This window comes from Psychrobacter sp. PL19, from assembly GCF_017875835.1.
GTDB lineage: Bacteria > Pseudomonadota > Gammaproteobacteria > Pseudomonadales > Moraxellaceae > Psychrobacter.
In genome coordinates this window covers 1,095,755-1,153,425 of the sequence record NZ_JAGING010000001.1, presented here as the reverse complement: position 1 = coordinate 1,153,425, position 57,671 = coordinate 1,095,755, and the positions used below count along the sequence as shown (strand labels likewise).

Annotated in this window: 49 protein-coding genes, 1 tRNA gene and 1 pseudogene (2 of these 51 running past the window's edge); 22 read left to right on the top strand and 29 right to left on the bottom strand. The window is 42.7% G+C overall.

Annotated features, from left to right (window positions below; all coding sequences use genetic code 11):
* A protein-coding gene (gene miaB, locus H4W00_RS04675) for a tRNA (N6-isopentenyl adenosine(37)-C2)-methylthiotransferase MiaB (RefSeq protein WP_209956457.1) crosses the window boundary here: on the top strand, window positions 1-997 show its 3' portion. The gene continues 491 nt to the left of window position 1, outside the view; only the last 997 of its 1,488 coding nucleotides appear in the window; the start codon falls outside the window, past its left edge; the stop codon is at window positions 995-997.
* 263 nt (window positions 998-1,260) lie between these two features.
* Here the strand turns inward: miaB and H4W00_RS04670 are convergent, their stop codons facing one another.
* The 6 genes and pseudogenes from H4W00_RS04670 to H4W00_RS04645 all read right to left on the bottom strand — a co-directional run bounded on the left by H4W00_RS04670 (window position 1,261) and on the right by H4W00_RS04645 (window position 6,959).
* Window positions 1,261-2,001 (bottom strand): LysE family translocator, encoded by a 741-nt coding sequence (locus tag H4W00_RS04670; protein WP_209956456.1) that lies wholly within the window; start codon window positions 1,999-2,001, stop codon window positions 1,261-1,263.
* 225 nt (window positions 2,002-2,226) lie between these two features.
* Complete coding sequence (argE, locus tag H4W00_RS04665; protein ID WP_209956455.1) at window positions 2,227-3,447, bottom strand: acetylornithine deacetylase; 1,221 nt, start codon at window positions 3,445-3,447, stop codon at window positions 2,227-2,229.
* 43 nt (window positions 3,448-3,490) lie between these two features.
* Entirely contained in the window at window positions 3,491-3,973 is a 483-nt protein-coding gene (locus H4W00_RS04660; RefSeq protein ID WP_209956454.1) for a nucleoside deaminase, read from the bottom strand.
* A 209-nt stretch (window positions 3,974-4,182) separates the two neighbouring features.
* Window positions 4,183-4,433, bottom strand: a pseudogene (locus H4W00_RS12565) (transposase); the annotation flags it as partial.
* A 277-nt stretch (window positions 4,434-4,710) separates the two neighbouring features.
* Complete coding sequence (locus H4W00_RS04650) at window positions 4,711-5,694, bottom strand: formamidase (RefSeq protein WP_334684873.1); 984 nt, start codon at window positions 5,692-5,694, stop codon at window positions 4,711-4,713.
* 611 nt (window positions 5,695-6,305) lie between these two features.
* Window positions 6,306-6,959: a UPF0149 family protein gene (locus H4W00_RS04645; RefSeq protein WP_209956453.1), complete on the bottom strand. Its 654-nt coding sequence runs from the start codon at window positions 6,957-6,959 to the stop codon at window positions 6,306-6,308.
* Window positions 6,960-7,185: 226 nt separating this feature from the next.
* Here H4W00_RS04645 and H4W00_RS04640 point away from each other — a divergent pair, with 226 nt between their 5' ends.
* Window positions 7,186-7,668, top strand: a complete 483-nt coding sequence (locus H4W00_RS04640) for a hypothetical protein (protein WP_209956452.1) — start codon at window positions 7,186-7,188, stop codon at window positions 7,666-7,668.
* A 135-nt stretch (window positions 7,669-7,803) separates the two neighbouring features.
* Entirely contained in the window at window positions 7,804-8,268 is a 465-nt protein-coding gene (zapA, locus tag H4W00_RS04635) for a cell division protein ZapA (RefSeq protein WP_209956451.1), read from the top strand.
* A gap of 19 nt (window positions 8,269-8,287) precedes the next feature.
* On the opposite strand, the gene H4W00_RS04630 is transcribed toward zapA, so the two are convergent.
* The 4 genes from H4W00_RS04630 to H4W00_RS04615 all read right to left on the bottom strand — a co-directional run bounded on the left by H4W00_RS04630 (window position 8,288) and on the right by H4W00_RS04615 (window position 12,775).
* Window positions 8,288-8,632 (bottom strand): hypothetical protein, encoded by a 345-nt coding sequence (locus tag H4W00_RS04630; RefSeq protein ID WP_209956450.1) that lies wholly within the window; start codon window positions 8,630-8,632, stop codon window positions 8,288-8,290.
* Window positions 8,633-8,913: 281 nt separating this feature from the next.
* Window positions 8,914-11,007 carry a glycine--tRNA ligase subunit beta gene (gene glyS / locus H4W00_RS04625; RefSeq protein WP_209956449.1) on the bottom strand — a complete coding sequence of 698 codons (2,094 nt, stop codon included), beginning with the start codon at window positions 11,005-11,007 and terminating at the stop codon, window positions 8,914-8,916.
* Window positions 11,008-11,016: 9 nt separating this feature from the next.
* Window positions 11,017-12,012 (bottom strand): glycine--tRNA ligase subunit alpha, encoded by a 996-nt coding sequence (gene glyQ / locus H4W00_RS04620; protein ID WP_209958906.1) that lies wholly within the window; start codon window positions 12,010-12,012, stop codon window positions 11,017-11,019.
* 550 nt (window positions 12,013-12,562) lie between these two features.
* Complete coding sequence (locus H4W00_RS04615; protein WP_209956448.1) at window positions 12,563-12,775, bottom strand: PspC domain-containing protein; 213 nt, start codon at window positions 12,773-12,775, stop codon at window positions 12,563-12,565.
* Window positions 12,776-13,412: 637 nt separating this feature from the next.
* On the opposite strand from H4W00_RS04615, the gene nadR reads away from it, so the two are divergent.
* The 3 genes from nadR to H4W00_RS04600 all read left to right on the top strand — a co-directional run bounded on the left by nadR (window position 13,413) and on the right by H4W00_RS04600 (window position 16,145).
* Entirely contained in the window at window positions 13,413-14,480 is a 1,068-nt protein-coding gene (gene nadR, locus H4W00_RS04610) for a multifunctional transcriptional regulator/nicotinamide-nucleotide adenylyltransferase/ribosylnicotinamide kinase NadR (protein WP_209956447.1), read from the top strand.
* 290 nt (window positions 14,481-14,770) lie between these two features.
* Entirely contained in the window at window positions 14,771-15,520 is a 750-nt protein-coding gene (gene pnuC / locus H4W00_RS04605) for a nicotinamide riboside transporter PnuC (protein WP_209956446.1), read from the top strand.
* A gap of 163 nt (window positions 15,521-15,683) precedes the next feature.
* Entirely contained in the window at window positions 15,684-16,145 is a 462-nt protein-coding gene (locus H4W00_RS04600; protein ID WP_209956445.1) for an Mpo1 family 2-hydroxy fatty acid dioxygenase, read from the top strand.
* 118 nt (window positions 16,146-16,263) lie between these two features.
* Here H4W00_RS04600 and H4W00_RS04595 read toward each other — a convergent pair whose 3' ends face one another.
* Together H4W00_RS04595 and H4W00_RS04590 are read right to left on the bottom strand one after the other, a co-directional pair.
* A complete protein-coding gene (locus tag H4W00_RS04595) occupies window positions 16,264-17,058 on the bottom strand; it encodes a glucose 1-dehydrogenase (protein WP_209956444.1) in 795 nt (264 codons plus the stop codon).
* A gap of 267 nt (window positions 17,059-17,325) precedes the next feature.
* Window positions 17,326-17,400: transfer RNA gene (locus tag H4W00_RS04590), tRNA-Gly, on the bottom strand.
* 923 nt (window positions 17,401-18,323) lie between these two features.
* On the opposite strand from H4W00_RS04590, the gene H4W00_RS04585 reads away from it, so the two are divergent.
* The 4 genes from H4W00_RS04585 to H4W00_RS04570 all read left to right on the top strand — a co-directional run bounded on the left by H4W00_RS04585 (window position 18,324) and on the right by H4W00_RS04570 (window position 20,878).
* The gene (locus tag H4W00_RS04585) at window positions 18,324-19,136 is read left to right on the top strand and encodes a M48 family metallopeptidase (RefSeq protein WP_209956443.1); all 813 of its coding nucleotides are present in this window, start codon (window positions 18,324-18,326) and stop codon (window positions 19,134-19,136) included.
* Window positions 19,137-19,397: 261 nt separating this feature from the next.
* Window positions 19,398-19,757: a BolA family protein gene (locus tag H4W00_RS04580; RefSeq protein ID WP_209956442.1), complete on the top strand. Its 360-nt coding sequence runs from the start codon at window positions 19,398-19,400 to the stop codon at window positions 19,755-19,757.
* Window positions 19,758-19,919: 162 nt separating this feature from the next.
* A complete protein-coding gene (locus tag H4W00_RS04575) occupies window positions 19,920-20,279 on the top strand; it encodes a SirB2 family protein (RefSeq protein WP_209956441.1) in 360 nt (119 codons plus the stop codon).
* A 197-nt stretch (window positions 20,280-20,476) separates the two neighbouring features.
* On the top strand, window positions 20,477-20,878 hold the full coding sequence (locus H4W00_RS04570; protein WP_209956440.1) for a hypothetical protein: 402 nt from the start codon (window positions 20,477-20,479) through the stop codon (window positions 20,876-20,878).
* Window positions 20,879-20,998: 120 nt separating this feature from the next.
* Here H4W00_RS04570 and trxC read toward each other — a convergent pair whose 3' ends face one another.
* The 4 genes from trxC to H4W00_RS04550 all read right to left on the bottom strand — a co-directional run bounded on the left by trxC (window position 20,999) and on the right by H4W00_RS04550 (window position 23,632).
* Window positions 20,999-21,445 carry a thioredoxin TrxC gene (gene trxC / locus H4W00_RS04565; RefSeq protein WP_209956439.1) on the bottom strand — a complete coding sequence of 149 codons (447 nt, stop codon included), beginning with the start codon at window positions 21,443-21,445 and terminating at the stop codon, window positions 20,999-21,001.
* Window positions 21,446-21,614: 169 nt separating this feature from the next.
* Window positions 21,615-22,235, bottom strand: a complete 621-nt coding sequence (locus H4W00_RS04560) for a class I SAM-dependent methyltransferase (RefSeq protein WP_209956438.1) — start codon at window positions 22,233-22,235, stop codon at window positions 21,615-21,617.
* A 206-nt stretch (window positions 22,236-22,441) separates the two neighbouring features.
* Window positions 22,442-22,624 carry a YgaP family membrane protein gene (locus H4W00_RS04555; RefSeq protein ID WP_209956437.1) on the bottom strand — a complete coding sequence of 61 codons (183 nt, stop codon included), beginning with the start codon at window positions 22,622-22,624 and terminating at the stop codon, window positions 22,442-22,444.
* A 138-nt stretch (window positions 22,625-22,762) separates the two neighbouring features.
* Window positions 22,763-23,632, bottom strand: coding sequence for an MBL fold metallo-hydrolase (locus H4W00_RS04550; RefSeq protein ID WP_209956436.1), 870 nt, complete (start codon window positions 23,630-23,632; stop codon window positions 22,763-22,765).
* A 354-nt stretch (window positions 23,633-23,986) separates the two neighbouring features.
* On the opposite strand from H4W00_RS04550, the gene H4W00_RS12705 reads away from it, so the two are divergent.
* The 5 genes from H4W00_RS12705 to H4W00_RS04525 all read left to right on the top strand — a co-directional run bounded on the left by H4W00_RS12705 (window position 23,987) and on the right by H4W00_RS04525 (window position 28,344).
* Entirely contained in the window at window positions 23,987-24,439 is a 453-nt protein-coding gene (locus H4W00_RS12705; RefSeq protein WP_442966431.1) for an ArsR/SmtB family transcription factor, read from the top strand.
* A 106-nt stretch (window positions 24,440-24,545) separates the two neighbouring features.
* Window positions 24,546-26,255, top strand: coding sequence for a SulP family inorganic anion transporter (locus H4W00_RS04540; RefSeq protein ID WP_209956435.1), 1,710 nt, complete (start codon window positions 24,546-24,548; stop codon window positions 26,253-26,255).
* Window positions 26,256-26,477: 222 nt separating this feature from the next.
* Window positions 26,478-26,804 carry a beta-lactamase hydrolase domain-containing protein gene (locus H4W00_RS04535; protein WP_209956434.1) on the top strand — a complete coding sequence of 109 codons (327 nt, stop codon included), beginning with the start codon at window positions 26,478-26,480 and terminating at the stop codon, window positions 26,802-26,804.
* 172 nt (window positions 26,805-26,976) lie between these two features.
* Window positions 26,977-27,309: a TIGR01244 family sulfur transferase gene (locus H4W00_RS04530; protein WP_209956433.1), complete on the top strand. Its 333-nt coding sequence runs from the start codon at window positions 26,977-26,979 to the stop codon at window positions 27,307-27,309.
* 177 nt (window positions 27,310-27,486) lie between these two features.
* On the top strand, window positions 27,487-28,344 hold the full coding sequence (locus H4W00_RS04525; RefSeq protein WP_209956432.1) for a bile acid:sodium symporter family protein: 858 nt from the start codon (window positions 27,487-27,489) through the stop codon (window positions 28,342-28,344).
* A gap of 83 nt (window positions 28,345-28,427) precedes the next feature.
* Here H4W00_RS04525 and ahpF read toward each other — a convergent pair whose 3' ends face one another.
* Entirely contained in the window at window positions 28,428-30,008 is a 1,581-nt protein-coding gene (gene ahpF, locus H4W00_RS04520; RefSeq protein WP_209956431.1) for an alkyl hydroperoxide reductase subunit F, read from the bottom strand.
* A gap of 505 nt (window positions 30,009-30,513) precedes the next feature.
* Between ahpF and H4W00_RS04515 the strand changes: the two genes are divergently transcribed.
* Entirely contained in the window at window positions 30,514-30,762 is a 249-nt protein-coding gene (locus H4W00_RS04515; protein ID WP_209956430.1) for a YdcH family protein, read from the top strand.
* A 164-nt stretch (window positions 30,763-30,926) separates the two neighbouring features.
* On the opposite strand, the gene ahpC is transcribed toward H4W00_RS04515, so the two are convergent.
* Complete coding sequence (ahpC, locus tag H4W00_RS04510) at window positions 30,927-31,493, bottom strand: alkyl hydroperoxide reductase subunit C (protein ID WP_209956429.1); 567 nt, start codon at window positions 31,491-31,493, stop codon at window positions 30,927-30,929.
* Window positions 31,494-31,759: 266 nt separating this feature from the next.
* On the opposite strand from ahpC, the gene H4W00_RS04505 reads away from it, so the two are divergent.
* The gene (locus tag H4W00_RS04505) at window positions 31,760-32,668 is read left to right on the top strand and encodes a hydrogen peroxide-inducible genes activator (RefSeq protein ID WP_209956428.1); all 909 of its coding nucleotides are present in this window, start codon (window positions 31,760-31,762) and stop codon (window positions 32,666-32,668) included.
* Window positions 32,669-32,970: 302 nt separating this feature from the next.
* Here H4W00_RS04505 and H4W00_RS04500 read toward each other — a convergent pair whose 3' ends face one another.
* From H4W00_RS04500 to H4W00_RS04470, 7 genes are all read right to left on the bottom strand, one after another.
* On the bottom strand, window positions 32,971-33,573 hold the full coding sequence (locus H4W00_RS04500; RefSeq protein ID WP_209956427.1) for a methyltransferase domain-containing protein: 603 nt from the start codon (window positions 33,571-33,573) through the stop codon (window positions 32,971-32,973).
* Between the two features lie 178 nt (window positions 33,574-33,751).
* Entirely contained in the window at window positions 33,752-34,450 is a 699-nt protein-coding gene (locus tag H4W00_RS04495; RefSeq protein ID WP_334684872.1) for a M48 family metallopeptidase, read from the bottom strand.
* A gap of 33 nt (window positions 34,451-34,483) precedes the next feature.
* Entirely contained in the window at window positions 34,484-36,208 is a 1,725-nt protein-coding gene (locus tag H4W00_RS04490; RefSeq protein ID WP_209956426.1) for a DUF1513 domain-containing protein, read from the bottom strand.
* 77 nt (window positions 36,209-36,285) lie between these two features.
* A complete protein-coding gene (locus H4W00_RS04485; protein ID WP_209956425.1) occupies window positions 36,286-37,458 on the bottom strand; it encodes an imelysin family protein in 1,173 nt (390 codons plus the stop codon).
* 132 nt (window positions 37,459-37,590) lie between these two features.
* Window positions 37,591-39,234, bottom strand: coding sequence for a di-heme oxidoreductase family protein (locus H4W00_RS04480; protein ID WP_209956424.1), 1,644 nt, complete (start codon window positions 39,232-39,234; stop codon window positions 37,591-37,593).
* A 398-nt stretch (window positions 39,235-39,632) separates the two neighbouring features.
* Window positions 39,633-41,072, bottom strand: a complete 1,440-nt coding sequence (locus H4W00_RS04475; RefSeq protein ID WP_209956423.1) for an imelysin family protein — start codon at window positions 41,070-41,072, stop codon at window positions 39,633-39,635.
* A 303-nt stretch (window positions 41,073-41,375) separates the two neighbouring features.
* Window positions 41,376-42,029: an OmpA family protein gene (locus H4W00_RS04470; protein WP_209956422.1), complete on the bottom strand. Its 654-nt coding sequence runs from the start codon at window positions 42,027-42,029 to the stop codon at window positions 41,376-41,378.
* Window positions 42,030-42,662: 633 nt separating this feature from the next.
* Here H4W00_RS04470 and H4W00_RS04465 point away from each other — a divergent pair.
* The 5 genes from H4W00_RS04465 (at window position 42,663) to minE (ending at window position 47,618) form a co-directional block, all read left to right on the top strand.
* The gene (locus H4W00_RS04465) at window positions 42,663-43,613 is read left to right on the top strand and encodes an acyltransferase (protein WP_209956421.1); all 951 of its coding nucleotides are present in this window, start codon (window positions 42,663-42,665) and stop codon (window positions 43,611-43,613) included.
* 286 nt (window positions 43,614-43,899) lie between these two features.
* Complete coding sequence (locus tag H4W00_RS04460; protein ID WP_334684871.1) at window positions 43,900-44,994, top strand: hypothetical protein; 1,095 nt, start codon at window positions 43,900-43,902, stop codon at window positions 44,992-44,994.
* 246 nt (window positions 44,995-45,240) lie between these two features.
* Window positions 45,241-46,086 (top strand): septum site-determining protein MinC, encoded by an 846-nt coding sequence (gene minC / locus H4W00_RS04455; RefSeq protein WP_209956419.1) that lies wholly within the window; start codon window positions 45,241-45,243, stop codon window positions 46,084-46,086.
* 426 nt (window positions 46,087-46,512) lie between these two features.
* Window positions 46,513-47,328, top strand: a complete 816-nt coding sequence (minD, locus tag H4W00_RS04450; protein ID WP_209956418.1) for a septum site-determining protein MinD — start codon at window positions 46,513-46,515, stop codon at window positions 47,326-47,328.
* Entirely contained in the window at window positions 47,328-47,618 is a 291-nt protein-coding gene (minE, locus tag H4W00_RS04445; protein ID WP_201556463.1) for a cell division topological specificity factor MinE, read from the top strand. The genes minD and minE overlap by 1 nt, the downstream gene beginning before the upstream one ends.
* Window positions 47,619-47,878: 260 nt before the next feature.
* Here the strand turns inward: minE and H4W00_RS04440 are convergent, their stop codons facing one another.
* The 4 genes from H4W00_RS04440 to H4W00_RS04425 all read right to left on the bottom strand — a co-directional run.
* Window positions 47,879-48,406, bottom strand: a complete 528-nt coding sequence (locus tag H4W00_RS04440) for a cytochrome b (protein WP_209956417.1) — start codon at window positions 48,404-48,406, stop codon at window positions 47,879-47,881.
* A gap of 110 nt (window positions 48,407-48,516) precedes the next feature.
* Window positions 48,517-49,098, bottom strand: coding sequence for a hypothetical protein (locus tag H4W00_RS04435; RefSeq protein WP_209956416.1), 582 nt, complete (start codon window positions 49,096-49,098; stop codon window positions 48,517-48,519).
* 54 nt (window positions 49,099-49,152) lie between these two features.
* The gene (locus H4W00_RS04430) at window positions 49,153-55,662 is read right to left on the bottom strand and encodes an Hpt domain-containing protein (protein WP_209956415.1); all 6,510 of its coding nucleotides are present in this window, start codon (window positions 55,660-55,662) and stop codon (window positions 49,153-49,155) included.
* A gap of 70 nt (window positions 55,663-55,732) precedes the next feature.
* Window positions 55,733-57,671, bottom strand: partial view of a methyl-accepting chemotaxis protein gene (locus tag H4W00_RS04425; protein ID WP_209956414.1) — the 3' portion only. 143 nt of this gene lie beyond the right edge of the window; the window shows 1,939 of its 2,082 coding nt (coding positions 144-2,082); its start codon lies off the right edge, out of view; its stop codon occupies window positions 55,733-55,735.

Below are 57,671 nucleotides of genomic sequence, written 5' to 3'. Positions count from 1 at the left end.
ACCAAAGAACCGAATTGGTACGATTGATATCTCCTTCCCTAGTATTGAAAAGTTCGATTTTTTGCCCGAGCCAAAAGTCGATGGTTTTAAAGCCTTTGTCTCTATCATGGAAGGTTGCTCAAAGTATTGTTCGTTCTGCGTGGTTCCTTATACACGCGGCGAAGAACTCTCGCGCCCGCTTGATGACGTGTTGGCCGAGATTGACAGCTTAGCGGCTCAAGGTGTACGTGAAATCAACCTATTGGGTCAAAACGTCAATGGTTATCGCGGCGAAAAAGATGACAACAGTATTTGCCGCTTTGCCGAGCTACTACATTATGTATCGCACGTGGATGGTATCGAGCGTATTCGTTATACCACCAGCCATCCGCTAGAATTCACTGATGATATCATCGATGCTTATGCACAGTTACCACAGCTGGTATCGCACCTACATCTACCCGTACAAAGTGGCTCAAATGCCATATTGGCCGCGATGAAACGCAACCATACTATTGACGTTTATATCACTCAAATTGATAAACTAAAAGCCATTCGTCCAGATATTCATTTATCAAGCGATTTCATTATTGGCTTCCCAGGTGAGACCGATGAAGACTTTCAGCAAACCTTGCAATTGGCAAAAGACTTAAACTTCGACCATTCTTATAGCTTTATTTATTCCAAGCGTCCAGGCACACCAGCAGCAGAGCTACCGGATGATGTCAGCTTTAAGACCAAAAAAGCCCGTTTGGCTGAGTTCCAAAAGGTAATTATAGATTCTACTCTGCAAAAATCGCATGACATGGTTGGTACGACCGCCCGCGTATTGGTCGAGCAAGTGGCCAATCGTCATCCAGACTGCCTAATAGGCACCGCAGATAATACCCGTACGGTGATGTTCCCTTATAATCCTGAACAGATGGATGAGCTACTGGGTAAAATTGTCAGCGTCCGTATCACTGATTTCGTCAGTCCGCATATGGTCAAAGGTGAGCTTGAATCTATATTGGCTTAAGTAAGCCCAAACTCAATTGAGCGTACATTGTCATTAAAATCATAAAACATAAAAAAGCTGCTAATACTTTGCTATTAGCAGCTTTTATTTTAGCTATAGTCAATGAAAAGTAATATCGATACATAATTTACTGCTGGCGTAAGTCTTTATTGCTTGCTGTGCCTACGCAGACAGAGGCTGCAAAAAGCTCATACCAGCAGTACCGTCGCGTTTTTAAGGTATTTTAACTATATTAAGCAATGTTTAAATGCTCAAATAACCAATCAAGCCATAAAGCTGCTCACAACATCAGCCAACAAGGCAGCGGCAATTAAGATGAATATTACCCCGCAACCCCGGTTGAGCCAAGCTAAGCGGTCACTAACATCCAGCCAGCCCGCAAGCTTTTTACCACCAAGAGTATAAATAAGCTGCCAGATGGTTTCACTCAAAAATAGACCTAGGGTCAACATAATGTATTGTGGCCATAATGGCGCACTGAAATTGATAAATTTAGGGAAAAAAGCCGCAAAAAATAAAATCGCTTTGGGATTGGACAACGATACCCAAATACCCGTTCTAAATAGCAGCCAATCACTAGGAATCGCTTTGGCTGCCGCTCTAGGCGGTGAATGTGGTAAAGATGCGGGTTTATTATCCGGCATTATAGAGCTCGATATCAGCTCGGCGTCAACCTCTGCGCTCATGGCGCTGGCAGTATTCATCAAGCTATTATCAGTAGTATTATCACGCCATGATGAAACGCCTAAATATATCAAATATAACGCGCCAATAGACTTGATAACAGTCAGTAACCATGGCGACTGCCGACTAATAACATCTAGTCCTAGAAGAGTAGAAAGTAGCAGAATAAATAGTCCAAGACTCAACCCTGCTAAGGTCCATAGCGTCCGCTTGACACCATAATTCAGTCCATATTGAAATGCCAATAGCATATTTGGGCCAGGGGTAGCTGAGATAAAAAACGTACTAGCAAAAAATACCGCCAACAGATGCCACGACATCAACCAACCCTACCTTATTATTTAAAAAATTCAGTTTAGAATCCTGCGACTCTAGACAATTTGACGGTAAAAAGTAAACACCGCCATTAAGACGGTGTACTTTATAATTAATAGCTCTGTAACCATATAATCTGGCCAACTCAACATTAAGTTTATTTCAGTTGTCATTTAGCAGAGAGGAACCAGCGTATATAATCGACTATGAACAACAGTAGCAAAAGTTAACTAGCAGCAGCTTTGTAGTAAGCGCTGTAAGAAGCTGTCACAGCGCTCAATCTCATCAAGCTCAACGTACTCATCTGCTTTGTGCGCTTGTTCGATACTGCCGGGTCCGCAGATAATCGTTGGAATACCCGCATTGGTGAATTGCCCGCCTTCGGTGGCATAAGCAACTTTATGACGTTTGTCATCTTCAACCAAAGCAGCTATCAAGCTTTGGAGCTCGTCATTGTCATTATCCGTCATCGCGGGTACCCCTACTTCTTGTAGGATCTCAATGCGGGTCTCTGGCGAACGCACTTGCATCTGCGCGGTTAGCTCAGCGGCTTTAGCTTGGATCGGCGCCAAGATATCTGCTTGAGTCATGTGCGGCAGATTACGATAGTCAAAGGTGAACTCGCATAGATTAGGTACGATATTGGTCGCCGTGCCACCCTGTATGGTACCCACTGACAAGGTTGAATAAGGCACATCGAACAAGGGGTCGTTATCATCACGGCCGCTTAATTGCTCAGCTAAGGTATCGACGTAACCGACCAAACGGCTGGCATAACTAATCGCATTGACGCCTTGTGCCGTCAAGGATGAATGAGCTGATTTACCATGTACGCGGCAGCGATATATAGCGATGCCTTTATGCGCTACCACCACGGTCATATTGGTGGGTTCACCAACGATACAATATTCAGGAGTAATACCACGGGCAGCTAAATCGGCCAGTAATAAAGGCGCCCCTAAACAGCCCACTTCTTCATCAAATGACAATGCCAAGTGTAGCGGACGACGCAGCTGACTATTTTTAGACCGCTGTGCCGCATCAGGCAATAGAGTTAACGCGCAAGCAATGAAGCCTTTCATATCGCAAGCCCCGCGCCCATATAAGCGCGAACCACGAATAGTGGCGGTAAACGGCTCAGACGTCCAATCTTGACCATCAACCGGCACGACATCGCTATGGCCTGAAAGTACTAAGCCGCCATCAACTATTTCAGCATTTTTACCTGCTGGTACAGTGGCAAATAAATTGGCTTTGTTTTGCAACTCGTTAAAAGTCAGCGTTACTATCAATCCCAACTGTTCACAATAAGCCTTAACCTCGTTGATTAAAGCTAAGTTTGAATGTCGACTGACAGTGTCAAAGCCGATTAAGCGTGTGAGCCAATCAATACTCTGCTGCGGATAAGACGGAATAGGTTGAGACTGATGGTCACTATTATTAAAAGCCATTGAACATCCTTATCAAATAAAATTGATATTGAGATTTGTGTTATTAGTCTTTTTGCTGTGCCCGTCGCTGCAACTCTTTTACCTCTTCGTCTAAGCCTGTGATCGGGCCTTCGACTGGCACATTCGGCGCCACGTCTTGAATGGCTAACGATGTAATTGGCGATGTTGATTCTACACCCATCTCATCCATCCATTCGCCCAACTGTTTGGAGGAGCTGATATAAACAATACGGCCAAGTCCTGCCCAAGCATGAGCCGCTGAGCACATCGCACAATGCTCACCTGAGGTATAAACGACCGCTCGCGCTCGCGCTTCTGGAGTCATATTTTTTGCCGCCCAACGTGCGACTGCAATCTCAGGATGATAGGTTGCATCGACCGTGTTAATGCGGTTACGATCTTCATTAAGTACGGTGCCATCGCTATCGACCAACACACTACCAAACGGCTCATCACCGGCATCTAATGCTTCAGTAGCCAGCTCAATACAGCGGCGCAAATGTTGTTTATCAGTATCCGTTAACATTATTTTATTCTCCTTTTTATTTGGTATTGATATTTTATATTCGTCTAACGCTATGAGTCATATCATACTTTCGAATCATCAGGCTAACCACTAACCCCGCTACTCACAAGATAATATAAATAAGTATAAACACTCATGAGCCATATGATTCACATTCAACTTTTCTAGTTCTTCGTCAAATGTTGGGGTGAGGTGAAATATTTTTCACCTTAACCCACATGAACGCCAATACTCTTGTATTTGTGTGTCAATAGTATTTTGGCGCGTGCACGTGTGAGGTTTGAAAGCCGAACGAATTCCGTTTGACTGCTTTTGTCAGGTTATTTATGCCTACTAGAAAACCGTTGAAATAAGAGAATGCAAAACTGTTTAAGATTTCAGTTTGCTAGCTTCGGGACGTGCACATCACTTTTTGGAACTCCGCAATGCCGGCCAATTCGACCAGCTGATATAATTCACGGCAAAACTCAAGTGCACGCATCTCCTTGTCTTTGCTTGTTTCTCGACAATTCAAGTGTGAAAGAAATTGGAGATTGCGTGTCTTTTTTTGGTTAAATTGTTTGAACACTCCAAATTTAGTGTAGAACCGCCAAATTTAGTATACCGAATTCTGAAAACAGAAAAAACAAATGGGTCGTTTTTTTAAAGTGTCTACCATTTAAAGTTCAGTTCACGAGTGTCGACATAGTAAGTGCTTACATGTATAGAGTATAAATTGGGTTGTATGATTTCTAACTTTATTTTTTTCGAGGGGCATCAAAACCATAAGCTTGCCCATCTTTATGCTTAATTTTATCTTCCCAAGGGAGACTATATGTTCCGTTTCTCAAATCGTCCATATACGTGTATGGAGCGTCCATTACTCCGCCATCCACGGCAACAAAGCCTCGATGCCCCAACTGGTAGATGTTGTTTTCAACTCCCCAGTTGATCCGAGCCTCAAGTACCAAATCAGGTCTAACTTCTCCAGTAATTATTTCATCAGCGCGGTTACTACCTTCTACGAGTGTTACACCATCAAATCCAACAATCATGGCGTCTCCCATCGAATCATTGGTTCCATCACTTCCACACATGGCAACGGACGCGGTATATGCAAGGTTGCAAAATGCGTTTGTTTGATTGGTTATTTTCCAGGAATGTCGAATGGGTGGCGTATAACCAGCTGTACGTAAAATAACATCTGCACCTTTATATGCAAGTTCGCGACTAACCTCTGGAAACATCCCATCATGGCAAATAACTAGCCCTAGTTTACTTCCATTTGGTCCGTCACACACAGGCAAGCCAAGATTACCCGGTTCCCATGGTTCAACAGGAACCCAAGGATGTAGTTTTCGACAGTTTAATTTTATCTGGCCCTGATCATCTATAATTAATCCGGTATTGTAAGGATTTCCATTAGGGTTATATTCCATTATTGAAAAACATCCCCAAATTTCATTTTCCTTACAAACTTTTTTCAGCTCAGACACTTCAGGTCCATCGATATCACACATGATCTCATCATTCATGTCCATTGAAAGTCCATGAAGCATATATTCTGGAAATACGACAAGATCAATGGGTGCTATAAACCGTTTTGCTTTTCGAACCATGTCACATACTTTCTCGGTTTGCTTAGTCAAGTCATCTTTCGTTTTTGTTATTGGTAATTGCAATTGTACTAAACCTAGAATCACTCCATTTGGTGATTTATTCAATCCTCCAAGACCATTCATTATAAAACTCCTTTCAAATATACTATACTCAACAATTTACTTTTACCCTACAATTTTAGGTTTAAACATAAGATAATAACTTTAAAAGGTTGAAGAATTAGATGTGGAAAAACATATTAATTTCTATTTTTTAATATCACTAAATTGAATCAGTCTCATAACTCTAAGCCCTTACGGCTCTAAGCACAAAATGGCAATAAAATAGAGTGCTTCCTCAAATCCTATGTAATAAAGCTTACAACACACGTTAATAGAGTAGAGAAACGTTCTACATTTATCATACGACCAAAAAGGTTCCCCGTCAAATATTGGGGTGAGATGAAATAAGGGAATGCAAAACTGTTTAAGGTTTCAGTTTGCCAGTTTCGGGACGTGCACATCACTTTTTAGAACTCCGCAGTTCCGGGCAATTCGACCAGCTGATATAATTCACGGCAAAACTCAAGTGCACGCACCTCCTTGTCTTTACTTGTTTCTCGACAATTCAAGTGTGAAAGAAATTGGAGATCGCGTGTCTTTTTTTTAGTTAGATTGTTTGAACACTCCAAATTTAGTGTAAAACCACTTTTCTTTCAACTCATTGATACTCATTTTAAATTTGCACCATATTCTTACGATGGGTTATTTTGATTCATCACATCAACCACCGGTGGCGTGGGCTTTGACAACTGGCCTTCCGCTTGGCGTTCTTTGGTGGTTTTTGCATCCATTTTTAGCCCTGAAATCAGTGCTAAATCTTTAATAGGCTTACGCTTACGGGTGGCAAAACTGACCGGGACCATGCGCGCAAACTCATAAATATACAGATAAGACTCTTCGCCACCTTCAAAGTCCTCATCATCTTCCAGACGGATAGCGCCAATTTTGGCTAAATCCATGAGCATCTCATTTTCTTCAGCACTCAGACCACAATCAGTAATACCAAAGCCAGTCATAAAGCCGTTAGCCCACTGTTTCAGAGCCATCACACGCTCGTATAAGTTATGTTCATCGTCAGGTATCAGTGGCATAAAGGAATAAGCATCCTCTTTATCTTTGAGCTGAAACACGGTATCTTCCGCCTCTTCGGTCAGCAGCGTCAAGGCCGGCTCCGGTAACGGTGCAAAGCTGAGTTCTTCCAGCACCTTCGCCCAACCTTGCTCATCAGGAGCCTCACAAGCCGTCATCAAGCCAGTCATCAAGCCGTGCACCTCACTGATAGACACATCAGTCCATTCATCAAACGCTTCGGCCCACGTGTTCCAGCCAGAGATATTATCATTCATAACGGTTATCCTAGTGATTGATTAGCAATGATTGATTAGAGCCAATTAATTAGTAATAGTTACCGCCCTACAATGTGCGCAGCGCTGTAACTAATAAAAGTAAAAAAAAGAAGCACAATAAGTGCAATTACTTTGTTGATATAGATATTATGCGGTCACCTATGGCATTATTAAACGCATAGACCAAAATTCATCCACACTCACTGGTTAAGGATAAAAACTGACTATGTATGACCAACTCAGACTATTAGAAAAAACGATACTTGACATCAAAAAGCAGCATCAGCTGGTCAGCGCTGAACTTAGCAGCATCAAACAACGACCGAATACCAATCCAAAAGAATTGTCAGTCCTTAATACTAAGCTCGATAGCAGCCATACAGAACGTGATAACGCGAAAAAACAGTTGAGCGATCTCGATAAACGCTATCAAAGCCTTGCCGAAGCGCATCATATGATTGGAGAAGAGCAAGACAAGTTACAAAAACAGCTGGCTGATTTGCGACAAAAAAACAGTGCCCTACAACAACATAATGACAATCTTCAGCAGCAGGGCCATGAGCTACAACAACAAAATAATAATATTAAGCAGCAAAATAGCGATATCAAACAACAAAACCATGACCTACAAGAAAAAAATCAGTTGGCAGCCGAGCGCACGCAAGTGGTGTTAAAACGATTAACCCATATTGATCAAATAGAAAGCTGATGCGCGATTGACGAAGGTTTGCCAAAACAGTAATAGCACCCTTGCCTCTCAAAAAATGATTTTATACTTTTAGCGCTTTAATTATTTATCTTAATTGATTATTCACCTTCATGACGATACTTTGTAGGACTTATTATGACTGACAACAATAGCAACGCTGATCAAAACTCACCGCTTGAAAACAAAAAAGCGGCGGCGCCCATGGATCAAACTAAGCGCACCCTGCCCCAAAATGTCACCCCCAATAAGATAAACGTCGAACAGGCAACAACAGGTAGCAGCACACCAGCTACTAAAACCCCTGAACCGCAAATGAAAAAAGTAGATATTGCCATTGCTGGCATAACCTATCAAATTTATTGTCCGATTAATGAAGAACAAGAATTACGTTCAGCCGTGTATTACATTAATAACTTTGTTCTCGATATTAAAAGAGAAGCACCAAACTTAAGCCAAGAAAATCTGCTGGTATTATGCTGCTTAAACTTATATGAAAAAATTAGCGCTCATGAAAAGACCAGTGATACTCATCAAAATGAAAGTAAGCAGTCAGAGGCTCTGTTAAGTAAAATAATGCAAGACGCGCAGTCTATTTTATAGGTCAAGTGACCACTTAACGCTAGTACTGGTAAGTTTTACCGGCATGAAAATCAGCTTGATGTTCGTAGTTGCAAAAAAACAACTCACCGTTAGCCTTAGTGCTACTGTCCTTGATAGGGCTGTCAAGGTCGCTAGCAGTATTAATAGTATCGCTAACGGCATTGGTAGTATCACTAACACTATCATTAGTAATGTCACTATTTATACTGCTGTTAAGCTCGGTAGGGGCAGTCTCGATAACACCACGATACTCAGCTAAGCTGTTACCACAAAAATTACAATTGCGCGGCTCGATCACGTCACCTTTTTGGGGCATCATGCTTTTTGGGGCGCGTGGGTACATAACTTTATAAAAGATCCACATTGAGATCCAAATTATAATTATTATAATAATAATCGCAAACACGGCAGTGCTCCTTCGAGTAATGGTGAGTGAACTGAGGTTACTAAGTTATAAATAATGAGCTAGGGATATAATATAAAGTTTACTGTAATTCACGCCTATAGCACAATCATTGCGCTATTTAGTGGTTGCTAGGCTAATAAAATATTAGTAATTATTTAATATAATTACACAAAAAAACTGGCTTAGCACAGCCAGTTTTTTGTGCTTAAAGTAAGAGTGATTCACTCATAAGAATAAAGTTATAGCTGTAATTCGCTAATATCAGCGACCGTTAGAAACAAAGCGCGTACCTGCTTTAATAACGCTAAGCGGTTATTTTTCAAGGCCATATCGTCGCTATTGACCATCACACTATCAAAAAATTGTGTCAACGGCTCATCTAAGCTGGCCAAGGTTTGCAGCACTTGAGTGTAGTCAGCCTGTTCAAGTAGGGGTGTTACAACCGTTTGCGCTTGACGAACGCTGCTATACAACACTTGTTCGGCAGACTCGGACAGTAATAGCTCATCGACGCTATCAGCAACAGCCACTTCTGATTTAGCTAAAATGTTGGCCACGCGCTTGTTAGAATCAGCGAGCATTGAAGCTTGCGGCAGCTCACTAAACATTTTCACCGCACGAATACGCTGATCAAAATCAAGCGGCATATGCGGATTAATCGCTTGTACGGCCTGAATAGTATCGACACTGACCCCTTGCTCAGTATACATCGCCCGATAGCGTGAGTGTAAGAAGGTCATTACCTTAGTGAAGGTATCGCCCATATTATGGATTTTGCCATCTTCAGCGCTAACATAGTTGTTTATTGCCTGCTCAACTAAAGCTACTAGGTTAATCGGTAGTTGTTTTTCAATCAAGATACGTAAGATGCCAATCGCTGAACGACGTAGGCTAAAAGGATCTTTTGAACCGGTAGGTGCTTGATCTATCGCAAAGATACCGACTAGTGTGTCCAAGCGATCTGCTAGCGCCAGGCATATACCGATAGGTGTTTGCGGCAGTAGATCACCACTGAACTTGGGTAGATACTGCTCTTCTAAACTTGCAGCAACGGCTTCAGGCTCGCCATTAAGACGCGCATAATACGTGCCCGCAATACCCTGCAATTCGGGGTACTCACCAACCAATGAGCTGGCCAAGTCCGCTTTAGCTAGCATTGCAGCACGGGTGGTCTCATTTATATCAATCTGCTGGTCTTGCTGTTGTAACAATGCTGCGATAAAAGCGGCCAGCTTAGCGATGCGCTCTGACTTTTCCCAAATAGTGCCCAGTTGATCTTGGAACACGCGGGTTTTTAAGCTTTCGGTTAACGCTGATAACGGCTGCTTTTGATCTTGTAAGAAGAAGAATTCAGCATCCGCCAAGCGAGGACGGACGACCTTTTCATTGCCCTCGATGATCTGATTGGGATCTTTTGACTCAATATTGGTAATAAAAATAAAATAAGGCTGGAGCTTGCCATCTTTATCAGTGAGGCAAAAATACTTTTGATCCGCTTGCATGGTTGAAATCAGCGCCTCTTGCGGCACTCGTAAAAAACGCGGCTCAAAACTTGCTCGTAGAGCAATCGGAAAATCAACCAAAGCGGTAACTTCATCTAGCAATGCTGGCGGTACAATCGCATTGGCATTGACTTCATCTGCTAGCGCCTGAACTTGATTGTTAATAAACGCTTGGCGCTTATCAAAATCAGCCACTACTTTTAAACCATCTAACAACTGCTCATAATCGTCAGCATGCTTAATGGTATGGTAGTCCGGACTATGGAAACGATGTCCACGGGTCTGCTGGCCGGTCTGATGACCTTGAATCATGCCATCAATAACTGTGTCATCTTGCATCAATACTACCCATTGCACAGGACGCACAAACTCATCTCGGCTCGAACCGGAACGCATGCGCTTAGCAATCGGTAGATTATCAAGGGCTATTTGAAAAATAGTAGGCAACAGCTCGGTGGTCGCCTTACCATGCACAGTTTGCTCGTAGCCGATGTAGTCGCCTTTGTCAGTGTTAATAGTAATCAGCTCACGCGGCTCGATACCCAAGCCTTTAGCAAAACCCATTGCGGCACGACTAGGATTACCTTCGGCATCGAAAGCTGCTTTGATTGCAGGGCCACGTTTTTGCTCGCTACGATCTGGCTGCTTATCACTAATGCCCTGAATTTGTAGCGCTAGACGACGCGGCGCAGCAAAAGCTTTCATGCTATCAAAGCGAATATCAGCCTCACCCAACTGTTCAGTGACGCTCGCTTGTAGCGCATCACGTAGATTTTTTAGGCTCTTTGGAGGCAGCTCTTCACACCCCAGTTCAAATAAGATGGTAGTCATGAAATGCGCCTATTTATTATTATTGTTGTTTTTAGCAGGTTTATTTTTGGCAGCTTGCTCGTCTTTATTAATATCAGCACCCGCTTCTTTAGGCAAATACTTATCTAAGGCCGCTTGACGATGCGCTTCATCTGCTAACGGGAAGCCTAATTTTGCCCGCGCTTCAACATAACCAAAAGCAACCTTACGCGACAAGGTACGGACTCGTAAAATAAAGCGCTGACGCTCAGTGACCGAAATCGCGCCGCGAGCATCGAGTAAATTAAAGGCATGTGAGGCTTTTAGCACCATCTCATAGGCTGGCAAGGGTAGTCCAGCATCAACCAACTTATCCGCTTGCTGCTCGTAGAAGTCAAACAATTCGCCCATCTTCGGCACATCAGCATGCTCAAAGTTATAGGTGGACTGCTCTACTTCATTTTGATGAAACACATCGCCATAAGTCACACGGCCAAATTCGCCATCTGCCCACACTAGGTCATAGACACTATCGACGCCTTGCACATACATGGCTAGACGCTCAAGGCCGTAAGTAATTTCGCCAGTTACGGGAAAGCACTCGATACCGCCCACTTGTTGAAAGTAGGTAAACTGGGTAACTTCCATACCATTCAGCCAAATCTCCCAACCCAGACCCCACGCACCTAGCGTAGGTGACTCCCAATTGTCTTCAACGAAGCGTACATCATGCACCAATGGATCAATACCAATAGCCTTTAGTGAGCCTAAATACAGCTCTTGAATATCAGGCGGATTGGGCTTGAGTACCACTTGGAACTGATAGTAGTGTTGCAAGCGGTTAGGATTATTACCATAACGACCATCAGTTGGGCGACGTGATGGCTGAACATAAGCCGCATTCCAGCGCTCAGGACCCAGCGAGCGCAAAAAAGTGGCCGTATGAAAAGTACCTGCGCCCACTTCCATATCGTAAGGTTGCAATATTACGCAGCCCTTAGCAGCCCAGTAGTTTTGTAGAGTCAGGATTAAATCTTGAAAAGTCATGGGTTCAGAATTCATAGCTTGGGAAGTCATAGGGAAATCACTGTGGAATGAGTATTATTAGATAGCACTTGATCGGAATTCAGGCTCAAGTTCATACAGCCTATCTGACTGCATATTTATTTACCTGCTCACCTTACTAAAAAATGGCTATTTTATCTATATTTACAGCAACTAAATTTATGTTGCCGTTAGAAATAAACTCACAATGATTAGCGATATAGTTAAAATACTTTAAAAACGCGACGGTACTGCTGGTATAAGCTTTTTGCAGCCTCTGTCTGCGTAGCCACAGCAAGCAAGAAAAACGTATGCCAGCAGTAGGTTATGTCTCGATATTACTTTTCATTGACTATAGATATCGATAAAACCTAGAATCTAGGGATTAAAATCTAAGGCTCAGATTCTAGTGATTAGAGTAAAAAAATACCCAGACGGATTACCATCTGGGCAGGAGGAAAGGTATATCTGGGGTATCCTGATTATTCAGGCTTTTTATTTTTGGAATTTATTAGTAGTCAGATACTCTATCAAACTATTGCTTATTCATTGCTTATTCATGTGACTGGTCTGAGGCATTTGGCATGATGACCCATAAAATAATATAAATAAGAATACCAGGCATCGCAGCGCTTAGCGACGAGATGACCACGAATAATATTCGCACCCACATCGGTGACCAGCCTACATATTCTGCGATACCACCCATCACACCCGCTACCATGCGATTATTCTGCGAGCGATGTAATTTTGCTAATTTAGCCAAATCTCATACCTCTCTGTTAAGCTGTTCTTCTTAGGAAAATTTGAATCTATTGTTATATTTCTCTTTACTGTCTTGTTACCGTCTTGATTGAGTATAACGACTTATTAACTTATGAATAATTATAGCAAGTATTCATGCATTAACTGTTAACAGTATAGGCATTATTTGTGACTTTATGATACTCAAACTTACTCTAACCTATCATTATTATCCGTAACTGCCTGATTTTAAATAATTATTTCAAAATATTTCTAAAACGGCTTTGTTACGCTCATCCTTCTGCTATTTAAATCGAATTTTACTTATTCGTTAACTTAAATTTTATTATTTCATTGTTACCCGCTATTCTTCGGCCTACTCGCCTCACTCCTAACCACCCTTTTCCTTGAGTACTATTTGTAATTGATTATTGAGATATTTAAAGCTAGATGACACAAAATCAGCATCAACAGCTAGCGTTAAAGTTAATGAATAAAACATTAAAATAGTCTACTTAACGATAGAATACTCACTCGCTTTATGGCTGTTCATCAGAACAGCACCACCGTTTACAATAACCTACCTGTAACTAAGTACAAACCTTTATACCATGCTGATAAATAACTACTAGGTAGATTTTAGCGCTATAAGGACTCTTATGTATGATACTGGCTTAATGATTGGGTATTTTGAACCGCTGCATTTAGGACAAATGCGCAGCATCTTAGCTGCTGCTGGGCAAGCGAATAACTTGCACATTGTCATCACTGCTCACCCATCACCCCATCCAGATTTTGCTATTACCCTACAAGATAAGGCCCGCTGGCTACAAATGGCCTGTGCTGACATGCCGTTTATTCATATTCATACCAGTGATGAAATTGAACTGCCTCTACATGAGAACCTCGATGACATCACCATAAATGCGGCTAATAGCAATACCAAATTGCAGCGCTTAATTGATGCGCTACGCTTGCCAGCAGAAGCAGTATTGTTCATTGCAGAAAACCATCCTTTAGCGCAGAGTAACACTCAAGAACAGCTATTGATGACAGTAGTGACTACGCCGTTACAGCCTGAATTCGACTCTTATACGATTGCTCGTGACCCAGTAGCGCATTGGTCAGCTATCCATCCACAAGCTCGCGGTGATTACACTAAGACCGTCGCTATTGTCGGTGGTGAGAGCTCAGGTAAGACCACCTTGGTGCATAAGCTTGCTAATTATTATGGCGCTAGCTTTGTGCTGGAGACGGGGCGGCTTTATGTAGGGACCGATTTAGGCGGTAGTGAGATTGGATTACAGTATAGCGATTATGCGCCGATTGCCCTTAATCACGCCCAAGCGATACGCGCAGCAGCGGCTACAGCGACCGCACCCATAACGATTATAGATACTGACTTTGTGACCACGCAGGCGTTTTGTGAAGAATATGAAGGCCGTACGCATCCCTTCGTTGGGGCTTGTATTAACGAGTTTCGCTTGGACCATACTATTATGCTGGATAATAATGTCCCGTGGGTTGCTGATGGCATGCGTTCATTGGGCAATGAGGTAGCGCGCGGACGCTTTGAGCAGCTATTATTAACTATTTTTGCTCGTCATCATATCCAGCCACATATGATTACTGAACCCGATTATGATGAACGTTATCAACAAGCATTGGCCTTTATTGATCAGCAGATTTATAACCAAACGATAAAACCATCTGAAAAATATAATTAAAAATTACCGAAACAAGTTGCTAGACACAACCAACGACTTTACTAGATTGTGAGGCAATCCCTATAGTTAATGACTAACAATATTATGACGCAGGTTACAGTACAGACTATATATCAGTACCGTTAGTGACGCTGCAGTCGTAGCGTTTTTTTATAAACAGGACAGCTATAGTCGATTCAATTTAAAAAAGACACAGTGCTGTACACGACTCTCTTTTATTGTGAACCAACTATACACCTAACAATTTTGCTTTGAATTTATGACGTTACTATTTTGAGGAAAACAGCTTTATGCGTATTCAGCTATTGGATAACATCACTGGAAAATGGTCAATGCAGTGGATTGTCACTTGGTTCGTCTGCGGGGTAGCCGCTTTATCCGCCGGGTTTTGGCTCACTACTGAGCACACTACTCTAGATATGTTTTATTTAGGCGTTTCATTTATTGGTTTGGTTTGCGTGGTGTCGCTGTCATTCCGTAAGAATATTATGGGCAATGGTTTTGGCATGGCAGCGACCTCCGGCGAAGTCGTGGTACAAGCTACAGCAGGTTCCGTAGGTCTAATGCTCGCGCCGTTATTTAACTTCTTTACCCACGTTTACGGCCTTTTTTATTGGTCAAAGCATACCGACCCTGATGGTAATATGCTACCCAAATCGGCCAATAAATGGGTTTGGTTAATCACAGCCACCTTCATGATTATCGGTTTGGCACTATTTCCAACAGTAAATGACTTACTCGCCAGCTATGGCTATACGGTCGTAGAAGAGGATAACAGTAAATTTCTAGGACTCATTTCCTTTTTTTGGATTAACGTTATCGCCTTTGTGTTATCAATTACTGCTCAAGCCGCCATGATATTGCGTTATTCATTTAACTGGTGGCTATGGATCCTCTCAAACTTCGTTTGGTTAACCGTCAACCTGATGTCTGGCAATTATATATTTGCGATTCAAACCATGATTTATCAGGTGAACTCTTTTGTCGGTCTATATGAGTGGCACCGTAGTGAACAAAATGCACTAAAAGCGCAAGTATAAAGTAAGCGCTATAAAAAAATAATACTGGAATATAGGCTGGCCAAATAACAGGTCATGACTGTACCGTTTACCAGATAAAATGGTAGGTTGTTCTAAATAATGCTACAACTGGGGGCCTAGGTTAGATTTACCTACTCATTCATTTACTAACAGGGAGGCTAGTATGGCTCGTGCATCTCGTAAAGGCATGTCCAAACGCACACTTGAACAATGGCTGAGTGAATATGCCGTTAGCCATCAAAATTTGATTAACAAAAAAATCCATTGGTTGTGCGTGCCCACTATCTTCGTCAGCCTTTTGGGTATGGGAATGTCATTATCGGTCTGGTTTACCTTAGTGTTAAGCGCTTTGGTATTGCTATTTTATATGCAGCTCTCGACCCCACTATTTGTGGCCATGGGTGTGTTCATCTTAATTTGTCTGTCAGTCATGGCCTTTTTGCCATGGGGCTTTAAGGTTTGGGCAAGTATATTTATCGTTGCTTGGATTGGGCAGTTTGTTGGTCATAAACTTGAAGGCAAAAAACCCTCATTTTTTGAAGACTTACAATTCTTATTGATTGGCCCAGCATGGGTAGTTAATAGCTTGATGAAAAACAAACAACATAAAGAGCGGGCAACTTAAGAACAAATGACTCAAAAATAAGCAATAAAAAGCGCGACCTTGTTACAACAAGATCGCGCTTTTTATTTTCTGCAAAACGAAGTGTGGTGTATTTATCTATTGTTTAAAGATTAAGTGTTTACTGATCAAGCGTCTGCACACCGCCGCCATTCACAAAAATAGTTTGACCACTTACCCAGGTTGAGACTGGTGAAGCAAAGTATAACATGGCGCCAGCAATATCATCAGCTTCGCCCAAACGTTTGATCGGGGTATGCGCTAACATTTTCTTTTCAATCTCTGGGGTCAATACGGTCTTTAACGCATCAGTACGGGTAGCGCCTGGGCCAACTGCATTAATACGCACTTCCGGACCGAAATCATGAGCTAAATTGGCCACCATATGATTAACGGCTGCTTTTGAACCGGCGTAACCGCTCATATTTGGGTCTTTATTAATACTCGACATTGAAGTAGTAAACACGATTGAGCCATAGCCTGATTCTTTCATATGCGGCGCGCACAATTGGCTGAGACGCCAGCCACTAAATACATTCAACTCAAAATCACGGCGAATATCATCAACTGATATTTTAGATGGATTCTCACGGCCGCCACCACCACCACCCGCGTTGTTAATCAAGATATTGATACAGCCAAACTCTGACATGGACTTGTCTACCATCGCGACTAAATCATCATCTTTTAAGATATTACATTCTATCGCTAAACCTTTGACGCCATATGCTTCGATGTCTTTCACCGCAGCCTGGGCATCGTCAAGTTTCATATCAGCAATGACTATATTGGCGCCAGCTTGTGCCAAGCGCAGTGCTGTCGCTTTACCAATACCGTTGGCCCCACCAGTGACAATGGCGGTCTTTCCGGATAAATCAAATAATTCATTAAATTCTTTGTGTTCAAAAGTTGGCATAACTGCTCCTATTATGGTTATTTTTTATTCTATAACGTCTTTGATGGCTATAAGTATAAGTTTTATGAGTTTAGGTTCAAACCAGTTAATAACAAATATACTAGACAAGTATGCTTGGTCTGTTTCAATTTAATGTGACAAGTTAACTGTCTTTTGTAATTAGGTTTCGTAAAGGATGACGTAAGTATCACTACTTTATTCCATAAATTTTAAGCATAAAAAAAGCCCCACAATGAAGTGAGGCTTTTGCTCTTAAAGAGCCATGTTTGGAGCGGGAAAAGAGATTCGAACTCTCGACCCCAACCTTGGCAAGGTTATGCTCTACCACTGAGCTATTCCCGCTGAATCAAGTTGTATTATGCTGCTATTTAGATATTGGTTTACTATTAATAGTAGTCATATTCAATAACAACGACGTCTCGATAGGCTGGCTATTCTACCAATTATTCAGCTGCTGTCAATCTCTTTTTTCAAACTCCTCTAGGACTCATGCCGGATTTACCACTATTTTTAACTCTAATCAGTTGCATGCTATTGATTTTATAATTAAATTTATTCTCACTGACTGATTCCATTATTTTGTAGAAACGGGCACTTAATTATATCGATGGATTTTAGAACCACTCAAACATTAGTAAAGACGGACATCAGGGTGCTACGACCTAAGGCCATGAATAATGTTATAAATTAACAATCAAGCTGCCTAATCATCAAAACAACGAGTATGTCAGCCTGTTTATCTATATTTTATCACTTGTATGCTTTGTTACCTCAATTAAGTCTCTTGCAACTAAGCCACTTGCAATTAATCCCCCTGCAATTAATCCCCCTGCAATTAATCCCCCTGCAATTGAGCCACTATAGTTAACTGAGTTACATAGGCCTTACCTTCGACTAACTTACTTACAATCATACGTAATATTGTTACTTTTACTGCACTGGTTTTGTACGGCTATCATTATTATACTAACACTCTATTATTGCGCCCACAAAGCTCTGGTAAACGGACGAATAATAAATTATTAGTTCATGCTTTCTCTACATCCAGTTGATAAGTGCTTGGTAGACAGTCCTATATGTTGTTAAAGAACGTCATGGGCAAATCGTTAAGAAAAGCAATAGAGATTAATAGCGTATCAAAAAAAGTAAATGGTATCTTATTATTCTTAGCAGCAGTTTTAGCTATCAGCAGTGCTTATTTGTAAATGCTCAACACGCCCTAATATTTTTGTTCAATTTTACCTTTTATAGTGAGGAAATTTCTTATGAGAAAAGTGCTTACCACCACAGTCATGGCTGTGTCATTATCAGCCCTAAGCCTGACCGGTTGTACCAGTACCACTAGTACTGGTGCCATTGGTGTAGACCGTCAACAGCTATTATTAGTGTCAAGCGAACAGGTATTACAACTATCAGCACAAAGCTATAATAAAAATCTTCAAGAAGCGAGAGCACGCGGTGTACTTGACACTAACAAAGCACAATTAAGCCGCCTCAAAAATGTGGCGAATCGCTTAGTAAGTCAAGTCGGTGTTTATCGTCCAGATGCGGCAAAATGGCAATGGGAAGTGCATACCATTAACTCCAAAGAACTCAACGCCTTTGTCATGCCAGGTGGTAAGATCATGTTCTATAGTGGCATTATTGACCGTCTGAATTTAACGGATGATGAGATAGCCGCGATCATGGGTCACGAGATGGCGCATGCCCTACGTGAACATTCGCGCGAACGTCTCTCACGTGACTATGCGACTCAAACTGGTATTGGGGTTGCTGCTAGTGTGTTCGGTCTATCGCAAGGTCAGGCGCAACTGGCTAACCTAGCGGGAGACCTGGGACTGACCCGTCCTCACAGCCGTACCCAAGAAAGCGAAGCGGACCAAATAGGTCTTGAGCTGATGGCACGTGCTGGATATAACCCACAAGCGGCTATTAGCTTATGGCAAAAAATGCAACGTGCGAGTCAAGGTGGACCACCACAATTTTTAAGTACTCACCCGACCAGTAGCAATCGTATCGCGCAGTTGCAATCGTTAATGCCTAAAGTAATGCCATTGTATCAACAGTCACGCCGCTAAAATTGGCTGGTAAACGATAAAGCTCCTGATAAAAAACGTCTTACAAGTGGTAAAAAAGGCAGAGCGCAACTATTATTTGCACTCTGTCTTTTTTGTGAGTGTTCACTTTATGACGTTTACTTGACTTTTGCTCACGTCACTCGTCTCCTCAGACCGCCTTATAGGGTCTTATCTATGTCAGTTCACGTCTGCTATAATAGACCGACGATTTATTCACACACTATCAGTCACCACTCAGTCACCACTCGATAAAGGAACGCTATGAGTACTACAGCGCCTGCTACTAATAATTCTGCCCCTACTCCGACTGCTACTGCCCTTGAGCAAGCACTACAAGATTTGCAGCCGCAGAATCTTATCTTAATCAATGAATCAGCAGGTCATTCCGGCTATTTTGAAGGTAAGGAAAGTCATTTTAAGCTTACTATTGTCAGCGACGATTTTACTGGTAAGCGTTTGGTGGGTCGTCATCAGTTGGTGTATCAGCTGGTAGATAAATTATTGACCTCACAAGGGGGTAATATTCATGCTTTGGCGATTCATGCTTATACGCCCGACGAATGGCAAGTTCAAGGTGGCAGCCCTGACAGTCCCTCATGTGCTGGGCAAAATGTAAATTAATAAACAGTATTGTTAATCATAAAAACCTAATACTAGTAAATACTAAAGAAGAATAAAGATCTAACATTAGAAACCTAATGACAAATCCCTAACATTAACAACCGTGAATACTATCCTTAAGTTAGCAAATACTAACGAATCATTGTAAAAGGAACACCGTAAATGAAACATTTACACACGCTCTTGGCATTACTGGTGATTGCGCTGTTTTTGTACCAAAGCTATCTGGTATTAAGCGCTAACAAACGGGCACCACGAATCATTAAAATATGCACTCATATTCTCTATGCACTAATCATCATTTCAGGCGTTTGGATGTTAATGCAGCTGATGAGTGCTAACGCTCCGGTACAGTGGGTATTTGCTAAAATAATCTTACTGGTTGCCGCCATTAGCGCCAGCATCAAAGCGTTCAACCCCAATGCGACTCAAAGCCAGAGTAAGGTAGGTATTCTTATTGCTACCGCTGCTTATGTTGGTATTGTCATCCTAGCTTATTCAAAACCTGGCAATTTATTCTAAAGCTGGTGCTAGGATTAGGCGGTGTTAATACTTAGTAACTCATTAATACTGTTTTGTCGCTTGGCTGCCTTTTTAGTACCCTGACTGGTTTATTTTTGCTATCTTAAATAAATGCAGCACCTTTTTAAACAGTGTCTTTTCAACTAGATACCATAACTTTTTCCATAGATACCATAACTTAGCCTGATGGAGCCATTATGAAAACTCTCACTACAGCAACATTACTGGCAGCTGCCGGCGTATTTGGTCTCTCAGGCTGCGCGTCTACTGGCAACATAACCCCGCAATACGTGCCACCGAATACTTACCAAAGCTACGATTGCCAATCGCTCAACCAAGAATATGTGCGCGTAAATCGCTATGTTGATGCCACCCGTAATGAGCAGTCAACCTTGTCCGCCTCAGGCGTTGGGGTTGGCGTATCTGCAGGGCGTTGGGGCATATCACCTAATATCAGCTTTGGCGTTGGTAAAAGTAACAATACCAAAAACCGTGATGCTAAGTTGTCACGCCTATATGGTGAGCGTGACGCTATTGTCCAGTCAGCGCGTATCCAGCGTTGTAGCTTTGCCAATGGGGTGAAAATTTACGGCGAGTAGCACTGAAAAAACACACGTTAATGAATTTAAGAATTAAAAAAGCCAGTATCTAATAAAGGTACTGGCTTTTTTATAATTTTTTTAGAAGCTGATTTTAAAATAGCTTTAGGTCAACTAAGCCTATTTCAGGCTTTGTACCCACTGTATTATTTGATCGCTTGGTAGTGCGCCTGATTGCCGCGCCACTTCTTTGCCATTTCTGAATGCTACCATGGTTGGTAGGCTACGAATATTATAAGGCGCAGCAGCTTGTTCATGCTTGTCGGTCTGTATCTTGGCAAAGACTATTTGCGGCAGTTGACTGGCAGCGGTTTTAAACTGCGGTGCCATCATGAGGCAAGGCTGACACCAGCTCGCCCAAAAGTCTACGATGGTCAACACTTCATTTTTTTGAATCACTTTATTGACCGTTTGTGCATTCAGCTCATGCGGACTACCAGTCAATAACGACTTACCACATTTACCACAATTGGGCGCACTATCCAGCTTGGCCGCTGGCACACGATTGGTTGCTTGACAGTGGCTGCAAACGATATGCAAACCTGGTTCACTCGCTTGTTCACTCATAATATGACTCCTATACTGACTGTAATAGTCGCGTTTATTTGATAGGTTTGCTTCGTAGATAATTTTTTGTAGATAGCAGATAACAAGTAACAAGGCTTGCTGTTAACGTCCTGTTGCGCAACTCGCGCAGTCAGTTACCCGTTACCGAACGTTTAAATGAACGGCATGTCTATACTGCTTGGTGTGCCCAGCCACTGTATACATAGGTCATCGGCCGTGGCCCAGATAAATACGCTGCACTCAGCTCCTCGACGATAAAGCCGCTCGCTTCGATGAGCGCTGGGATATCACGGTTCAGATGACAGCCCCCAGCCAAGGGCTTCCACAAAGGTGTTAATCGGTGCTGCCAACGCTCGACCGAAGAATCTGGGGCCAGTCCATGTTCACAGAATAACAGTCGGCCGCCAGGCTTGAGTAGTCGTCCCATTTCCTGAAGCGCCGATATTGGGTCACTGATGCTGCATAGGGTAAAAGTTATAACAATGGTGTCAAAGCGATCTGTCTCGGCATGAATACCCTGAACATCCGCTGCGACCATTTCAACAGGGATACTAATAGCGGCCGCTCGCTGGCGCCCAAGAGCCTGCATCTGGGCGGCAGGGTCGATACCAACAATAGAAGAAACTTTTTTTGGGTCATAAAACGGTAGATTGAGACCGCTACCGATGCCAATTTCCAGTACCTCACCTATTGCTTGGGGTACGATTTTCGACCGCGCCTCCATGACCCCACTGGTGCCACAGGCAAGATCAATCATTTTTGGTAATACATAGCGTTCGTATGGATTCATAACTTTCTCCATTTACTGTAACTGGGCAGCACTGCACTCAGCCTAGTAACTGGTACGCAATTGGTTGCTTGGCAGTGCGCGCATAGTAATACTTTAGTTGATACTTTTCACTCATAACAGGACTCTTATCTTAACAGAATCTATTTTAAAAGAGCCAATAGCGCTTTGCACTATTGACCCTGTCATTACTTCACTACTACAACCAATTAACGCTTACAGGTGTTGGTACCCAGCATGGTATACAGTGGACAAAAACGAAACGTACCGGTTAATAAAGGTACTAAGCCAACCACGCCCCACCAGCTTTGGTAATAAGCACCCAATCCGATAACCACTAAACCGGCGACTATACGAAGCATTCTATCAGTACTTCCAACATTAATATTCATAGCTGAGTCCTTAATAGTAGTTAAATATAACAGTAGTATTAATAAGCCAGCTATTTGTTCGTAGGCCAGCATTATTATGGATGGTGTTGGTTCTGCGCTTTCAATTTATTATAAGCACTGCTCTATTATCTAAAATTACTACCCAAGCATGTTAATGGGTACTTTTAAATAACGGGCACCATTGTCTTCAGGTTCTGGCAAACGACCCGCATCAATATTCACCTGTACTGAGGGAATAATCAGCCGTGGCATCTCAAGCGTAGCATCACGCCGCTCGCGCATTTCTATAAATTCCGCTTCGTTGATGCCATCTTTGACATGAATATTGCCTAGTTTTTGTGCCGCTACGGTAGTGCTCGGACAGTGTTTACGGCCTTGGCTAGGATAGTCATGACACAGATAGATCACCGTATTGTCGTCAAGTGCCAACAGCCTTTTGATCGAGCAGTACAAGGTTTTAGCATCACCACCAGGGAAGTCACAACGAGCCGTGCCCACATCAGGAGCAAAGATTGTGTCACCAACGAATACTACTGTTTTTTCATCATCAGCGGCGATATAAGCCATATCAGCCGGTGTATGTCCAGGCACGTGCATAGCAGTAATAGTAATCGAACCCAGCATTAGGGTGCCACCTTCATCAGTCAGAATATCAAACTGGCTGGCATCAGTACGAAAGCTGGTATCAAAGTTAAACACCGTTTTAAATATTTTTTGTACGTCAGTAATATGCCGTCCCATCACAAGCTCCCCGCCTAAAGTCTCTTTTAGATGAATGGCACCTGATAAATGGTCCGCATGAGCATGGGTCTCAATAATATAGACCAGCTGCCAATTCTGGTCTCGCACGAATGTGATCACCTCGTCGATGCCTGAGGTACCTGTGTGGCCTGACTTAGGATCAAAATCCAATACGGGGTCAATGACGGCGCATAATTGCTGCCCAACGTCCGCTAATACATGAGTATAAGTTTCTGTATCGCTATGTAAGAAAGAATGTACTTGCATGGCTATCTCGCTACTGTCTGATAATTGGCTTAATGTATAACTAAATGGTGACTATACAGCTTTGGCTAGCTACTGAGTCTAGTCTATATTTGGGTCTTTGTATCGCTCAGTAATTGTTATTAATATAGAAGCAACTGTCCTTAATATAGCAGCAACCTAACGTTTTATAAACTTATATAATGTAAATATATATAACTTTATATGATCATTGAAATGGTGGATAATTAATGGTTGATTCATCTCCGGAGAGATTAAAACTTTAAGAGTTTTATTGCTTTTAGAATGGTGTATTGTCGCAGCACTTGTCTGCATTGGGTGTTAAAATAGCTGTAACTAAGAAATCCATATATATCTATGGCGACTACTGTCACCGTCCACTATCCTTATAAGGAGCCTATTCTGAAGACTTCTACGCAACCGATGACCTCGTCTACTGACCCCATTCATCACCCTGATAACTCCATAGATCATTCAGATTCAAACGCGACAAATTTTGCACCGCTTGATCTAGCGAAGCAAATGCAGGAGGCGTCATTACAAGCCAGCCAGTTATTAAAATCGCTATCGCATCCTGATCGCTTGATACTGTTGTGTCAGCTGACCCAAGGCGAGTATTGTGTTAGCGAGCTTGAAAAGCTAGTTGGTGTTGGACAACCAAGCTTATCGCAGCAGCTGGGTATCTTGCGTAAAGACCAATTGGTTACCACCCGCCGCGAGGGTAAACAAATTTATTATAGTATCGCTAGTGATGATGCCTTGGCAGTGTTACAACTATTATATCAGCGCTTTTGCAGTAAGGCTGAGTGATGTGGCATACGCAGTTGGACTTAAACGCTAATCGCTAGTTTGCGTAAATTTTTATTAGGATGCTTCTCGACTCTACTTATACTTTTTAATATGATGATAATCTGATATGCCCTCTACCGCTGCTCGTCTGATTCCGGCCTGGCTGCGCCACTACCAAATAGCCACTCTGCCAACTGACGTAATCGCAGGACTGGTGGTAGGTGTGCTAGTCATTCCGCAAAGTTTAGGCTATGCAGTATTGGCAGGCTTACCTCCCGTGTATGGACTATATGCCGCAATTGTGCCAGTTATTGTCTATGCATGGCTGGGTTCTAGTAACGTACAGGCGGTCGGTCCGGTTGCGATTACGGCCATTATGACTGCCAGTAGCTTGCACGCTTATGCAGATCAGGGCGTTGAGCAGTATGCATTAATGGCAAGCCTACTGGCGTTGATGGTGGGTGCGCTATTATGGATTGCTGGACGATTAAGACTTGGCTGGATTATGCAATTCATCAGTCGCGGGGTATCGGCAGGGTTTATTAGTGGCGCAGCCGTACTGATCTTCGTCAGTCAGCTGAAGTATTTGACCCATATTCCCATAGCAGGAGATAGCTTAATCGGTTATCTTTCCAGCATGCAGATGTATGCTCGGCAGTTGCATCCCTTAACATTACTCATTGGCGTGATTGCTTTTGCGCTCTTGGTTGCGAACCGCTATGGCAGCAAATGGGTATGGCGATCTTGGCTATCACTATCATATGCCAAATGGGCAGAACGACTATTTCCGCTGATTCTACTTAGTATTGCAATTGTCCTTAGTATCAACTTGCATTGGTCGGCTTATGGGGTGGCAACCATCGGTAGTATTCCGCAAGGATTACCGTCCTTAAAATTGCCCTATGTGTCAGACTTCCATGACGCCTTAGACTTATTGCCTACTGCAGGCCTGATGGCACTGATTGTGTTTGTTTCAAGCAGTTCAGTGGCTAGCACTTATGCCCGTCTGCGCGGTGAAACCTTTGATGCCAACCGTGAGCTGAACGGGCTGGGGCTCGCCAATCTTACTGGTGGACTATTTCAAAGCTTTGCCGTTGCAGGTGGCTTTTCGCGTACAGCTATCAACGCCGACTCTGGGGCTAAAACCCCGCTTGCCAGTCTAGTAACCGTCCTGGTAATGATTGCCGCCTTAATTGCATTTGGCAATACCCTGGCTCCACTACCCTACGCTATTTTGGGTGCCACTATTATGGCCTCCATCATTGGTCTCATTGATATTGCCACCTTAAAATCAGCATGGCAGCGTGATCGTTTAGATGCGGCAAGCTTTATGGCGGCGTTCGCCGGAGTGCTAATATTTGGACTTAATACGGGGTTGGTTATTGGCTTGATGGTGTCATTCGCCAGTCTGATTTGGCAATCTAGTCAGCCGCACGTGGCTATTGTTGGCCAACTGGCAGGTACAGGGCACTTTCGCAATATCAATCGGCATAATGTGGTGACCTTCCCTAATTTATTGATGTTGCGTATCGATGAGAGTCTATTCTTTGGCAATAGCGAGTCCGTCCATCGGCGGATATTACTCGCCACCCAGCAATATCCAGAGGCTCGCGAAATTATTCTGATCATGTCAGCAGTCAATCATGTTGATTTGACCGCGCAAGAGATGCTGATAACGCTTAACCAAGAGCTTACTAGTCAGTATAAGCGCTTAAACCTTAGCTTTGTTAAGGGACCAGTCATGGATATCATTGAATATACACCACTCATTACCAAGCTGTCAGGTCAGGTTTTTTTGAGCACTATTGAGGCGGTTGATGCTTTAAAAGACCACTAGCTTTTATTATGAACGGTTGGCTTTTATTATAAATAGCCAGCTTTTGACCTAAACTAACACTAGCTATTGCTGTCTGCCACAAAATACCGTTATGATGGACTGCTATTGTGTTGAGTACGCGCTAAAGAGAGTCGTAGTGAATGACTATTTTGCGTATAGCAGCTTGCATACCACCTACTCAAACACAGCATGACTTTTTAATAACAATAATAGACACTATTTATGACCGACAATCTGACGATTTATAAGCAAATTTACCCCATACAATGCTCTAAACTCGCTGAGCTGGGCTATCGCTCAGTGATCAATGTGCGCCCAGATGACGAACATATCACCCAGCCGAGTAGCCAAGATTTGGCGACTGCTACTGAACAAGCAAACTTAGCCTATCATCATATACCCTTTGACGATGAGCGCTTGAGCCAAGTTACTGTTGAGCAGTTTGCTAACTTTTATCATGACTTCCCAAAACCTATACTGATGTTTTGTGGTACTGGTGTGCGTGCCAAACTGCTCTACCAAAGTGCCTTGATGCAAGGTTTGCTATAAGATATTCTTCTATAAAACCACGGTTGTCAGCGCTATACTGACATGCTGTCTCTTTGACAATAAACCTAATGAGTCAACGTTCGCATCCATTGCGCTGACTGCTTTACTGAAATGATGTAATCAATAGTTAATGCCACTTACTTCAAATTTATAATTCTAAAAAGGAGCTCATATGAGCCACGAAATCAGCATTACCGGACAAATTACCCCTGATCAAGTTCCCATGATTGCCGAAAATGGTTTTAAAACTATCATTAATAACCGACCTGATGGCGAAGAATCGGGACAACCAACCAGCGCTGATATTGCCACTGCCGCTGAGAAGGCAGGCCTTGTTTATAAAGAAATATCCTTTGCGGGTAGTGAGTTAAATCAAACTCATGTGGAAGATTTTGCCGACTTTTTTAATCAAGCCGAGCAGCCTATTTTAATATATTGCCGTACCGGTGCTCGTTCAACAGGTATTTATGAAGCGGCAAAAAACATGGACTTGTTGGACGACTGATATGTTAGATGTTATGGATACTTAGCTAGTTAGGCAATGGAGCCCATATAAAGATATGGGCTTTTATAGAATATAAGACCCTGTTTTAGATCAGTTTTAAAGTTATATTGCCACAAGGAACGTGAGCTATTTGAATAGTCATCCTAATATAACTTTCAATTTTACAAGGACTGTTTTATGAGTAATACTGCGCTCGCTTTGCTGCCACTAGGACTTGCCTACATTATGTTTACCTTGGGCGCTGGACTAAAACCCAGTGACTTCAAGGTTATCGCTAATCATCCCAAAGCATTTTTTGTCGGCTTAGTGAACCAAGTCATTTTTGTACCCTTAGTAGCTTTAGCGGTGGTCTTAGTAATGGCTCCGCCACCAACTATTGCCTTTGGCATTATGCTGATTAGTTTTTGTCCAGGCGGCGTCACCAGTAATATGCTCACCTACTATGCTAAAGGTAATGTTGCGCTCTCAGTGGCACTCACTGGTGTCGTTAGTCTATTATCAGTCATTACTTTGCCAATCTTAATTACTTTGGCTTTTAATCACTTCATGAAAGACCAGGCCAGCTCTATTAGTGCCGTAAAGATCGGTATAGTGATGTTTTTATTGACAGCTTTGCCGGTTACCCTAGGTATGCTCGCTCGCTATAAGTTCACTGACTTTATGGTACGTAGAAGCACTATTCTTAATGGCTTGGCCAGTATCTTTTTTGTATTAATCGTTCTTGCTGCCATTGCTTCTAACTGGCAGTCGCTACAATCACAGTTCACCCAAATTGGGCTAGAGCTTGTGCTTATCATTGTGATCTTATTTGCTTTAAGCATGCTAATTGCTAGAGTGTTTAAGCTTAGCTGGTATGATACCAAAACGATCTCAATAGAGACCAGTATTCAAAACAGTACGACTGCAATTACTTTAGCACCTATTATTATGGGTGTGAGCACTCTACCGGTCATCGCCTTACCTGCCGCCTTATATGGTGTACTGATGTATATTGTTGCGCTGCCAATTATTCTTTTAGTTAGGAACAAGAACTGATTATGGTAGATGTAAAAAAGCCACCTCAATTATTGAAGTGGCTTTTTTTATTAACGTTAAGACTGTTTGAGCTTAAATAATCTTTACTGCATTACTAGGTAATCAAAGGCTGATAATGCGGCCTTACTACCTTCGCCCATCGCGATATTGATCTGCTTAAAGGGCACTGTAGTCACATCACCACAAGCAAAGATACCTTTGCGATCAGTACGGCAACGCTCATCAATCTCAATCTCACCAAAGCGGTTCATATCGACGAAACCTTTGACAAAGTCAGTATTAGGTAGCAGACCAATCTGGATAAATACTGCTGATAAATCAAGTTCTTTAGTCTCACCTGAATGACGATCTTCATAGATAATAGAGCTTACCTTGTCATTAGTCGCTTTAATTTCTTTAGTCGCTGCACTAGTAATAATCTCGATATTGGTTTTTTCTTTGGCTTTATTAACCAATACTTGGTCGGCTTTGAGATCATCAGCAAACTCAAATACAGTCACATGTTTAACGATGTTAGCCAAGTCGATGGCGGCTTCGATACCTGAGTTACCACCGCCGATGACTGATACGTCCTTACCTTTAAAGAACGGACCATCACAATGCGCGCAGTAGGCAACGCCTTTACCGATATTCTCTTCTTCGCCTGGGACCCCAAGCTTACGCCATTGGGCGCCTGTGGCTAAGATAATACTACGACTTTCAAACACTTCACCAGTATTCAAATGAATACTATAGTTTTCTTCTTCAGTCTCACTAATCTCTTTAACACTGACATGCTGTTTTAAGGTGATGTTGTATTCGTGCATGTGCTTTTCAAAATTGGTTGTCAATTCAGTACCCGTGGTCAATGGTACTGAGATTAGGTTCTCGATATCTTGGGTATCTTTCACCTGTCCACCAATACGGTCAGCCACCATGGTTACTTTTAGGCCTTTACGAGCGGTATAGATAGCAGCAGCGATCCCAGCAGGACCTGCGCCAATGATGGTCACATCTTGCTGCTCTAGCTGTTCCGCGTCGTCTGCACTGCCGTCTGCTAACAAATCAGGGAACTGCTCTTGCAATTTTCCGATCAATTTAGCGGTATCAATCATACCATTTGCAAACGGCTTGCCATTCAAGAATACCGCGGGCACACCTTGGATATTGTTGGCATCTACTTGCTCTTGGAATAGTGCGCCATCAATCATCTCATTGCTGATACTGTCATTTAATAGCGCAAACTGGTTGAGCGCTTGCACCACTTCTGGGCAACTATGACAAGATAGTGAGATATAGGTCTGGAACTGTAATGGCTCATTAAAACGTTTGACTAGCTTTTGAATGCCTTCGTCAAGTTTTAATGTATGACCACCCGCTTGCAAGATCGCTAAGATTAGCGAGGTAAATTCATGGCCACCAGGAATACCGCTAAACACGATACCAGTATCAGTCAATGCACCATCAATATGGCTACGCACGGCAAAACTAATTGGACTTGGTAGGCTGTCATCGTTTGCAGCGGCGTCAAAATTGATTTTGTCGGTTGTTCCTGCAATCTTAGTCAAAAAATCAATCAATTCAGCACGTTTACTGTGCTCGCCTGTACCTAATACAAAAGTAATTGGACGAGTCATTTTTTCGCTGTAGCTTTTAACAGCATCTAATAAACCTTGGTCTATCATGTTTGTTCCTCATTATTATTGAATATGTAACATCAGCAACGTGACTGTAAGTTAAAAAATAGAAGTAATTATGTGGTGGTGAAGACTAGGGTGTTGTTAGCACTGTACTAATCATCTTTAATGGCCCTATTATCATGCGATTCAGCATTTTGAGCAAGCTGAAAAAGTCAAATACTATATTTTAAAAAACCAATCATATCCTAATAATTGTTTTGTATTTTAAACTTAATGATAAATTATAGCCGTAGTCATGAGGTCATTATTTCGCTACAATCGAGGGTAGATGATCACTTTAATAGCCCATTTTTCTAATGATAAACTGCCTTTATAAAGTAGTGATTAATCTTGGCTTCTTATAATACTGATTCTCACAATACTGATTCTTACAATACTTATTTTTATAATACTAAGCCTTATAACCATCAAGTCTCAAAATCATAAACCGTCTTAACCACCATGCGCCAATGCTTATTCTAAGCTTGCGCTCAATAACAAGGATGACAACATGAGAAAGACTGATACATGGCAAGATAACAAAGATATTATCGCTGAACTTAAACAGCAAGACAGCCACTTTGCGAGTATTTTTGATGAGCATACTCAGCTCAATCAGCAAATCAATCAGCTCGAACGTGACCTAGTCAAACATGCCAGTCGTGATGAAGAAATCGAACAAATGAAGCGCCGAAAGCTGCAACTTAAAGACGAAATTTATAAAATAATCGATAAGAATAAAACACAGTCTCGCACTTAACCTTATTACAATCTTGCCCTTAACTTGATGTAGTAAGCAAGTATTATAAATACTGGTACACATAAAATATAAAAAGACCCCATCAACATTGGCTGATGGGGTCTTTATTTATGGCGTTTAGTTAAACTTAAACCTCATAAATTGTGTACTTATAAAAAAATAACTTAGATTTTACCAACAAGATCAAGGCTTGGTTTTAGAGTCGCTTGACCGGCTTCCCAAGCTGCTGGGCAAACTTCGCCATCGTTATCACGTACATATTGTGCCGCTTTTGTTTTACGAACCATATCTTTTGCACTACGGCCAATACCACCAGCATGAATCTCGGCAACTTGAACCAAACCTTCAGGATCGACTAAGAAAGTACCGCGCTCTGCTAAACCAGCTTCTTCAATCATGACATTAAAACCACGGGTGATTTTACCAGTAGGATCGCCAATCATTGGATATTGTACTTTACCAATAGCTTCTGAAGAATCATGCCATGCTTTATGAGTGAAATGCGTGTCAGTAGAAACTGAATATACTTCTACCCCTAGACCTTTAAGCTCATCATAATAAGCGGCCATGTCTTCTAACTCAGTTGGGCAAACAAAAGTAAAATCGGCTGGATAAAATAGGAAGATAGCCCAGCTACCTTTTACGTCTTCTGAAGTAATGGTTTTGAACTCACCATTTACGTATGCTTCTGCTGAAAATTCTGGGATTTCTTGATTGATAATAGACGCCATGGTTGGCTCCTTTATTTTAAATTAATGAGTAATTATCGAGATAGCTGCTTTGATTGAGTCTTTAGCTAGCTGCAATACCTTGTAAACTATACGTGAATTCTATAGTTAATCCAGTTAAAAGTTTTTAATTTGATGTTTTGTTTTATTAAACTTGTTAAACTATTCTATCTACTGTTTTTCAGTATATAACTGGGCGTAAACGGCCCTAGTATATGACAGCGATAACCATAGAAACTGTATTGAAAGCCGATTAAAAGAGAACCTTTATGATTACTTTACGCCAACTTGAATTTGCCTTAGCCGTTGCCAAACACCGTCACTTTAAACGTGCTGCTGAAGACTGTAATATTTCACAGTCAGCCCTTAGTTTGGGAATAGCAGAATTAGAGAAGCAGCTCGATACCCAGATTTTTGAGCGCAATAACAAGCAAGTACTGATTACGCCTATTGGACAAGATATTCTAACGCGGGCGCAGCGAGTATTCTCTGAAATCAATGACTTGACTACGCGTGCTCACAGTCATCAAACGCCACTTGCTTACCCGATGACTGTCGGTATCATTCCGACTATTGCCCCTTACTTACTGCCAAAGGTACTGCCTGCACTTCGAGCCCACCATCCCGAATTTCGCATGACTATCGTTGAGCAGCAAACTGAGCGTCTACTCGAACAAGTACGTTATGGTCATATCGATACCGCTATTATTGCTCTACCCTATGCCGTAGATGGACTGCATAGCTTTGAGTTTTGGAGCGAGGACTTCTTTGCAGTATTCCCAAAAGACGATGACCATGCCAAGCTTGAAGCCATTAATTCTGACGAGCTGGCAACAGCCAATTTGATGTTACTTGGTGAAGGTCACTGTCTAACTGATCAGACGCTATCGGTCTGTCATTTTGATCGTGAACAGATGAAATCAAGCTTTTCTGATGCCAGTTTGAATACCTTAATCCAAATGGCTCTGGCTAATATGGGTACGACGTTAGTGCCAGAAATGGCCTTGAATCAATTACACCTACAAAACCAAAATGCTGTTGCCGTACCACTGGCAGAGAAAGGGCCACATCGTCATATCGCTTTTGTTACCCGTCTAAATTATGCTCGGGTCGATGATGTCAACTTGCTCGGTGATGTATTCAAGAAGGCTCTTGAAAAGAATGCCAATCAAGACTAGCGTGTTAGTTATGACTTACTGATGATAAGTAGCAGCTAATAAGACTATCAGGTAAAAAATGTAGCATGCTAGCGGATAGTACAAGTAAGCTATGCGACGATAATATACGCATCACACTGTTGCTGAGCTATCAAATACCAGGTCTCGATGCAGTATTTGATAGCTATAGCTAGGACGTCTTGAGGTAAGACATCTATAAGCACTAGATACCTTGCCAGCTGATTAATTATAATTAGTGTTTGCTAAGCGCTTACCCCGCTGGTCTGGAGTCGTAAGCACGAAAAAATATCCAATCTTTGCGCTTATTTTACCAGTAGCTTGATAAACAACTCACTGCCCTGCCGTGCGGGATACGAATTATAGCAAGGCTCCATTATCTCAATATCAAAGTAAGGAACAAAACGCTGACGGTACTCATTGGCACTACCGCCAAACGGTGGCTGATCGCGGCCAAAATTCTTATCAAATAATAGACCTGTTAGTTTACCTTTAGGCTTCAGTAGCGCAACCATTTGCTGTACATAATCATCACGGCGTATAGGATCTATCGCACAAAAAAAGGTCTGCTCAAGTACCCAATCAAACTGATAATGGCTCGGTGATAAATCAAAAAAGTCTGCACAAACTAGATATTCGGCCAGAAAGCTGGGATAACGCTCAGCAAAGGCTTTAATCGGCGCAAGGGCAAAATCAACTAACGTCACGTTGGTGAAGCCTTGCTCATGTAAGTAGCCGACCTCATAGGCATTGCCGGCTCCAGCCACTAGAATGGCCTGATCCTTAGCCGACTCGGGTAGCTGGTCAATATAAGCCTTAAGCGGTGGTGATATTTCACCCATATCCCAGCCAATGCTGTCCTGCTCATAACGCTGTTGCCAAAAATCAGCTTGATTGACATTATCCATACACTATTCGTCCCTTATATTATCGATCCCTTAGATTACCATTATATTCGACTGGATCGTTTAAGCCTTGCACCTAGCAATATTATCTATAATATCAGTATTTTTGATACGATTTGTATCGTTATAATTAATTTAATCTAAAATCGCTTTAATTTATCCAACCAAACCTAAAATCAGTCTAGGCCGTGTTATCGATTACTCCTGATTTTCCTGCCAGCATATCGTGCCATTTCTTATATTCTGGCATCGCCGTCGCTACTGTTTGCCAAAATGCGCGGCTATGGTTGGCATGATGTAAATGACATAACTCATGAACAATCACATATTCTGTACACTCTATAGGATAAGCAGGAAGGTGAACGGACAGCCATATACGACCAGCGCGCGTATTACAACTGCCCCAGCGCGTGTGCATTTTTTTGATCCGTATTTCGCGAGCTTCAGCACCAACAATCGGTTGCCATTTATCAAATAGCTCAGGCATAACGATGGATAATTGCTGTCGATAATAGGCAGTTTTTTCATGGTCATTAAGCATAAAAGGTTGCGACTCACCCCATAGCATGATGGCAGTAGAGGCTGTTGATGGATCAGCTGATGGCAGCTGTCCGTGTTTCTGTCTGCGCTTATGCTGCTCTAAAACTTGTTCGTGACATGCTAATGCCCATGACACACGCCTAGCAACGGCTTGCGCGACTTGGAGCGCATTGATAGATAGTGGTACTGATACCCTTAATTGATAAGGCTTGAGACGAAAATTGATATTTTTAACCCGCTTTGGGGTAACCTGTAGGGTGATGCCGGCTTGAGCCAAACAGTGCACAGCACTGTCCAATAAAGGATGAACGTACTTTTGTGGCAGGCTCAAGGGTTCCATAGATTATTCGCAACCTTTATCATTACACTCTCACTATAGCGCTTGCAAGTGATTATCAAAGGACATCATATGTAGCTTGCTGTCTTTGGTCACGCGCTGATTTGACTGTTGTTCGCTATCTACAGCAGCTGTCTTTAAGCCAATTGCATTTAAGCCAATTGCATTTGATCCCGTCACTTGCAAAGCAGTCAATTGACCTAGGCCATCACTAATAATAAAACCAGCTTGCTTACCACTATCTATATTTTCATCGGTTTCAATGTTGCCAAAGTCAAAGTCATTCATTTTGAGATTATTAGCTTTAAAATCCGTGTTTTTAGGATCACTATTTTTATTGCGATTGGCTTTATTGTGATTGGCTTGAACATTATAACTCTCACTGCTGCGTAACACAGACGCCCCTGCACAGTCCGGTAGATTCACATCGCTAATAAGCTTGCGGGTACTTAAGTCATAGACAGCCGCACAGCCCCCAAACGGTGTGGTCACACACAGTAAGTTGTGTTGGCTATCAACGACCACGCTAGCAATATACTGATGGAAGCGTTGCCATTGATTGTCTGGCATGATTAGAGGACTAAACTCAGAGTCACCACGCTTATGAGTCAGTACTAAAGGGACATTAATATGCTTTTCGCCCTGGAACTGAATGCCAACCATTACTGTTCCGTCGTTATGCACAGCTAGATGACGCACGCTCATTTGATTGTGCTCAGGAAAAACTTGTTCAACCAGCTGGCCATCTTGGCGGTTAATATAAACCAATGAGGGATGCATAGTATCTAAGTTCAACTCCTCGCGTGAGGCTCGTTCAGTCTTAATACCACCATTAGCAATAATTAATGTCTCACCATCAGGGTGCATAATGAGCTCATGTGGCCCAATACCATGCGAGTCAAATTCAGCGACTTTTTGATAGTCACAACTGGCATCGTAGATACCAATTTTACCCGCTAAACTTACGGTATCATTTTCGGTCACATAGAGTAATTGACCGTCTAGGCTATAGCAGGCATGACCATAAAAATGTCTATCAACAGCTGATTTGATAGCATGCTTTACTTGTCCTGTAGCCGTATCTAATACCCAAAACCCTTCGCTAGGGCGTCGACCCATGACCACGACATCGCGGCAAGCAGCCTTCTTATTACCATTACTGACCTGATCACTAGTATCCTCAACATCGGGCTGCACGACAATATCATGAACGCGCTCTGGCATAGTCGTCTGCCAGACAATCTGACGATCGGCATCGATACCGACCACACCAAAACCATTATCGCTATCATCTGTAGTCGCAGCCGCTTGCGGCATGGATGCCACCCCACTGACCCAACATACAGAACCTGCCAGCATGGTAGTAGTGTGTAGGGCTAGCTTAGCTGTAGCCTCGTCGGGATCAGTTTTATCGTTGTCATAGCTAGGATAGCTTTTGTTAGAATGACCACCATTCGGATAGCTTTGATAAGCCTGTACAGCTTGCTGACAAACATACTTTAAGCGGTCAAGATGCTCAGAACGCGATAAATCATGCAGCTGAAAATTTATAGCAGAAGGTACCTTACGCAACCCAGTCAAATAATCTTGCAAACGCGCATCTGGTTGCTGCTGCTTACGATATCGATGATGTAGCCCAACTAGGGTTGTGGTGCCTATCAGAGTTCCTAGCAGAGTTCCTAGAGTGGTACCAAGCGCAGTTAGTGCTGAAGCGGTCAGCAGCTCATAGGTAGTAGGTTTACCTGTAGTACGCTTATCCATAGTGTTAAGACCCTTAGTTGCTATAGCTTTTATCTGCTTGTCGATCGCTTAACAATCAGTCATTCAATGTCAGCTATTTAATCGCCATCAGTACTGTTAAAGCCCACACGAATACCTAATGTCGGAATTAGCTGGCGTTTAAGTAGGCGCGTGACGGTCGTTAGATGATCATATAACGCTTGCTGTGTTGCCTTGTCTGCGGTTGCTAAATCTTCTGGCATCTGTGCTAGCAAGGTTGTGGTTTCGGCAAGTACCGTCGATAGATTATCACCAATTTCACTGTTATTATTACTAGCAAGCATGGCCGTTAGTACCGGATCTGTCAGGGCTTTATTTAAGGTGGCTAATTTAGCATTGATAATGACGCGACTTTGACCCGCAGTTGCTGCTGGCAAATGACCTTTCGCTTTGCCTGTCAGACCTAGCGGCTGATCTATCGCAATAGATTTCATATTCTCAATCAATGACAGCAGAGAGTTAAACCATTGGTTCAATCCTTGATCGCTATCTGCAGTTTTATCAATCGCCAATAAATCTGTCGCATTCTCTTGCCAGTTTTTTTCAATATCTTTTAAGCGCGTGCTTAATGCGCTACTGGCGCTAATAACATAGGCACACTGACCAGTGTCTAGACTATCATTAGCATATAGTGCTTCTTCTAAGCCGGGTATACCTTGAACAATAGCGCTTTGGTTGGCAAGTTGCTTAGGCGTCAATGTGGGATTGGCAGCGATGAGTTCAGCGACGCCGCTATGCACCAGACCGCGCTCATCAGGATAATAGTTTATATATAAATCACTCATGCTGGCGGTCGCTGGACCAAAATTGATCATCTCCGCACTTGACCATGCTTGAGCTAAAACTAACCACTGATCACGTAGTACTTGTAACTCATCACCGCCGACTGGCACTTTCTGACAATGCTGTTGTGCCAGACTGTGTAGCAGAGCACTTTGCTTTGTGGCATCCGTATAAGCTGGAATGATAATATTATCGGCAACGTGAGTCAGATAAGTTTCTGCAGTCGCAGGGCTAATAACTACTGGAACAATTGGGTCGGCATTAGCACTTTCATTGATACTTTTATTAGCCGTTGTGTTGTTAGTAGCACTGGTCGCTGTAGACTCTTGCACTACTTTTTGACCGTCACTATCAAGCGCTTTATTGTCATCAGCAGGTTTAACACAGCTGATCAATAATCCCGCACTTAATGCAGATAGCGCCATAGCTAAAGCATGGTTCTTTTTCATAACTTTCTCGGTATTGTCTCAATATTTACATCAATTAGTAAATGAGGCGGCTAATCTCATCAATGTGTTTAACGATTGATCATGAATCTGTATTAATAGTAAGTCTGCCTCAATAGTGAATCTGTCCCACTATTACAATGATTTTAAAAATGCATTGAGTTCAGTCCGACCTTGTTTATCCAATTTGAGCACTTTTTGTTGCTGCTTAGCAGCTTCCCCACCATGCCACAATACTGCTTCCATCAAAGTACGAGCGCGGCCATCATGTAAGAAGGTAGCTTGAGGATCAACGGTTTGCGCCAGGCCAATACCCCACAGTGCCGGCGTGCGCCATTCATAAGAGTTGGCTAAAAATTCCACTTGTGCATCTTTCGGCGGTAGCTTACCCGCGATAGTACGATCCGCTAAGTCATCGCCCATATCATGTAGCAGCAAATCGGTATAAGGATAAATGACTTGTCCGTGCTGCTCAATATTATCGTCATTAGTCTTTGGTAGCTGATATCTTGGAGTATGGCAACTTTGGCAGCCCATGTCATAAAAACGCTTTTTACCAGCTAATACCACGGTATCATCAGCATTACGTCGATTTGGAACTGCTAAATTACGAGTGTAAAATTCTACGAACTTAGCGATTTCATCGTTCACTTCAACGGGCGGCTTACCGTTGCCTTGTTCATCGGCGCCAGTGGTCGCATCAAGGCAAGCGGTTTGCGCAGGCATACAAGATTCATGAGGTCGAATATTTGAGGTCAGACCCATATCTTCACTGAAAGCACTTTGGTTTTGCGTCAAAATCTTAGTTTGTCCCGCTTTCCAACCAAAACGACCCAACGCCAACTTGCCTGTCTTTGGATCCATCACCCAGTTAAACTTACCGCGGATACTGCTTGCATTGTTATCAGCATTTTTATTATTACTGACGGCCTGTTTTTTGATGTCCTCGTCAGGTATTTGCTCTAGTAAACCAAGTCCAATCATCGGTAGTGCAATGCGTGGTGACACCATCAGCTCATCATCAAATGCGCCGTAACCAGGTTTGGTCAAGCTGAAGGTCGGCGCACGCAAAGTCTCGATATGACCATCTGCAAAAGTGACCAGCTTATCTGTCCACTGCACGGCAATTTGCGCTTCTGCCGGTACGCCCTGAATGCCGCGATCTTGCAATTGACCACCATAGACTGGATGGGCAACTTTTTCTATCAGAGAGTTCTGCAACTGTTGCCGCTGCTCATCGGTAGTCGCTGGCATAGCAAGACGGACCAATAAACTATCCGCATCATCTTCAGTATTCATTGGAGCATGACCACGTCCGTCTTTCACATGACACGACTGACAAGCCGCAACGTTAAATAGCCCCCCGAGTCCATCACGACTATCCGTACTGGCAGGGGCCATCACCCACGGTTGGCTAAAAAAGGCATTGCCAATAAAGAAATCTCCCTTTCGCGAGGCCGTCAAATTTGATGACGGTTTAGAATAACTTTCAGCGCTAGTAATAGTAACGCCTGTGTCACCGCCCTGCTTAACCTCTTGCGGATCAAAGGTGGCTAGCTGTTGCATCGGCACGCCAGCCAGTGCTTCAATGGTTTGCGTGCGCTCAGCTGATACCGCTTGAGTTTGATTGGTATTCGTCGCACTGTCTGATGGTTGACAGGCACTTATGGATAGCGCACATAGCACGCTTAGCGCAAGCTTGGGTGACGAAATATGTGGTGTTGAAGAAAGGCAGACAAAACCTGATAACGTAACTTTCATCGCGTTAATAGCTTTCATGACGTTCATAGCCTTCATAAAAAATTACCTTAGCTCTAATATAGAACTATTAAAATCGCATGCTATAAAGTTTTTCACTTTTAGTCGATATACCAGAGCTGTCTGTATATCAGAGCTGTCTATGCCCTGGGCTATCAGGTTATCTTAATGTGGTATAAAAAACACGCTACCAACCATTATTAACAACGTGGCTATTATACCTAAATCTTACTGATATGAAAATCATTCTCATTAGACTAATGTGACTCATTAGCCATTCAAATTTAGTACAGACTAATAATATACAACCGATCTTATACCGCCAAGCCTAGAGTCGTTAGATAACAAACAGTCGTTAGATAACAGACAGTCGTTAGATAATAAACAGTCGCTAAATAACAAAAAACAACTTAAGACTGTTAGCCAGCATCAGCATCTAGATTGTCAATGCCGACCACTTTTGCCGCATTCTCAATCCCAGAAGTCAGCTCCTGCAAGCTAGTGATGCCGTTCTCGATCCAGCCACGACGAATATTTTGTTCTTCAGCAGAGATACCTTGCTCACTCACTTGTCCGACGGTAGCGATCATTTGATCGACCTTGATATTTTCTTTTTCGCCTTTGGCTACGATTACATTAAAAGCATCTTCTACTTTTTTAAAGTCCATAACCAGCTTGTCGGCAGCGTCTTTATGGTCAGTATCTATCAAATAATTCTTGATACCATAGCCACCGACTGACTCACCAGCGACCGTTTTATAGCTGCCATTAAAGACGTTTTGAATACCCAGAGCATTATTAGCGTAGCTTAAATGCGTCAAATCACTAAAGCACTCATGCTCATCTTCTGTTGAACCGGTAACAAAGGCGACCTGCATACGCTGAGAAGCCAGCTCTCCTAGCGCTAAACTACCCATTTGGTACATGATTTGGCGCATGGCGTTATTATCTTTACGTGCCATCATATCGCTACGTAAAGTGTGTTCACTTTCAGGCTGCCACTGGGCTTCCATCGCAGTTAAATCATTGACCAACAGTTGAGTCACTGCTTTTAGATACTGACCACGACGATTACAAACACTCACATCTGTATTGACGGTCTCGCCACTAGTACATTTATTATCTGTAGTCATATAATCGCTGATTGGACGATTACCGGCACCTTCGGCAACGCCATTGGTGTCTTGACCCCATAACAAAAACTCAATCGCATGATAACCGGTGGTGACATTGGATTCGCTGCCACCGATCTCATTCATTGCTGCCAATAGCTCAGGAGTAATAGTTTTGGTGTCTTGCTTCGAGCTATTAACAGTAATGCTATCGCTATTGATGATGTTGTCTTTACTATTATACTCGCCCGCATAACTGTCACTGACGTAATCGATTAATGCCTCGTCAAGTGGCCATGCATTTATCTGAGCTTCCCATTCATCAATACTGCTGATCGCACGTTGGTCATCAGCGGTAACAAACCCTTCATCAAAACGGAAAGTTTCAGTTTGTGAGTATGGCTGACGCGCTGCTTTATAAGCCGCTTTTGCTGCATCAATATTCGCTTGGGTGGGCGTATCTACATAGGTATCTACCGCTGTTCGTAATATCTTAGCCGTATCTAATGAATCTTTATAAGCGGCATGTACCATATCTACATGGCTTAGCATCAATCTATCGATACTGGCCTGTTCAGTAGTTGACTTATTGGTACCTGAATCGGATTGAACCGCTGTTTGCGTATCGGTAGCGACGGCGTCCTCATTAGTCTGCTTGGTGCAACCCGTAACCATTAACAGTCCTGCAAGTGCAACCGCTAAAGTGGTGGGTAGGATCTTGCGGCTCGTCACTGTGGTGATGTTCATACGCGTCCTTAAGGGGATTTATCAAGTAAGAAATGGCAAAAGTACATTAATAATGGTGTAACATTGAGATTATGCGAATTATAATGCTATTGATAACGATTATCAAACTTAAATTAAACTCTTTACGTTTTATGCAAATTTATTCTTAGTACGCCTAGCTTTATTTTAGGTCCTCTTCACTTGATAAATATTTTATTAAGGCTTTTTTTAAGGCATAAAAAAAGGCCAGCGCAGTGCTGACCTTCTTAGTGAATATAACTTCTTAAGCCTAGCTTTTAGTAGCTAGTTCTTAATCATTAATTCTTAGTTTACGCTTTGTGGCGTATTAATGGTTAATTCAACACGACGGTTTTGCTGGCGGCCATAATCAGTATTGTTATCAGCAACTGGACGAGATTCGCCATATGCGACAACATTAATACGGCTAGAAGATACGCCGCGTGCCGTTAAGTAATTCGCGACTGAATAAGCACGGTCACGTGATAGACCTTGGTTATAAGACGCTGAACCTTTACTGTCAGTATGACCCGCAATAGTAATGGAGTTTTGGTTATACTGATTCATCGTAGAGGCAAGCTTATCAAGCGTTGGCTTAAAACCTGAGCTCAATGTTGCATCATCAAATGAGAAAGTGATATTGGCTGGCATTACTAGATCAATGTTGCCATTAGGATTCTGGGTAACAGTGACGCCACTACCAGCCATTTGTTGCTCAAGCTGTCTAGCCTGACGCTCCATGTAATAACCAACACCCGTACCTAGTGCAGCACCAATAGCTGCATCACGACCGGTGTTATCTCCACCAGTTGCTTTAGAAATAACAGCGCCACCAGCGGCACCAGCTAGAGCGCCGATAGCCGTTTTATTGATGCGTTGTTGTCCAGTATTCGGATCAGTGACACAACCACTGAGTGCTAGGCCGGATGCTACTGCTAAAATCATTATTTGGTTGCGCATAAATTTTCCCTCTGAAGTTGGAATTACAGATAAGTCGTGCTTCTACAGACTGTACTTTTTATAAGATTTGTTGATAAGAGTTTGTTAACTCCTACCTTATTGGGTGTCATTCTTATTCGGTATTATTATCTCAAGAGCAAGCTATCTATGTGTAATATTTTGTCACATCTATGTATGAGAAGTGCATGATACCTTACGACTAGCAACGACTAGCAACCTCATCAGCCACAACACCGTTATAAAATATAAAGTAAATTTCATAGCTATTGGCTTGCGATACGCTATATGTTTTTTCTGTACTTTTGTTTCATCTGTTATTGTGAGTCACGTTAACACTCGTACACTGTTATTAATTTCTGCTAGAATCAGGCCATAGCTAGGCAGCATTACGATCACTGTACTCTACGTGATGGTAAAACCATTAAGAATGATGGGGAATGTAAGAGGCTTTTGGTCATTTATAGTGATAGCCATTATTGGCGCAGAGACTTTTAGAGTCATATCTTAAAGGTTAACACCTTACTGAGTATAAATAACCTAAACACATATAATTTCAAAGTACCCATTCTAAAAATAGTTAATTTCAAAACTAATAACTTAGAATCTAACAATATCGAAATATAAGGATTGAGTATGCGACTGACCTCTACCATTAAAAAAATACATAAACGCAGCCCTAGATTGGGCAAAGCGGTCTCATTGGTGACCGCCACCGGTGTCATTACTGCCAATAGTATTGCGGCCGGTATCCCTATATGGCTGATGGGAGCCACTAAGGTCATCACTGGCTCACAGATTGCAGACAAGACAGTGATTGGCGTCACTAATTATTGGATTCACGGCAACAACGCCTTAATTGATAATATTTTGCCAGATAAAGACTGGCGTATTAGCTTACCTGAAGATGTGGATACTCAGGGTAAATACTTGCTTATCAGTAATCATCAGTCATGGGTCGATACCAGTATTGTGCAATACATTAGTGAAAAGCGTTTGCCATTAACACGGTTTTTTACCAAGTTTGAACTGATTTATATTCCTGTGATTGGTCAAGCATTCTATTTTTTAGACTTTCCAATGATGCGCCGGCACTCGAAAGAAGCCGTGGCCAAAAATCCAGCACTGCAAGGTAAAGATATCGAAGAAGCCAAGCGTGCCTGTGCCTTACTTAAGGACAAACCTTTTACGTTGTTAAACTATCTAGAAGGAACGCGCTTTACGCCAACCAAGCGTGATAAGCAGCACTCGCCGTACAAAAATTTGCTGAAACCACGAGCGGGTGGATTATCTCTTGCTATAAACGCGCTGGGTGAAGATATGGATGGTATCTTAGATATGACCATTGTCTATCCTGATGGAGTACCGACTTATAGTGATTTATGGAAAGGAAATATTAAGCGCTTGGGTGTTGATGTTCGCCATATTAAGATGCCCGACGATTTGTTTACTGCTATCCAAAACGGCGGTTACGAAAATGATGAGCCTATCAAGGCGCAGATGTTTGAATGGGTAGAACAGATATGGCGTCAAAAGGATCAACGTATTACGAATATGCTTGCTGAGTTTGATACGTCTGATACGTGATAACGAGACTCTGAGACTCTGAGACTCTGAGACTCTGAGACTAAAAATGCTTTATTGACAGGCTCAAACAAAGGGTTAAATAGCAGTAGTCAATAAGGCGGCGTTAAATCAAGATAGCGTTAGGTCAAAATAGTATTGACGCCACCTGGCACTGTTTTTATTTATAATGATTTATTATAATGGCTGATGGGTTGTTTTTCAGCACTATTTATTGATAGTGTTAATAAGCATTGAAACCTACCATTCATTCAATAGCCATTCATTATATTATATAGAAGGTATGACTGTGTCCACCTCTCCTGCTGCTAACCTGCCTACAGATTCCAAACCATTACCCAACCAGTCGACCGACCCACTAAACACTCAGTCGCCAAACTCTAAGCGGCCCAAGCCAAACCGTTTGAAACTAACCTATGACATGCTGATGATTGTCGTTATCAGTATTGATTTATTCTTGATCAGTATTGATGCTATTTTGATGAGTAATTTTACCAGCAGTGTTGCAGGATGGCTGACACTCAGCGAGGGGCTGAACTGGTATCAAAGCACCTTACACGATCCATTACGTACGGCTGGCGGGTTTTTTACCATATTTTTAATCTTAGAACTATTATTGCGCTGGGCTATTGCGATTAAAGAACAGGTCTATTATCGCTGGTTTTTCTTTCCCTTTGTGCATTGGTATGAAGTGTTAGGCTGCTTCCCGCAGCTACGCGCACTGCGTTTATTTCGGGCGGTGATCATCGGTCGGCGTTTATATCAGCTTGGTTATCAGGTGCTACCGCAGCCGTGGCTTGACCGTATTAAGTTTTATATTAATTTAATATTAGAAGAGTTATCCGATCGCGTCATCCTAACCACCATTCATAACTATCGCCAACAGCTAACCGATCCTGAGATGCAACAGTCATTGATTGAATCCACGATCGGTCGTAATCGTGATGAGATTGAGGCGGTACTATTGTCTTTGTTACGTAAAGAGCTGGCACCGCAGCTGCAAAACCTTACCGGTGACTCGAAAGGTGGTAATCTAATAGCAAGCGAAGTGGGCAACGCCATCCAGGAAGGACTGGCCAATACTCCTGAGTTGCGGCGCTATCTGCGCCTAATCCCGATCGCTGGCAGCTTGATTGAATCACAATTGCAACATATCGGGCAGAATATTGGTGAAAATGTCGTCTATGCCCTTAACGCCCGACTGCTTGATGATGAGCGTATTGACGCCTTAATGATCGCTATCGCTCAGGGGGTTGCTCAGATCGATACTAATGATACAGCCCTCGATAACTTGATAGCGCGTATTATCTCTGACAGCCTACTAGAATTTGAGGCACAAATAAAAGTTCAACAATGGAAACACCAAGATATGCTCAAATTTTAGTTATTTTATCAATTGATACCTTTCAATAAACTGTAGTTAAGGCCGTCGCTGGCTTATATTTTATAGGCTAAGGGGCTTGTTAAGTCCTCACCCCACTTAGTACACTGTGTATTAGAACAATACTTACTTAATAGCGTTTTTTGACTAAAAAAATATAATCGCTGGCATATAACCAATAATAGCTGGCATATACTCAAAACTGCGCCGTGGTTGCAGCGATACGAATACCTTTTGAGGATCAATAGTATGATGATTTCAGATAACAACAGCCAAACTCTCTCTCCGACCGTGCCTGCCATGACCTTTTATGGCAAGATGCTGACTTTTTCACGTTTGCAACTAAACACTGATGATCTACCTACTATCGAGACCCAGCTGGCTGGTCTGCTTAGTAATAAAACCAGCAATATTCCGATCATCATTGATAGTGATATTGAGCAAGACTTGACAGCCTTAGTAACGCTGCTATGGTCATGGGGCCTGCAACCTATCGGTGTGGTCACCGGTGTGCTTGACTCACAAGCACGCGCTCGACAATTAGCGATATTTCCAGCAGAGGGCAAGCGTATTGAGCGCATTTTACCCAGCAAAAAATCTGTACCCCCTGTTAGCCAAGCAGCTGTTGATAACCCTGCGGAAAAGCCATCTGATAATAGCGTTAGCGCCACAGCAAACAACGAAGCTGCTGAAGCGACTACAGCTACCCAACAGTCAGCAGAGGCCCTACTCAGCGCCGAGCATATTACTAGCCTAATCTATGACCAAATGCTACGCTCAGGACAAAGCCTTAATCATGTCGGCGGTGATTTGATTTTGACCAATAGCATCAATAGTGGCGCTGAAGCCATTACCGACAATAGCCTGCATGTTTATGGCCGCGCACAAGGGCGCTTAGTCGCAGGGGCCACGGGTGATAAAGATGCGCGTATTTTCTGCCAAGTTTTTAACCCCTCATTGGTGTCAGTCGCGGGTACTTATTGCTTACGGGATAACTTGCCTGACCATTTGATCGATAAGTCTGTACAAGTCCGTTTTATAGAAGGCCAAGGTTTGGTATTTACCGTTATGGATGACACTAAATCGCTAGTATAAGCGGTAGATATCATGTGCTTGTTGCTGGTAGTACTTACTTCGTCGCTCAACTGCTATTTAATTCGAATTTAACGCTTTTTTGGTGCTTAGCTAATGGCTATTTAAAACGTTATTTAACGCTATAATCAGTTAAGAATCTACTTAATATCATAATAAGTTTGTTTAACAAAAATACGCTACTGTTAATCTTTAACTTAGCTCATATTTTCAAGCTGAGCCTGCGCTGATTAGAGTATTAGTAAGCTCTGATTTAAGGTAGCAACAAGGTGGCATTAATTTTCGTAGGTTTTTGTGGTTTAAGACGGACTTGCTATAAATTTTTGTTTATTTATGCTAGGCTTACGCTCGCATGTAGCACATATACTAATAAGCAAATGCGCTATTTTATCTATTAGACATCTCATTGATTCATAGGAGTGTGCCATTGTGGCAAAGATTGTTGTAATCACTTCAGGTAAAGGCGGTGTGGGCAAAACCACCACCAGCGCTTCTTTTGCTGCCGGCTTGGCGTTACGTGGCTATAAGACAGTAGTTATCGATTTTGATGTGGGCCTCCGTAATCTAGACTTGATTATGGGCTGTGAAAATCGTATCGTTTATGACTTTGTTGATGTCATTAGTGGTAATGCTCGTCTGTCACAAGCACTGGTCAAAGACAAGCGGTTAGAGAACCTATACATCTTACCTGCCAGTCAAACACGTGATAAAGACGCGCTTACAGACGAGGGCGTGGCAGAAGTCATGGCCGAACTCTCTAAGCAGTTCGATTATATTATCTGCGATTCTCCAGCGGGTATCGAGCGCGGCGCGCAGCTGGCTATGTATCATGCGGATGAGGCGATTATCGTTACTAACCCCGAGATATCATCAGTACGTGACTCGGATCGGATCATCGGTATTCTGCAAAGCCGCACTAAAAAGGCTGAAGACAATCAAGGTCCTGTCCGTGAACATTTAATTATCACTCGCTACAATGCCGAACGTGCTGCAGCCAGTGAAATGATGAGTATTGAGACCATCTCTAACGATATCCTAAAGGTGCCGCTATTAGGGGTCATCCCTGAAAGTCATTCTGTACTTGAAGCATCTAACCACGGTGAGCCGGTTATTCACTATACTGACTCCGTTGCCGGTCAATGCTATGACGATATCGTCGCCCGCTTTTTAGGGGAAGAACGTCCATTACGTCATATTGATGTGAAGAAAAAGAGTCTACTACAGCGCTGGTTTGGAGGTCAATAATGAATAAGAAAAAAGGATTTTGGAGTAATTTATTTGGTTCAGATGATAATAATGTCTCTGGTAGTGCCAATATGGCCACTGAGCGTTTAAAAGTTATTGTTGCGAGTGAAAATCGCCTGAATAATCGTCTGACTGCTGACCGTATTGAAAAAATGAAACGTGAAATACTTGAAGTGGTTAACAAATACGTTAATGGTGTGCAAATTGATGATGTTAATATCAACCATCGTCACGAAGATACCCTAGATGTGCTTGAGATGAATATCAGTTTACCTGAGCACAAGAAGTAAAATTTTTGAACAGCTATAGTTAAAATACCTTAAAAACGCGATGGTACTGCTGGTACAAGCTTTTTGCAGCCTCTGTCTGCGTGGGCACAGCAAGCAAGAAAAACGTGTGCCAGCAGTAGGTTAGGTATCGATATTACTTTTCATTGACTATATGTGCCATAAGAGTGATGCTCTATACATCTAGTATCATAAGCGCTCAAACAAAAAAGCCCTCAGTACTATACTGAAGGCTTTTTTATTGCTTTTTTATAGCGATACCGTTATTTCATTCGATTGATCAGCTTATCTTTTAAGATAAATTGATGATATAAAGCCGCGCTAATATGCAATAGCGTAAAGGCGATAATCATCGGCCAAATAATATCTGTATGTACGTCATTATAAAAACGTGCTGCAGTACGATCAGGAGTGACAAAAACTGGAATTTGAAACAAACCAAATATATCCACTGGTCTGCCACCATAGACAGTCATCAACAACCCTGCCATTGGCATTGCAATCAATAACGCATACAAACCAAAATGAGACAATTTTGACATAACAAATTGCCATTTTGGCATCAGCGCAGCGGGCGGCGATTTAATAAGCACGCGATTAAGCACTCGCGCAATCATCCAGCATAATAGACTGATACCAAAGGCTTTATGCAGGCTAATGTAGATTCTATCATCCATATTTTGATACAAAAGCATTAATATCCACGTGACTAGTAATAAAATAGCGCTGATCCAGTGGAATATCCGGCTACTAACTGGCCACTTGTTGACGCTTGGATTGACATTATTCATGGATTATCCTGTTAATTAGATCCCTAATTATTAATGGTAATTAATTTATGGTTATACATAGATTAAGCTATGGTAGCTGAGGGCCCATGAAGCGCCTTAGCTTTTGCTGATTAACGGTCCAAGTCTACTAATTGGTGCGCAATTTTATCTAAATCAGGCACCAAATAGAGCGTGTCATCGATGATTACTGTTTGAAATAAATAAGACAGCACAACATTTTCTCTAAAATGTTCTTCAACGGTATTGATCGTGTCATCAGCCGTACTTACACTGAGCGACTGATAAATATTGGTACCATCGTCTTTAATTTTATTCGCATCAATATTGCTGAGAGCGACATCGACGTAATACTTGGGCAGGTCGATATCTTTGACATCAGATATGCGCACTTTTACTTGATGCAGTTCACCTGCGGTCTGTAAGGCAACCCGGTGTGCTGGGGTATTGCCTTCTAAAACCACGATTTTATCTACCACTTGATCGCGCGGTAACATATGAAATACGGCCACTTCTTGCTGTTGCCACAGATAAGTCCAAATACGCTCATGGTAGTCGTCCACACTCAATATTAAGCTGCTTGGAATAATCCAGTCAAGCTGATTAAGTGCGGGTACGATAGTGACGTCAAGCATCCCATTATCAGTGGTTAGCAAGCTCACGGCTTCAAACGAATGCTTGAGAATTTGTTTCATACTTTGCCACCTTAACGTCATCGTTAGTTTTGTCTCTTCGTACTAAGGTAAGTGTTATCTATGTTCGGTCAAACTCACTTGTTTGCCTAATAAATGATAAATTTTAGTGAGTAACTCATTCTCTTGGAATGGTTTACCCATATAATCGTTTACCCCAATTTCAAGTGCACGTTCACGGTGTTTTTCACCCGTACGTGAGGTAATCATAATAATCGGAATATGCTGTAAGCGTTTATTGCGTCGTACTTGAGTGGCTACTTCGAAGCCATCCATTCGCGGCATCTCAATATCTAGTAATATTAAGTCTGGAGTCATCCCTTGCAAAATCTCAAGCGCATCGATACCATCTTTGGCAATAGCTACCTGTATTCCTTGACGTTCTAAGAAGCGAGAAGTTACTTTACGGACAGTGACCGAATCATCTACCACTAAGAGGGTAGGCTGAGTTTTTGAACAGCTATGCCCAGTATTACTGGCTTTTGGATCCTCCTGTAGCGCTGGTTCATTACGCATCAGAGCGATAAGATCCAAGATAAGCATTACTGAGCCGTCACCCATGATGGTAGCCGCTGAAATACCGGCAAGATGTGACAGCTGTCGTCCAAGAGGTTTGACCACCACTTCAATACGTGAGCCTGCAATTTGATCCACTTGTAGCGCAATATTTTGGCCAGTGCGATTTTTTATAAGGATAAGAGGTAAGCTGATATTGGTGTCGACCATCAGCTCATTGAGTTTTTTACCCGATAAAATATCATTTAAATAACGCACACGATAGTCAATACCTTCAAGATGCAAGGTATCTTCGCCTGCTTGGTAATAAGCATAAAGTATTTCTGAGCTAACACGTACCACCCGCTCAATTTGTACTAATGAAATAGCGTAATAGTGATCAGCAGCACGAACCACCAAGGCATCAGATACTGCGACAGTAAGCGGCATCCGTATGGTAAAACGCGATCCCTGCCCCAGCTCGGACATCACTGAAACCACACCACCAAGTTGACGAATCTCACTCATAACGATGTCCATCCCCACACCGCGTCCCGAGATTTGGGTCACTTGCTTGGCCGTGGACAATCCAGCGTTAAAAATATACTGTATGATATCAAGGTCCGTTAAACTGGTATCTTGCACCTCAATCAAACCTTGCGAAATCGCTTTATCGCGTACCGCTTCGACATCGATACCACGGCCATCATCCGATAAATTGATGACGATTTCACTCCCTTCGCGCAGTACCTCTAGGATGATATGTCCAATACGATCTTTACCTATTTTGCAACGTGTTGCAGTGCTTTCAATACCATGATCCACGGCGTTTCGTAGCATGTGCTCAAGCGGTGAAGTAATGCGCTCTAAAATGGTTCTATCCATCTCATCATCAGCATTAATGATTGTAAGCTCAACTGATTTATTGAGCTCGTTAGCCGTTTGCCGCACAATACGCTTAAGGCGTGGCGTCAAGCGGGTAAATGGTACCATTCGCGAGTTTATTAAGCCGTTTTGTAACTCAGTTTGCGTCCGTGATAGCTGTAGCAACAAGCTTTCACTATTGCGGGTTTTTTCCAATAAAGTACGGTTAATCTCAGTCAAATCGGATGCAGACTCTGACAGAGATTTTGATAGCTGGTTTAAAGAAGAATATTGATCCATCTCTAATGGGTCAAAACCTTCATTTTTAAGCCACTCTTCATCAACCTGCGATAAAATTTGGGTCTCCAGCTCAATTTCCATCCGGCGCAGCTGATCGGCCAAACGTTGCACCGTGGTACCCATTTCTTCGATGCTATGGGTTAAGCTACTTATACCCATATCAATACGAGCACGGTTGATTGCTGACTCTCCGGATAGGTTAATCATATGCTCAATTAGACTCCCTGAGATACGGATCGTCTCATTACTAATTAAGCTTTTTTCTTGCTCAGTGAAATTGCCAGTCATGAACGGCATTTCACTGATATCTGCTTCAGTAGGCTGTGAGTCTTGCTTGTCTTTAGCAGTCAAAATTATCTTAAGCTGTGCTTGGAGAGACTCGTTAGGTACTTGTTTCAAGCGATCAGGATTTTTAGTAAACTGTTCAAGCGCTGCTATCAACAAGGTAGGTGTTGGGGGATTAACCTGCTGTTTGAGAACAGACACTGCATCTGCAAGCCAATCATGACAGGTCGCCAGTAACTCTAATATTATCTTAGTAGCAGGACGGCGGTGGCTAGCAATATCTTCATAGACGGTTTCCATTTCATGCGCCAAATCAGCAATACCATTAGCCGCGATCATCCGCGCCCCATCTTTGATTGTATGCAAGTCACGCTGTAGCGATTGTAGCGCTACCATATCATCAATATTAGCTAAAAAATGCTGCAAATATTTATTACGGTTGGTTAGCTCATCTGCTTCTTCTAAAAATACCTCTAAAATATCAGGATCAGGCCGACCATTTCCCCATGACGCCCCAATCAGTCTAGCTAAACTAAGTGGGTCTGGAGTTTTCTTTGTATCGTGACCACTCCCAAATGCCGCAGTTTCAGACTGAGTATTCACCTGGTTATCTGGCGCTGGTACAATAAGAGTGACTGTTGACGGTAGCTCATCTACTTGCTCAAGCTGTCGTAATTGCTCAATAAGTTCATAAGCGAAAAAAGACGTTTGGTAATTTAGAATATGCGTAATTTGTAGCGACAAGGTATCCTGTACTATTTGCATAATAGCCAACCACTGCGCTGTTGGCAGCCGTCTATGTTCTACAAAGGCTTCATAGATACTTTCAGCTTCGTGGGTCAGGTCTCCGATGCTACGGATACCTGCCATTCGCGCGCCACCCTTGATAGTATGCAAATGACGTTGTAGTACTTTTAGAGGATTAATATTGGTGATATCCACGCGCCATTCGTTGAAACTTTTGGCAATGGCACTATCGAGCTCCTGCACTTCTTCTAAAAATATCTCTAACAGCTCAACGTCAGTGTCAATTGACTCAAGCTGTAGTTCAGGCGCTCGAGTGCTAATAACGGGATTTAGGACGATGTCAGGCCTTATTTTATCTGTAACGGTCTCGTCAATAAGAACTCTATCGCTACTATCATCGTTGTTAGAATTGTTGTTAGAATTGTTGTTAGAATTGTTGTTAGAGTCGTCAGTATTATCATCGTTACAAAAACCATCTTTATGAGGCTCTTGGGTACAGAAGAGGTTATGTAAATCTTCAAGGACTTGCGTATCGACCCTTAATGACATGCTACCCGCTAATGCATCAAACAAGCCTATCAGTTGGGCGTGTCCAGCCAGTAGCATAGCGACGGTATCAGACTTGCTTGCCTGCTTGGGATGATGAATCAGATAAGCATAAACAGTACCCAGCGCATTAAGTATGGCAGTAAATTTTGGCGACTCTACCGTTTTAGTCGCTAAGCGCTCTATTTGTAAGATTTGCAACTGTAGGTAAGCTTGAACGTACTCGCTATCAGGATGGTCAAGTGCAGCGCTCAACTCCCATTCAGCGTCTAGCAGTTGGTTAATGTTGTCATCTAACAGTTGCCCGATACTCAGTGGACTACCTGCCATTATGATGTTGTCGTCTGACTCTCCAAGCATAGCTTGTAGTGAGGTTAAGTCTTGCTGGCTCTGGATTTCTTCTACTGGCATGTTTTGCTGTTGAATATTTTGTTTATACTTATTTAGATATCCATCGATAAGGGTCACAGATTGTGTCAGCGCTTGAAGATGTTGAGCACTCATTGGCGTATCATGATGTTGTAACTGCTCTAAGTTTTGCTCTATTATGGCACTAACATCACTGATAGCTACTAAAGCACTAGAGCCAGAGGCCGCCCGCAGAGTATGAAAGGCCCGAACGATCTCATCACTGACACCAATATGAGACTGGCCTTGGTGCGAACTGACAAATCCATTAATCTCTTGTAATAGTGCTTCTGCCTCCTCAATAAAGATGTCATAAAACACTTGTTCTTCTGGACTCTTCGGGATAAAAACGGGTGGCGTTTCCACCATGAGCTCATTAACAGCTTGAATTTTTTGTAGCATGCCATCAACTTTATCACCACCACTACCGCTATCACGATTAATAATATTTGCATCGCTATCAGAGGCTATCTCTGAGCGATTGACGGGCTGATATTGAGCAGTCGCTACGAACTCATCGTACAAGATAGAATAGCTAAAATTATCACCACCTTGCTGGCTATACGCATTGGCACAAGCAATCCAGAGCGCTACAATCGCCGGATAATCATGACTATTAGCAGCAAATGTGGTCATCAATGCTGGATATGCCGCCAAGACATCAGCGATAAGCTGTCTGATATCTGTTGAGGCCACAATGCTATGATCTAAAATTCGATCAAGCATTTTTTCTATAGACCATGCCAACTCAGCCGTGTGATTAGCGCCAACCATCCGCCCTGAGCCTTTTAGAGTATGAAAACCGCGATGCACCTCAGTCAGCGTGGTCAAGTCAGTAGGCTGCTGTTGCCATTGCTCATATAACGGTACAATCTTGGCCAATACTTCATAGGCCTCTTCTATAAATACCTCTTTGATGTCAGGATCAGCGTCGCTAACATCCGCTGGTAATTGTGAGGTATTTTGCATAAGTGGCACAAGTACTGCTGGTATTTCAATCTCAAAGATAAATGCGGGTAAACTGTTATTGTTATTGTTAAGAGTATCGTCACTAGAAAATTTATGAGCATCGCCTATATAATCTACTAGCTCAGGAATATTAGAGTCAGTATTTATAAGCCACTGTTCTAGGTTTAGACTGGTTCCTGTTTCTGTTTCTGACTCTATAGCTATTAAGGCTTCTAAGCCAAACTTTAGTGGTTGCTTGGTTCGTAAGTTATGACTTTGTAAAATAGCGATAGCAGGATCAACGCTTGGCGGGTGTAAGGTATCAAAGTCCGTTATCAATACTGAGAGGTGCTTGGTGGTCTGCATTACTAACGCTACCGCGTCATCAGTCACCAGCAAAGTCTTTTTTAACAGGTGATTAAGCAAGTCTTCAATTGACCACGCCACCTCACCGATGCTAAAGGCACCAACCATACGTCCCGAGCCTTTTAGAGTATGAAAACCACGGCGCACTTCATGCAGCGGCGTTAAATCCTGCGAGTCTTGCTGCCAAATATATAACAGACCTTCTAAGTCAGCGATAACCCCAGCTGCCTCTTCGATGAAGATATCACGAATTTCTTCATCCATATCAAAGTTGTCAGGCTGGACTTGAGCACGAGCGCTCAGTAGAGCGTCACTGTCAGTTTCCCTTATAGCATTGGCAGTTTCCTTTATAGTATTATCGTCTGTTATGTTATGAGCATCGTACCCTAATGTGGGATCACTACCTGGGTTTGACGTAGGGAGAGATTGGTTAATAGAAGTATGATTAACATTAGCTTGGTTAACATTCGCTTGATTAACAACAGCAATCTCGCTGCTATCGTCGTAACGGATCACATCAGTCGCTGCTACTTTTTTGAGAAGAAAAGCATCATCGATCGTTCCAGACGTTTGCAAACGCAGATTGAGTAATTCGACTGCTTTTTCGACCTGTTTGTTGGCTTGCGTTAATAATTGCAGATCAAAAACCTGCTGCACCTGAGCAAGACTATTCAACTCAATATAAATCTCTGTTACCAAACTTTTAATGACCTCTGCTAGTGACAGCGCTGCTTGAGCACCGTCGTTGCCAATATCATTATCAACAGTCATGTCCACATCAGTATCAGCATCAGCATCATTATCCGTACTAATAATAGTTTCAGAGAGCGATCGGCCCTCTACAATCTGAGTTGGCTGCCCATTAGATTCTAAGACATAGTCAAGTCGTGCTAGTAACGAAACATAGTGCTCAGGTAGCGGCGTTTTATTAGACGTAAGCTCCTGCAACCACCAATTAGCTAAGCCCCAGAGACGCTGATGGTCATTGATGCTGGCAGTTTGCCATAAATACTGGCTGACGTTTTCTAAGACTGACAGTACGGGCGCTTGGTTAACATTGACAGCAAGCAAGTGCTGCACTTGTTGTCGCCAGACTGTCAATAATTGCTGATACTGCTGAGAAGTGAGAGCAGCTGTCGCCATACTGTTTGGTACTGCTCTATCTATGTTGTAGGCGGCATTATCTATCGCTGTTGATGACAAACCTTCGACTTGCTCTGTTGCTATCACTATCTGTGACAACATATGGCTAAGATAATTAACAGTTTTAGTGAGTAATGCGGTGTGGTGAGCATCAGTTCGCACGCCTTGTGTTAGCGCGTGCTGCAATAGCTGGTGAGAAAACTGAGCCGTTTGACAGTGATCAGCACTAAGGTTTTGCTGGCTGCCCAAGTCTGCTAATAGACTCAGCTTAGTCGCTAAGCTTGCTAATAAAGGCCAGTTAATCATGATTAGTACCCTGCTAATCTGATGGTAGTGCGGTACCATTTGTTCATAGTTTGTACTGTTAGCGCCTACTTGCCAACCATCAGCTGCCTGTAATAATTGCTGATTGAGTAGTGGCAGTAGCCGCTCATGCGCCACTGTTTCGTTGGGCTGGTTGTTCATAGGTTCATCCTAACGTGTTTAGCCACTGCTGCGCATTGTAAGCATCAACTTTTAATATATGACGTCTTACTTAGAAGCTTATACGACTATTATCTAAATGATCGCCATTAGTTACTTTAAAACCAGTGACCGATTCTTGCAGTGCCGCCGCCATTTCGCTCAACTCACCGATAGAGCGTGCAGTTGCTAGCGTACCAGACGACGTTTGCGAGGTGATATCTTGAATAATAGTCATAGTATGAGAGATGTGCCCAGCGGAATTAGCCTGTTGCTGCGCGGCGTTTGAGATATTTTGAATCAAGTCGGCCAAGGTGTTAGACACCTTCTGTACTTCTTCTAATGCTTCACCGGCGTCTTGTGCTAAACGCGCACCGCGTACCACTTCGGAAGTCGTTGATTCCATCGACATGACCGCCTCATTGGTATCCGCCTGAATGGTCTTCACCAGAGTTTCAATCTGCTTGGTCGCATTAGCTGAACGCTCGGCGAGACGTTGAACCTCATCAGCAACCACCGCAAATCCTCGACCCGCCTCGCCTGCCATCGATGCTTGAATAGCCGCGTTCAAGGCCAAGATATTAGTCTGATCCGCGATATCACTAATCAAGCCAACGATGTCGCCAATTTCCTGAGAGGATTCACCCAGACGTTTGATACGCTTTGAGGTTTCTTGAATCTGATCACGAATGACATTCATGCCTTCAATTGAGCGCTGTACGACCTCCGCCCCATTATGAAAGATAGCAACTGAGCGCTGAGCCACCATAGCAGACTCCGCAGCGTTATTTGAAACTTGATCAATAGATATCGTCATCTCATGAATCGCCGCTGATACTCCAGCGATTTCTTGCGCTTGGTGTTCAGAGGCTTCAGCAAGCTCAATAGCACTCATCTGGGTTTGCTCTGAGGACTGTGACACGCGGTTAGCGGTACTATTAATGACCAATACTAGCTGACGCAGTTGGTCAATCGCAAAGTTCACTGAGTCAGCAATGGCACCAGTAAAGTCTTCTGATACCGTAGCATTGACTGTCAAATCACCTTCCGCCAGATCGCCTAATTCATCAAGTAAGCGCAAAATTGCGATCTGGTTGCGCTCATTTTCTTCTTGGATTTGGCGAGCGCGTTCAGACTCTGCAGCGGCTTCTTGCCGGCGACGCAGGGTTTCTTTTTCGATAAATAAACGCTCAGTATCACCACGATTTTTTAATAATTGGTATAAGGTATATAACACTCCAATCAAGCTTAATAAAAATATTAAAGCAGGCCAAATAATGCCACTGCGCGATAAAATATCCCGATCAACATCCGCCAGTTGTCTCTGGGTATTGATTGCCATCTCCCCCAAGGCACGGGCATTTTCACGCGACTGAATAACAGGGCTATTTAAAGTGACGAGCTCGTCTGCTATAGGAGCAACTGATTGAGAGAAGGTTTGGGCAATGCTCTCTAACGCTGGTAATACCTCACCATAGTTTTGCTGCTGTATGCTCAAAGTTTGTGCAAACTCATCAGCTTGTTGTTTAAAGCCAGCGGGCGTACCATCAATGCCCCGCGTTATGTTATCTATTTCGCTATATAGTCGTTCTGCACGTAGCGCTTGGGTTTGCATGTCGCTGACTGCAGCGGCAGGCAGATTGGCAGCGACGGCTTGTTCTGTCGCTTGCCGATAACCCTCTTGTAGCTGTTTAACAGCACTGGCAACATTGTCTTTTAGGTCTTGTAGGGCATTAATATCGTTACGATGGCTTAAGACGTAGTCTACTTTTTCTTTATTTGCCTGCCACTGGGTCTCAAACGCGCCAAAAACTGCTTGGTTGTCGGTAGCATTTTGCTGTGCGGATGTGAGCGCTACTTGGTAGCGTTCAACGTTTGTCTGTAAAGCATTATAAGCACTAGCACTCACTTTGACATCCTGTGAGAAAGTCGCATCGCTAACGTTTTGTACGATATTAGCGGCGCTAACTTCTAGCTGGTTTACATCACTCAAGTAGTTACTTACCGTTGAC

Bases quoted from the DNA above. Each gene is read 5' to 3' on its own strand.
- trxC (WP_209956439.1), bottom strand. From the start codon at position 21,445: ATGAGTGAACAAGCGAGTGAACCAGGTTTGCATATCGTTTGCAGCCAC.
- H4W00_RS04660 (WP_209956454.1), bottom strand. From the start codon at position 3,973: ATGTTAACGGATACTGATAAACAACATTTGCGCCGCTGTATTGAGCTG.
- H4W00_RS04535 (WP_209956434.1), top strand. From the start codon at position 26,478: ATGACCGACAATCTGACGATTTATAAGCAAATTTACCCCATACAATGC.
- H4W00_RS04670 (WP_209956456.1), bottom strand. From the start codon at position 2,001: ATGTCGTGGCATCTGTTGGCGGTATTTTTTGCTAGTACGTTTTTTATC.
- H4W00_RS04475 (WP_209956423.1), bottom strand. From the start codon at position 41,072: ATGAACATCACCACAGTGACGAGCCGCAAGATCCTACCCACCACTTTA.
- pnuC (WP_209956446.1), top strand. From the start codon at position 14,771: ATGCGTATTCAGCTATTGGATAACATCACTGGAAAATGGTCAATGCAG.
- zapA (WP_209956451.1), top strand. From the start codon at position 7,804: ATGACTGACAACAATAGCAACGCTGATCAAAACTCACCGCTTGAAAAC.
- H4W00_RS04560 (WP_209956438.1), bottom strand. From the start codon at position 22,235: ATGAATCCATACGAACGCTATGTATTACCAAAAATGATTGATCTTGCC.
- H4W00_RS04630 (WP_209956450.1), bottom strand. From the start codon at position 8,632: ATGTGGATCTTTTATAAAGTTATGTACCCACGCGCCCCAAAAAGCATG.
- H4W00_RS04575 (WP_209956441.1), top strand. From the start codon at position 19,920: ATGAAACATTTACACACGCTCTTGGCATTACTGGTGATTGCGCTGTTT.
- H4W00_RS04600 (WP_209956445.1), top strand. From the start codon at position 15,684: ATGGCTCGTGCATCTCGTAAAGGCATGTCCAAACGCACACTTGAACAA.
- H4W00_RS04640 (WP_209956452.1), top strand. From the start codon at position 7,186: ATGTATGACCAACTCAGACTATTAGAAAAAACGATACTTGACATCAAA.
- nadR (WP_209956447.1), top strand. From the start codon at position 13,413: ATGTATGATACTGGCTTAATGATTGGGTATTTTGAACCGCTGCATTTA.
- H4W00_RS04595 (WP_209956444.1), bottom strand. From the start codon at position 17,058: ATGCCAACTTTTGAACACAAAGAATTTAATGAATTATTTGATTTATCC.
- argE (WP_209956455.1), bottom strand. From the start codon at position 3,447: ATGGCTTTTAATAATAGTGACCATCAGTCTCAACCTATTCCGTCTTAT.
- H4W00_RS04430 (WP_209956415.1), bottom strand. From the start codon at position 55,662: ATGAACAACCAGCCCAACGAAACAGTGGCGCATGAGCGGCTACTGCCA.
- H4W00_RS04645 (WP_209956453.1), bottom strand. From the start codon at position 6,959: ATGAATGATAATATCTCTGGCTGGAACACGTGGGCCGAAGCGTTTGAT.
- H4W00_RS04650 (WP_334684873.1), bottom strand. From the start codon at position 5,694: ATGAATGGTCTTGGAGGATTGAATAAATCACCAAATGGAGTGATTCTA.
- minC (WP_209956419.1), top strand. From the start codon at position 45,241: ATGATGATTTCAGATAACAACAGCCAAACTCTCTCTCCGACCGTGCCT.
- H4W00_RS04580 (WP_209956442.1), top strand. From the start codon at position 19,398: ATGAGTACTACAGCGCCTGCTACTAATAATTCTGCCCCTACTCCGACT.
- H4W00_RS04435 (WP_209956416.1), bottom strand. From the start codon at position 49,098: ATGAAACAAATTCTCAAGCATTCGTTTGAAGCCGTGAGCTTGCTAACC.
- H4W00_RS04495 (WP_334684872.1), bottom strand. From the start codon at position 34,450: ATGGAACCCTTGAGCCTGCCACAAAAGTACGTTCATCCTTTATTGGAC.
- H4W00_RS04530 (WP_209956433.1), top strand. From the start codon at position 26,977: ATGAGCCACGAAATCAGCATTACCGGACAAATTACCCCTGATCAAGTT.
- H4W00_RS04500 (WP_209956427.1), bottom strand. From the start codon at position 33,573: ATGGATAATGTCAATCAAGCTGATTTTTGGCAACAGCGTTATGAGCAG.
- H4W00_RS04505 (WP_209956428.1), top strand. From the start codon at position 31,760: ATGATTACTTTACGCCAACTTGAATTTGCCTTAGCCGTTGCCAAACAC.
- H4W00_RS04555 (WP_209956437.1), bottom strand. From the start codon at position 22,624: ATGAATATTAATGTTGGAAGTACTGATAGAATGCTTCGTATAGTCGCC.
- glyQ (WP_209958906.1), bottom strand. From the start codon at position 12,012: ATGACTTTTCAAGATTTAATCCTGACTCTACAAAACTACTGGGCTGCT.
- H4W00_RS04585 (WP_209956443.1), top strand. From the start codon at position 18,324: ATGAGAAAAGTGCTTACCACCACAGTCATGGCTGTGTCATTATCAGCC.
- H4W00_RS12705 (WP_442966431.1), top strand. From the start codon at position 23,987: ATGGCGACTACTGTCACCGTCCACTATCCTTATAAGGAGCCTATTCTG.
- H4W00_RS04440 (WP_209956417.1), bottom strand. From the start codon at position 48,406: ATGAATAATGTCAATCCAAGCGTCAACAAGTGGCCAGTTAGTAGCCGG.
- H4W00_RS04465 (WP_209956421.1), top strand. From the start codon at position 42,663: ATGCGACTGACCTCTACCATTAAAAAAATACATAAACGCAGCCCTAGA.
- H4W00_RS04525 (WP_209956432.1), top strand. From the start codon at position 27,487: ATGAGTAATACTGCGCTCGCTTTGCTGCCACTAGGACTTGCCTACATT.
- ahpC (WP_209956429.1), bottom strand. From the start codon at position 31,493: ATGGCGTCTATTATCAATCAAGAAATCCCAGAATTTTCAGCAGAAGCA.
- H4W00_RS04470 (WP_209956422.1), bottom strand. From the start codon at position 42,029: ATGCGCAACCAAATAATGATTTTAGCAGTAGCATCCGGCCTAGCACTC.
- H4W00_RS04480 (WP_209956424.1), bottom strand. From the start codon at position 39,234: ATGAAAGCTATTAACGCGATGAAAGTTACGTTATCAGGTTTTGTCTGC.
- H4W00_RS04570 (WP_209956440.1), top strand. From the start codon at position 20,477: ATGAAAACTCTCACTACAGCAACATTACTGGCAGCTGCCGGCGTATTT.
- H4W00_RS04550 (WP_209956436.1), bottom strand. From the start codon at position 23,632: ATGCAAGTACATTCTTTCTTACATAGCGATACAGAAACTTATACTCAT.
- minE (WP_201556463.1), top strand. From the start codon at position 47,328: ATGAATAAGAAAAAAGGATTTTGGAGTAATTTATTTGGTTCAGATGAT.
- H4W00_RS04490 (WP_209956426.1), bottom strand. From the start codon at position 36,208: ATGGATAAGCGTACTACAGGTAAACCTACTACCTATGAGCTGCTGACC.
- H4W00_RS04540 (WP_209956435.1), top strand. From the start codon at position 24,546: ATGCCCTCTACCGCTGCTCGTCTGATTCCGGCCTGGCTGCGCCACTAC.
- H4W00_RS04485 (WP_209956425.1), bottom strand. From the start codon at position 37,458: ATGAAAAAGAACCATGCTTTAGCTATGGCGCTATCTGCATTAAGTGCG.
- glyS (WP_209956449.1), bottom strand. From the start codon at position 11,007: ATGACTACCATCTTATTTGAACTGGGGTGTGAAGAGCTGCCTCCAAAG.
- H4W00_RS04515 (WP_209956430.1), top strand. From the start codon at position 30,514: ATGAGAAAGACTGATACATGGCAAGATAACAAAGATATTATCGCTGAA.
- ahpF (WP_209956431.1), bottom strand. From the start codon at position 30,008: ATGATAGACCAAGGTTTATTAGATGCTGTTAAAAGCTACAGCGAAAAA.